At 67.1% G+C, this 56260-nt stretch carries 52 protein-coding genes (1 of these 52 cut by a window edge); 19 read left to right on the forward strand and 33 right to left on the reverse strand.

Annotated features, from left to right (window positions below; genetic code table 11):
• The 14 genes from AC06E7_RS10800 to AC06E7_RS10865 form a co-directional block, all read right to left on the reverse strand.
• A partial coding sequence (locus AC06E7_RS10800; protein WP_478064629.1) for a flagellin N-terminal helical domain-containing protein occupies positions 1-195 on the reverse strand: 195 nt, incomplete at its 3' end.
• Positions 196-387: 192 nt separating this feature from the next.
• A complete protein-coding gene (locus AC06E7_RS10805; RefSeq protein WP_068851721.1) occupies positions 388-1563 on the reverse strand; it encodes a flagellin in 1176 nt (391 codons plus the stop codon).
• A gap of 247 nt (positions 1564-1810) precedes the next feature.
• Entirely contained in the window at positions 1811-3016 is a 1206-nt protein-coding gene (gene flgL / locus AC06E7_RS10810; RefSeq protein WP_068851723.1) for a flagellar hook-associated protein FlgL, read from the reverse strand.
• Positions 3013-4890: a flagellar hook-associated protein FlgK gene (gene flgK, locus AC06E7_RS10815; protein WP_210132474.1), complete on the reverse strand. Its 1878-nt coding sequence runs from the start codon at positions 4888-4890 to the stop codon at positions 3013-3015. Before flgK ends, flgL begins: the two co-directional genes overlap by 4 nt.
• 8 nt (positions 4891-4898) lie before the next feature.
• Entirely contained in the window at positions 4899-6122 is a 1224-nt protein-coding gene (gene flgJ, locus AC06E7_RS10820) for a flagellar assembly peptidoglycan hydrolase FlgJ (RefSeq protein WP_478064632.1), read from the reverse strand.
• Positions 6122-7264 carry a flagellar basal body P-ring protein FlgI gene (locus tag AC06E7_RS10825; RefSeq protein ID WP_254622045.1) on the reverse strand — a complete coding sequence of 381 codons (1143 nt, stop codon included), beginning with the start codon at positions 7262-7264 and terminating at the stop codon, positions 6122-6124. The genes flgJ and AC06E7_RS10825 overlap by 1 nt, the downstream gene beginning before the upstream one ends.
• A gap of 8 nt (positions 7265-7272) precedes the next feature.
• Entirely contained in the window at positions 7273-7965 is a 693-nt protein-coding gene (gene flgH, locus AC06E7_RS10830; protein WP_478064635.1) for a flagellar basal body L-ring protein FlgH, read from the reverse strand.
• A gap of 22 nt (positions 7966-7987) precedes the next feature.
• Positions 7988-8773, reverse strand: a complete 786-nt coding sequence (gene flgG, locus AC06E7_RS10835) for a flagellar basal-body rod protein FlgG (protein ID WP_068851734.1) — start codon at positions 8771-8773, stop codon at positions 7988-7990.
• A gap of 105 nt (positions 8774-8878) precedes the next feature.
• On the reverse strand, positions 8879-9631 hold the full coding sequence (locus tag AC06E7_RS10840; protein WP_068851737.1) for a flagellar basal body rod protein FlgF: 753 nt from the start codon (positions 9629-9631) through the stop codon (positions 8879-8881).
• 35 nt (positions 9632-9666) lie between these two features.
• Positions 9667-10890, reverse strand: coding sequence for a flagellar hook protein FlgE (flgE, locus tag AC06E7_RS10845; protein WP_068851739.1), 1224 nt, complete (start codon positions 10888-10890; stop codon positions 9667-9669).
• Positions 10891-10921: 31 nt separating this feature from the next.
• Positions 10922-11602, reverse strand: coding sequence for a flagellar hook assembly protein FlgD (locus AC06E7_RS10850; RefSeq protein WP_093532817.1), 681 nt, complete (start codon positions 11600-11602; stop codon positions 10922-10924).
• A gap of 26 nt (positions 11603-11628) precedes the next feature.
• Complete coding sequence (gene flgC / locus AC06E7_RS10855; RefSeq protein WP_068851745.1) at positions 11629-12036, reverse strand: flagellar basal body rod protein FlgC; 408 nt, start codon at positions 12034-12036, stop codon at positions 11629-11631.
• Positions 12037-12039: 3 nt separating this feature from the next.
• Positions 12040-12435, reverse strand: a complete 396-nt coding sequence (gene flgB, locus AC06E7_RS10860) for a flagellar basal body rod protein FlgB (RefSeq protein WP_068851748.1) — start codon at positions 12433-12435, stop codon at positions 12040-12042.
• Positions 12436-12854: 419 nt separating this feature from the next.
• A complete protein-coding gene (locus tag AC06E7_RS10865) occupies positions 12855-13799 on the reverse strand; it encodes a chemotaxis protein (protein ID WP_068851752.1) in 945 nt (314 codons plus the stop codon).
• A 105-nt stretch (positions 13800-13904) separates the two neighbouring features.
• On the opposite strand from AC06E7_RS10865, the gene flgA reads away from it, so the two are divergent.
• From flgA to AC06E7_RS10885, 4 genes are all read left to right on the forward strand, one after another.
• Entirely contained in the window at positions 13905-14567 is a 663-nt protein-coding gene (gene flgA / locus AC06E7_RS10870) for a flagellar basal body P-ring formation chaperone FlgA (RefSeq protein ID WP_184123695.1), read from the forward strand.
• A gap of 81 nt (positions 14568-14648) precedes the next feature.
• Positions 14649-14951 (forward strand): flagellar biosynthesis anti-sigma factor FlgM, encoded by a 303-nt coding sequence (flgM, locus tag AC06E7_RS10875; RefSeq protein WP_068851758.1) that lies wholly within the window; start codon positions 14649-14651, stop codon positions 14949-14951.
• Between the two features lie 2 nt (positions 14952-14953).
• Positions 14954-15286, forward strand: coding sequence for a flagellar protein FlgN (locus AC06E7_RS10880; RefSeq protein ID WP_473168603.1), 333 nt, complete (start codon positions 14954-14956; stop codon positions 15284-15286).
• A 44-nt stretch (positions 15287-15330) separates the two neighbouring features.
• Positions 15331-16560: an ATP-binding protein gene (locus tag AC06E7_RS10885; protein ID WP_179197305.1), complete on the forward strand. Its 1230-nt coding sequence runs from the start codon at positions 15331-15333 to the stop codon at positions 16558-16560.
• Between the two features lie 175 nt (positions 16561-16735).
• On the opposite strand, the gene AC06E7_RS10890 is transcribed toward AC06E7_RS10885, so the two are convergent.
• Both AC06E7_RS10890 and AC06E7_RS10895 read right to left on the reverse strand, forming a co-directional pair.
• Positions 16736-18493 carry an EAL domain-containing protein gene (locus tag AC06E7_RS10890; RefSeq protein ID WP_478064640.1) on the reverse strand — a complete coding sequence of 586 codons (1758 nt, stop codon included), beginning with the start codon at positions 18491-18493 and terminating at the stop codon, positions 16736-16738.
• Between the two features lie 3 nt (positions 18494-18496).
• Complete coding sequence (locus AC06E7_RS10895; protein WP_478064642.1) at positions 18497-20599, reverse strand: sensor histidine kinase; 2103 nt, start codon at positions 20597-20599, stop codon at positions 18497-18499.
• Positions 20600-20742: 143 nt separating this feature from the next.
• Between AC06E7_RS10895 and AC06E7_RS10900 the strand changes: the two genes are divergently transcribed.
• Positions 20743-23547, forward strand: a complete 2805-nt coding sequence (locus tag AC06E7_RS10900; protein ID WP_478064644.1) for a bifunctional diguanylate cyclase/phosphodiesterase — start codon at positions 20743-20745, stop codon at positions 23545-23547.
• Between the two features lie 144 nt (positions 23548-23691).
• On the opposite strand, the gene AC06E7_RS10905 is transcribed toward AC06E7_RS10900, so the two are convergent.
• The 6 genes from AC06E7_RS10905 to AC06E7_RS10930 form a co-directional block, all read right to left on the reverse strand.
• Entirely contained in the window at positions 23692-23949 is a 258-nt protein-coding gene (locus AC06E7_RS10905) for a hypothetical protein (protein ID WP_478064645.1), read from the reverse strand.
• A 98-nt stretch (positions 23950-24047) separates the two neighbouring features.
• On the reverse strand, positions 24048-25238 hold the full coding sequence (locus AC06E7_RS10910; protein ID WP_068851775.1) for a methyl-accepting chemotaxis protein: 1191 nt from the start codon (positions 25236-25238) through the stop codon (positions 24048-24050).
• Between the two features lie 150 nt (positions 25239-25388).
• Complete coding sequence (gene hflD, locus AC06E7_RS10915; RefSeq protein ID WP_184123689.1) at positions 25389-26003, reverse strand: high frequency lysogenization protein HflD; 615 nt, start codon at positions 26001-26003, stop codon at positions 25389-25391.
• Entirely contained in the window at positions 26000-27139 is a 1140-nt protein-coding gene (gene mnmA / locus AC06E7_RS10920; RefSeq protein WP_478064647.1) for a tRNA 2-thiouridine(34) synthase MnmA, read from the reverse strand. The genes hflD and mnmA overlap by 4 nt, the downstream gene beginning before the upstream one ends.
• Positions 27136-27597, reverse strand: coding sequence for an NUDIX hydrolase (locus AC06E7_RS10925; RefSeq protein ID WP_282245181.1), 462 nt, complete (start codon positions 27595-27597; stop codon positions 27136-27138). The genes mnmA and AC06E7_RS10925 overlap by 4 nt, the downstream gene beginning before the upstream one ends.
• Before the next feature lies 1 nt (position 27598).
• Positions 27599-28063 carry a hypothetical protein gene (locus tag AC06E7_RS10930; RefSeq protein ID WP_068851783.1) on the reverse strand — a complete coding sequence of 155 codons (465 nt, stop codon included), beginning with the start codon at positions 28061-28063 and terminating at the stop codon, positions 27599-27601.
• Between the two features lie 94 nt (positions 28064-28157).
• Between AC06E7_RS10930 and clpS the strand changes: the two genes are divergently transcribed.
• Positions 28158-28487 carry an ATP-dependent Clp protease adapter ClpS gene (gene clpS, locus AC06E7_RS10935; RefSeq protein WP_068851786.1) on the forward strand — a complete coding sequence of 110 codons (330 nt, stop codon included), beginning with the start codon at positions 28158-28160 and terminating at the stop codon, positions 28485-28487.
• A gap of 326 nt (positions 28488-28813) precedes the next feature.
• Positions 28814-31096 carry an ATP-dependent Clp protease ATP-binding subunit ClpA gene (clpA, locus tag AC06E7_RS10940; RefSeq protein WP_068851788.1) on the forward strand — a complete coding sequence of 761 codons (2283 nt, stop codon included), beginning with the start codon at positions 28814-28816 and terminating at the stop codon, positions 31094-31096.
• A 77-nt stretch (positions 31097-31173) separates the two neighbouring features.
• Here clpA and AC06E7_RS10945 read toward each other — a convergent pair whose 3' ends face one another.
• The 4 genes from AC06E7_RS10945 to AC06E7_RS10960 form a co-directional block, all read right to left on the reverse strand.
• On the reverse strand, positions 31174-31548 hold the full coding sequence (locus AC06E7_RS10945) for a hypothetical protein (protein WP_068851791.1): 375 nt from the start codon (positions 31546-31548) through the stop codon (positions 31174-31176).
• A gap of 217 nt (positions 31549-31765) precedes the next feature.
• Positions 31766-31984, reverse strand: coding sequence for a translation initiation factor IF-1 (gene infA / locus AC06E7_RS10950; RefSeq protein WP_005409596.1), 219 nt, complete (start codon positions 31982-31984; stop codon positions 31766-31768).
• 99 nt (positions 31985-32083) lie between these two features.
• The gene (gene aat, locus AC06E7_RS10955) at positions 32084-32818 is read right to left on the reverse strand and encodes a leucyl/phenylalanyl-tRNA--protein transferase (RefSeq protein WP_478064649.1); all 735 of its coding nucleotides are present in this window, start codon (positions 32816-32818) and stop codon (positions 32084-32086) included.
• Positions 32815-33945 carry a GNAT family N-acetyltransferase gene (locus AC06E7_RS10960; protein WP_478064651.1) on the reverse strand — a complete coding sequence of 377 codons (1131 nt, stop codon included), beginning with the start codon at positions 33943-33945 and terminating at the stop codon, positions 32815-32817. The genes aat and AC06E7_RS10960 overlap by 4 nt, the downstream gene beginning before the upstream one ends.
• Positions 33946-34138: 193 nt before the next feature.
• On the opposite strand from AC06E7_RS10960, the gene AC06E7_RS10965 reads away from it, so the two are divergent.
• Positions 34139-35656: an N-acetylmuramoyl-L-alanine amidase family protein gene (locus AC06E7_RS10965; RefSeq protein WP_478064653.1), complete on the forward strand. Its 1518-nt coding sequence runs from the start codon at positions 34139-34141 to the stop codon at positions 35654-35656.
• A gap of 74 nt (positions 35657-35730) precedes the next feature.
• Here AC06E7_RS10965 and AC06E7_RS10970 read toward each other — a convergent pair whose 3' ends face one another.
• From AC06E7_RS10970 to trxB, 3 genes are all read right to left on the reverse strand, one after another.
• Positions 35731-36033 carry an addiction module antidote protein gene (locus AC06E7_RS10970; RefSeq protein ID WP_093536697.1) on the reverse strand — a complete coding sequence of 101 codons (303 nt, stop codon included), beginning with the start codon at positions 36031-36033 and terminating at the stop codon, positions 35731-35733.
• Between the two features lie 55 nt (positions 36034-36088).
• Positions 36089-36376, reverse strand: coding sequence for a type II toxin-antitoxin system RelE/ParE family toxin (locus AC06E7_RS10975; RefSeq protein ID WP_093536695.1), 288 nt, complete (start codon positions 36374-36376; stop codon positions 36089-36091).
• A 116-nt stretch (positions 36377-36492) separates the two neighbouring features.
• Positions 36493-37464: a thioredoxin-disulfide reductase gene (gene trxB, locus AC06E7_RS10980; protein ID WP_478064655.1), complete on the reverse strand. Its 972-nt coding sequence runs from the start codon at positions 37462-37464 to the stop codon at positions 36493-36495.
• Positions 37465-37661: 197 nt separating this feature from the next.
• On the opposite strand from trxB, the gene AC06E7_RS10985 reads away from it, so the two are divergent.
• The 6 genes from AC06E7_RS10985 to AC06E7_RS11010 all read left to right on the forward strand — a co-directional run bounded on the left by AC06E7_RS10985 (position 37662) and on the right by AC06E7_RS11010 (position 44877).
• The gene (locus AC06E7_RS10985; RefSeq protein WP_068851802.1) at positions 37662-40028 is read left to right on the forward strand and encodes a DNA translocase FtsK; all 2367 of its coding nucleotides are present in this window, start codon (positions 37662-37664) and stop codon (positions 40026-40028) included.
• 112 nt (positions 40029-40140) lie between these two features.
• Positions 40141-42006, forward strand: a complete 1866-nt coding sequence (locus AC06E7_RS10990; protein ID WP_478064943.1) for a DUF3857 domain-containing protein — start codon at positions 40141-40143, stop codon at positions 42004-42006.
• A 64-nt stretch (positions 42007-42070) separates the two neighbouring features.
• Positions 42071-42709, forward strand: coding sequence for an outer membrane lipoprotein periplasmic chaperone LolA (lolA, locus tag AC06E7_RS10995; protein ID WP_093536691.1), 639 nt, complete (start codon positions 42071-42073; stop codon positions 42707-42709).
• A gap of 111 nt (positions 42710-42820) precedes the next feature.
• Positions 42821-44122, forward strand: coding sequence for a replication-associated recombination protein A (locus AC06E7_RS11000; RefSeq protein WP_478064657.1), 1302 nt, complete (start codon positions 42821-42823; stop codon positions 44120-44122).
• On the forward strand, positions 44122-44526 hold the full coding sequence (gene crcB / locus AC06E7_RS11005) for a fluoride efflux transporter CrcB (protein WP_478064659.1): 405 nt from the start codon (positions 44122-44124) through the stop codon (positions 44524-44526). Before AC06E7_RS11000 ends, crcB begins: the two co-directional genes overlap by 1 nt.
• Before the next feature lie 78 nt (positions 44527-44604).
• Positions 44605-44877, forward strand: coding sequence for a hypothetical protein (locus AC06E7_RS11010; protein WP_068851817.1), 273 nt, complete (start codon positions 44605-44607; stop codon positions 44875-44877).
• On the opposite strand, the gene AC06E7_RS11015 is transcribed toward AC06E7_RS11010, so the two are convergent.
• The 4 genes from AC06E7_RS11015 to AC06E7_RS11030 all read right to left on the reverse strand — a co-directional run bounded on the left by AC06E7_RS11015 (position 44822) and on the right by AC06E7_RS11030 (position 49884).
• A complete protein-coding gene (locus tag AC06E7_RS11015) occupies positions 44822-47176 on the reverse strand; it encodes an ATP-binding protein (protein ID WP_478064661.1) in 2355 nt (784 codons plus the stop codon). The two genes, AC06E7_RS11010 and AC06E7_RS11015, sit on opposite strands and share 56 nt — an antisense overlap.
• Positions 47173-47823, reverse strand: coding sequence for a response regulator (locus tag AC06E7_RS11020; RefSeq protein ID WP_167693294.1), 651 nt, complete (start codon positions 47821-47823; stop codon positions 47173-47175). Before AC06E7_RS11020 ends, AC06E7_RS11015 begins: the two co-directional genes overlap by 4 nt.
• A gap of 130 nt (positions 47824-47953) precedes the next feature.
• A complete protein-coding gene (locus AC06E7_RS11025; protein WP_478064663.1) occupies positions 47954-48835 on the reverse strand; it encodes a LysR substrate-binding domain-containing protein in 882 nt (293 codons plus the stop codon).
• A 68-nt stretch (positions 48836-48903) separates the two neighbouring features.
• Positions 48904-49884, reverse strand: a complete 981-nt coding sequence (locus tag AC06E7_RS11030; protein ID WP_320458647.1) for a helix-turn-helix transcriptional regulator — start codon at positions 49882-49884, stop codon at positions 48904-48906.
• 121 nt (positions 49885-50005) lie between these two features.
• On the opposite strand from AC06E7_RS11030, the gene AC06E7_RS11035 reads away from it, so the two are divergent.
• The 5 genes from AC06E7_RS11035 to AC06E7_RS11055 form a co-directional block, all read left to right on the forward strand.
• A complete protein-coding gene (locus AC06E7_RS11035; RefSeq protein WP_217538112.1) occupies positions 50006-50611 on the forward strand; it encodes a glutathione S-transferase family protein in 606 nt (201 codons plus the stop codon).
• 100 nt (positions 50612-50711) lie between these two features.
• A complete protein-coding gene (locus AC06E7_RS11040) occupies positions 50712-52160 on the forward strand; it encodes an amidohydrolase family protein (protein ID WP_478064666.1) in 1449 nt (482 codons plus the stop codon).
• A gap of 196 nt (positions 52161-52356) precedes the next feature.
• The gene (locus AC06E7_RS11045) at positions 52357-53118 is read left to right on the forward strand and encodes a CS1 fimbrial subunit B flags: Precursor (protein ID WP_478064667.1); all 762 of its coding nucleotides are present in this window, start codon (positions 52357-52359) and stop codon (positions 53116-53118) included.
• A 69-nt stretch (positions 53119-53187) separates the two neighbouring features.
• Positions 53188-53688: a CS1 type fimbrial major subunit gene (locus AC06E7_RS11050; RefSeq protein WP_478064669.1), complete on the forward strand. Its 501-nt coding sequence runs from the start codon at positions 53188-53190 to the stop codon at positions 53686-53688.
• Between the two features lie 88 nt (positions 53689-53776).
• Positions 53777-56260: the 5' portion of a TcfC E-set like domain-containing protein gene (locus AC06E7_RS11055; RefSeq protein ID WP_478064670.1), read on the forward strand. 63 nt of this gene lie beyond the right edge of the window; only the first 2484 of its 2547 coding nucleotides appear in the window; it begins with the start codon at positions 53777-53779; its stop codon lies off the right edge, out of view.

A 56260-nucleotide genomic window follows, 5' to 3' on the forward strand; every position in this document is an offset into this window, starting at 1 on the left:
AACCGCAACGTCCAGGCCACGGATCTGGGTGCTGAAGCGCTCGGAGATCGCCAGGCCGGCGGCGTCGTCCTTGGCGCTGTTGATGCGCAGGCCCGAGGACAGGCGCTGGATGGTGGTAGCCAGGCTGGAACCGCTGGTCGACAGATTGCGCTGTGCGTTCAGCGACATCACATTGGTGTTGATGACTTGTGCCATTTCCGTGCTCCTGGATACGAAGGTACTGCTGGTTTTTGGGGTGCCCCGGGGGAGGCAATGGGCGATGTGCCCTGGTTGAAATCATTAACGACACCCCGGCCGGAACCTTTAGGGCCCAGCGGGCGAAATTTGCGTTTGTCAACAAAAAACCCCGCCGGAGCGGGGTTTTCTGTGGCGCGTGCTGGTGCGGGATCAGCCGTTCAGCAGGCTCATGACGCTCGAGGGCGACTGGTTGGCCTGGGCCAGCATCGCGGTGCCGGCCTGCTGCAGGATCTGCGTGCGGGTCAGTTCGGCGGTTTCCTTGGCGTAGTCGGTGTCGCGGATACGGCTGCGCGAGGCCGACAGGTTTTCCGAGGTGGTGTTCAGGTTGGCGATGGTGGAGGTGAAGCGGTTCTGGATCGCACCCATGTCGGCACGCGAGGAGTTCACCGCCTTCAGGGCGTCGTCCACGATCGACAGCGCCTTCTGGGCACCGGCGACCGAGGAGATGTCCACGCCGCTGACGGTGTCACGGGCGTCCGCATCGGCGGTGGCGCCAATGCCGGCCATGGCCACGGTCAGGCCGGTGGCATCGGTGGTGGCGGTGGTGAACTCGAAATCCTTGCCCGACTTCAGCGAGGTCAGTTCCAGCTTGCCGTCCTTGTCCAGCGAGGCGTACACGCCGGTCTGGTCCATCTTGTCGTTGATGGCATTGACCACCTTCTTGCTGACGTCGGCGGCCTTGTCGCCCACGGCAACGTCCACGGCAGCAATGGCAACGCCATTGATTTCCATGTCGCTGACAGTGCCCGCGGCCGTCGCGGTGCCGGTCAGGGCCGCTGCGGTCGAGGTCTGCTTGGCAGCGTACAGGCCGTTGCCCAGCTCCGAGGTGCTGGAGTTGACGATGCTGTTGATGCCGATGGTCTGGCCCGAATCGGCGCCGATCTGGAACAGCGCGCCGGAGAACGAACCGTCCAGCAGCTTGGTGCCGTTGAAGTTGGTCTGGCGGGAGACGCGGTCGATTTCCGAGACCAGCTGGTTGACTTCGGCGTTCAGCGCTTCACGGTCGCTGTCGGAGTTGGTGGCGTTGGCCGACTGCACCGACAGTTCGCGGATACGCTGCAGGTTGTTGCCGATTTCCACCATCGCGCCTTCGGCGGTCTGGGCCAGCGAGATGCCGTCGTTGGCATTGCGAACCGCAACGTCCAGGCCGCGGATCTGGGTGCTGAAACGCTCGGAAATCGCCAGGCCGGCGGCGTCGTCCTTGGCGCTGTTGATGCGCAGGCCCGAGGACAGGCGCTGGATCGTGGTGGCCAGGCTGGAACCGCTGGTCGACAGGTTGCGCTGAGCGTTCAGCGACATCACGTTGGTATTGATTACTTGTGCCATTTTTCTCTTTCCTGTGGGCAAGTTCCGGCCGCGGCGTGCACCCGGAGTTGACGCAGAGTCCGCACCCGTGCCGGATGCAGCTGTTGCAGGAGAGATAACGGCGGTTGGCGCGAAGCCTTGAGAAAAAATACGCAGAAAACATCACCCGGGTGGGGTGATGGTCGGTGGTTGCGCGCGTCCGGCAGGGGCCGGAACACGCGCAACAGCCTGCAGCGCGGGGCGTTTTGCGCCCGGCGTGCGCGCTATGTCAGCGGATCGCGTTGAACAGCGACATCTGCTGCATCTGGGTGAAAATGGTCTGCGCGGCCTGCAGGGAAATCTGTTCCAGCTGGTACTGGCCGATGGCTTCGGCGTAGTCGAGGTCGCGCATGGCCGACAGGGTGGTCTTCAGGGTCACGCCGTTGGCGTCGCGCAGGGCGCCGGCATCGTCGATGGCCTTGAGCTGCGCACCGCCGGCGGCGCGGGCGTCGATGAACTTCTCCGAGGCACGGGCCACGTCACGGATGCCGGCCTGCAGGATGTTCTGCTGGCGGGCCACGGCGGTCGGGTCGTCGGCGGCGTTGTCCAGCGCGTTGATCATGCCGTCCAGGGTGGAGAAGATGTCGCGGGCGTCGGCGGCGCCGATGCCGAAGCTGTCGCCGGCCTTGGGTTCGCCTTCGATCCGCATGGAAACGCCTTCGAACGTGATGTCTTCGCCGGCCTTGAAGGCGCCGGTCTTGACCACGGTATTGGTTGCATCCACCACTTCATAGGCGTCCGGGCCGGTGAAGCGCAGGGTGTAGCTGGCCCCATCCCAGTTGCCGGAAGCCGGGTCGCGGCCAAAGGTGGTGAGCACGCCGGTGCCGGTGTTGGTGCCGGCTGCGCTGCCGTCCAGGGTGCCATCGCCGGTGCGGATGCGCAGGAAGATCTCGCTGCCGGGCAGGGCGTCCTTGACGAAGGTGTCCGGGGCCACTTCCACCTGGCGCTGGGTCTGGTCGCCGTTGTAGGTGACCACGCCATTGCTGAGCTTGAACGGCGCATCGGCGTCGTCGGTGCCGCCGAACAGGTAGCGGCCGGTGCCGTCGGTGGAATTGGCCAGCGACAGCAGGCCGTCGCGCACGCTCTTCAGTTCCGAGGCGATCGACTTCAGGTCGGCCGCCGACAGTGCCGGGTTGTTGGCCTGGATGGTCAGCTCGGTGATATGGGCCATCATTTCGCCGGCCTGTGCCAGTGCGTTTTCCTGCAGGCCCAGGCGGTTCTCCACCACGTCGCCATTGCGGGCGAAGCGGTCCAGCTCGGCCACGGCGCGGTCCAGGCCGACCGCGGTGCCCGCGGCGACCGGGTCGTCCTTGGCGCTGACCAGCTTCTTGCCGGTGGCCAACTGCTGCTCCAGGTGGTTCATCTTGCTCTGCTTGGCCATCATCATCGAGATGGACTGGTTGAACATCATCCCGGTGGAGATTCGGTTGTTCATCGCGAAACGGCTCCCAGGATGGTCTGGAACATGGTGTCGGCAGTGGAAATCAGCTGCGAGGCGGCCTGGTAGGCCTGCTGCAGCCGGAGCATGTCGGCGGCTTCTTCGTCCAGGTTGACCCCGGATACCGAGTCGCGCGAGGCCTGTGCCTGGTCGGTGATGACCTGCTGGGCCTGCAGCGAGTAGTCGGCCGCGCGTGCGGCCGAGCCCACCAGCGTGGTCAGGCCACCCAGGGCACCGTTGAGCGTGACCGTGCCGGCGTTGAAGGTCTTGGCGTCCTCCACCTTGGCCAGCAGCAGCGCGTTGCTGTTGTCGCTGGAGCCGGCCGGGGTGGGGCTGATGTTGAAGCTGTCGCCGACCTTCGGCGCGCCATCAAGCACGAAGCTCCAGCCATTGGCGCTGATGGTCTGCCCCGCGGTATAGGTAAACGGCCCGGTGCCATCGATGGTGTATTCGGTGGCGCTGGTGAACACGATCGCGGCGGGATTGCGCAGGTTGGCGTTGGTGTAGTCGCTCACCGCTACGCCGCTGACCTTGCCGGTGCCGGTGTTGCCCAGGCCTGCGGCGGCCTTGATCGGCGCAGCCGCGGCAATGCGCGAGGTATCGGTGATCGCCACCGACAGGGTGCCGGCCACGCCGGCGGTGGGCTGCAGCAGGAAGCGGTCGTTCTGTGCCGGGGTGCCGGACATCACCATTTCCACGCCGTTGAGCACCAGCGGGTCGGCGGCGGTGCCGGTGCCGGTCATCGGCACGGCCGCACCGGTGTCGGCGCGCGTTGCCTGCCACGCACCGCCGTCGAACTTCAGCACGATGTTCTGGCCGTCCAGCTTGGACAGGTCGCCGAAGCTGGCGCTGAAGCTGGCGGTGCCGGTATTGCCGGTGTTGCCGGTGACGCGCGGGCTGCCGTAGTTGAAGAAATCGCCGCCCATGTTGCCGTACAGGTCAACGCCCTGGTGGTGGGTGTCGTTGAAGCTGCTGGCCAGGCCCACGGCGAGCTTGCCCAGCTCGGCCTGTGTGGGGGTGAGCACTGAATCGCGGAATTCGAGCAGGCCGCCGATCTGGCCGCCCAGGCTCTTCGGATCCAGGGTGATCTTCTGGCCCTGGGTTTCCATCGCCAGCTGCAGGCGCTCGGGCTGGTAGGGGTCGGTGACGGTGGTGACCTTGCTGGCGGTGGTGCCCACCACCACGGCCTGGCCGCCAGCGGTATAGACGTTCATGAAGCCGCCGTCCTGGATCACCGCGGTGCCGCCGGTGTAGCCGATCAGGTTGGCCACCAGCTGGTCGCGGCGGTCGAGCAGGTCCGGTGCGGCGGTATTGGCATTGCTGCCGATGGCGCCGTTGAGCTGGGCGATTTCCGCTGCCAGCCGGTTCACTTCGGAGGCGCCGGCGATCAGGCCGTTGTTGACCTCGCCATTGAGCGAATTGAGGCTTTCGTTGAGCTGCTTGAAGCGGCTGGCCAGGGTGCCGGCGTTGTCCAGCACGTTCTGGCGGTCGGCGGTGCCCGAGGCATTGGAGGACAGGCCGCTGACTGTGTCGAAGAAGTTCGACCACACGCCGGACACATTGGTGGCGGTATCGGAGAACAGTGAATCCACGCGGTCGGCCAGGGTGGACAGCTGCTTCAGCCGCGCCAGTTCGCCGCTGCTGTCGAGCAGCCGCGAGATCGCCAGCTGGTCGGCCACGCGGCGCACGTCGGTGATGCGGGTGCCGTTGCCGATATCGCCATAGCCCAGGTTCTGCGGGCTGGCGGTGGCGAAGTCCACCTTCTGCCGGCTGTAGCCGGGCGTGTTGATGTTGGCGACGTTATGGCTGGTGGTGGCCAGTGCGCGCTGGAAGGCGAGCAGGGCGCTGGTGCCGGTGGAAAGTACGGACATGGGTTACCTCAACGACGGATTGCCCCCAGCCCGGCGGGGCTGGCGGTGCTGGCAAAGGTGCGGCCCAGGCGCTGGCTGGCATCGCCCACGGCGGCGATGGCGCGCTCGATGGTCGGGCCGCCGGCGATCGCGGCGATCTTGGCCGCGTAGCTGGGGTCGGTGGCGTAGCCGGCCTTCTGCAGGCCCTGGGCGAAGCCACGGACATCGCCGCCGGCCTGCAGCGCGTTCTGGTAGCGCGGGCTGTTCTTGAGCAGTTTCACGTAGTCGGCAAAACTGTCGCCGACCGAGCCGTAGGCCCGGAAACTGGCAGTTTCATTGCGGCGCACGCCATCGACGTATTCGTGGGTGCCGCTGGTGGCCCGCTCGCCGTTCCAGCCGCTGGCCTTGATGCCGAACAGGTTGTGCGAGCTGCCGCCGCCATTGCGCTGCACCAGCTTGCGGCCCCAGCCGGTTTCCAGCGCGGCCTGGGCGACCAGCGCCTTGGCGTCCACGCCCAGTTCGCGCGCGGCCTGCTGCGCGTGGCCCCAGATGCTGGCCACGAAGCCTTCGGGGGTATGTGCGCCAAGCTGGGCGGCGGCAGTGCTGCCGGCCAGCGTATCCACGGCGCTGGGGCCGGTGGTGGCGGCGGTGGTGCCGACGTCGCGCCAACGGTCGTCGGCCATTGCCCAGTTTTCGCCGGACGTATCGGTGGCGGGCGCGGCGCCGTACGGATCGCTGCGGCCGATCGCTTCATGCATCTGGCTGCTTTCACGTCCGGCAATCAGGTCCAGCGCACGCTCCATCGGCTGCAGCACCGCCGACGGTGCCTGCCCGCCAAGCTGCTGCAGCAGGTCGACTTCGCTTGGTGCGGAAGGCGCTGCACCGGAAGCGGGCAGGGCCATCGGCGCAGCGGCCGGCGCGTTGAGCCGGTAGGCGCGCAGCGCCGCCGCGGGATTCAGGCTGGTGTCGGTGGGCGTGGTGGCCTCGGTCCCGCCACCGCCGAGCTGGCGCGAGATCATCGCCGACAGCCCCAGGCCGCGGCCCTTGGTCATCGCTTCGGCGATCTTCTGGTCGTACATGTCGCGGAACATCTGGTTTTCGCCGGGCAGCAGCGAATCGCCGAAACTGGCATCGCGCATGCTCTTGACCAGCATCTGCGCGAACTGGCCTTCCAGCTGGCGCGCGACCTTGTCGACCTTGGCCGGGCTGTTGGCCTGGGCCGGATTGAGCTCCAGTGACGGTTGGATGCGCATCAGATCACCTCGAGTTCGGCACTCAGCGCGCCGGCCTGCTTGAGCGCCTCCAGGATCGCGATCAGGTCGCCCGGGGCGGCGCCCACCGCATTGACCGCGTGCACGATCTCATCCAGGGTGCTGCCGCCGTTGAACTTGAACATGCGGCTGCCATCGTTGGTGGCGGTGATGGTGGACTGCGGCGTGGCCACGGTCTGGCCACCGGCGAAGGCATTGGGCTGGCTGACGTTGGTGTTTTCGTTGATCGTCACGGTCAGCGAACCGTGCGAGATGGCCGCCGCGCCGACCCGCACCTGCGCGCCGATGACCACGGTGCCGGTACGCGAGTTGACCACCACCTTGGCCGGCGCGGTGCCGGGGGTGAGTTCCAGGTTTTCAATGCGGGCCAGCAGGCCGATGCGCGCGCCCGGGTCCTGGGGCGACTGCACCGCCACGGTGACGCCGTCCACGGCGCGCGCGGCGCCATCGCCGAAGGCGTTGTTCAGCGCGGCGACCATGCGCGACACCGTGGTGAAGTCGTTCTTGTGCAGGTTGAGCGTGATTTCGCCGCCAGCGCTGAACACGTCGGGCAGGGCGCGTTCGACCGTGGCACCGTTGGGAATGCGGCCCACGCTGGGCACGTTGACCGATACCCGCGAGCCATCCTTGCCCTGTGCGCCGAAGCCGCCCACCACCAGGTTGCCCTGGGCGATGGCGTAGACCTGGCCATCGGCACCGCGCAGCGGCGCCATCAGCAGGGAACCGCCACGCAGCGACACCGCGTTGCCGATCGAGGACACGGTGATGTCGATCGGCTGGCCCGGTTTGGCGAACGGCGGCAGCTCGGCGTGGATCGCCACGGCAGCCACATTCTTCAGCTGCGGATTGACGTTGGCCGGCACATTCACGCCCAGCTCGCCCAGCAGGTTCTTCAGGCTCTGCACGGTGAAGGGGGCCTGGCTGGTGCGGTCACCGCTGCCATCCAGGCCGACCACCAGGCCGTAGCCGACCAGCGCATTGCCGCGCACGCCGCCCACCTGCGCCAGGTCCTTGATCCGCTCAGCGGAGGCAGGCGCCGCAACACCCAGAACGGAAGCGGCGATGACAACCGCGTAGAGCCACGCCGTGCGTGGCTGAACAACCAACCGAAGAAAGAATTTCATCATCAGCCTCAGAACGGCACCAGCGCCGAGTTGAAGAAACGACTCAGCCAGCCCATCGCATTGGACTGGGCGACCGGGCCACGACCGCCGTACACGATGCGTGCATCGGCCACGCGGCTGGAGGGAATGGTGTTGTCCGGGAAGATGTCCGCCGCGCGCACGATGCCCTGCACCTGCACCAGTTCGTCGCCCTGGTTCAGCCGCAGGTTCTTGGCCCCCTGCACGACCAGGTTGCCGTTGGGCAGGCGCTGCATCACGGTCACCGTCACGCTGCCCTGCAGGCGGTTGCTCTGCGCGCTGGTGCCCTTGCCCGTGAAGTCTCTCGAGCCGGTCGCGCTGGCGCCCAGGATGTCCTTGCCGCCCAGCGTCACCGGCGCACCGAACAGCGTGGGCGTGCCCAGCGCGAGGTTGGATTCCTTGTCGGTACTGGTGTTGGCGGTGGTCTGCGCGGTGGTGCTTTCGGTCAGGGTGATGGTCAGCAGGTCGCCGACATCACGTGCGCGGCGGTCCGAATACAGCTGCAGGCCGGGGCCCGAGGCGTAGATCGCCCCGGCGGTGGCCGGCGCGCTGGGCGCGACCACGGGCACGACCGGCGCCATTGCCGGATACGGGCGCACATCGCCCGCGATGACGCAGCCGCCGAGCAGGGCGGTCATGGCGCTGGCAAGCAGCAGGCGAAGGGTAGGGCGCAGAGGCGACATGGCAGGTTCCCGGTTCAACCGATCAGACGTTGTTGTTGAGGTAGCCGAGCATGGAGTCGGTAGTGGAGATCGCCTTGGCGTTCATTTCGTAGGCGCGCTGGGTTTCGATCATCGACACCAGCTCTTCGACCACGTTGACGTTGCTGCCTTCCAGTGCACCCTGCACCACGCTGCCCAGGCCGTTCAGGCCGGGGTTGCCGTTCTGTGCGGGGCCCGAGGCGGTGGTTTCCAGGAACAGGTTTTCACCGCGTGCCTGCAGGCCGGCCGGATTGACGAAGTCGGTAAGGGTCAGCGCGCCGATTTCGACCGAGGCGGCGTCGTCGGCCATCTTCACGCTGATGGTGCCGTCGGTGCCGATGGTGAGCGACTGCGCGCCCTCCGGAATCTGGATGCCCGGCTGCACCGGATAGCCGCTGTTGGTGACCAGTTCGCCCTGCTGGTTGCGCTGGAACGAGCCGTCGCGGGTATACGCCGACGAACCATCGGGCATCTGCACTTCGAAGAAGCCGCGGCCGTTCACCATCACGTCCAGGGCGCGGCCGGTCTGCTGCTGGCTGCCCTGTTCGAAGTTCTTGGAGGTGGCCACCACGCGCACGCCGGTACCCAGCTGCAGGCCGGTGGGCAGCTGCGTCTGTGCCGACGAAGAACCGCCGGGCTGGCGTACCTGCTGGTACAGCAGGTCTTCGAAGCTGGCACGGTCCTGCTTGAAGCCGGTGGTGTTGGTGTTGGCGAGGTTGTTGGAAACCACCGACATGCGCGTCTGCTGCGCATCCAGTCCGGTCTTGGCTATCCACAATGCCTGGTTCATGGCCTTGTTCCTGTGTTGATGCGGGTGGCCACGTGGGGTGGCCGTTGTCCTGGCTGATGCATGGCGCGTGCCACAACCGCGCCGGAATTACGTCGGGGCGGCCGGTCAGCTGCCCAGGCGCAGCAGGGAGTTGGCGCTGCGGGCGTTTTCATCGCCGTGCTTGATCACCTTCACCTGCATTTCGTATTGCCGCTGCAGCTGGATCATCTGCACCAGCGCGCCGGCGGCATCCACGTTGCTGCCTTCGAGCTGGCCACTGTCCAGCGACTTGCCCTGGGCCTGCACGAACGGCTGCTGCGGGTCGGTGTTGCGCATCAACCCGTCCAGCCCGCGCTCCAGCCGCGCATCCTCGGCAGCGACCACGCGCAGGCGGCCGATCACCGCCATGGTCTGCGGGCCTTCGCCCTGCGGGATGATCGAGATGGTGCCGTCGTTGCCGATGTCCATCGCCTGGTGCGGCGGAATCGCGATCGGGGCCCCGTTCTCGTCCAGCACCGGATGGCCGCCGGCGGTCACCAGCTGGCCATTGGGCGTGATCGACAGCGATGCACCGCGGGTATAGGCCTCACCGCCCCCGGTCGGCGCCTGCACCGCCAGCCAGTTGCCTGCGTCCAGCGACAGGTCCAGCGCGTTGCCGGTGATGTGCTGTGCGCCCTGGCGCCGGTTGAAGCCGGCGTCCACGTGCAGGGCATCCACGCGCGAGGCATAGCCGGCACCCTTGATCGGGAAGGCCTCGGTATTGGCGAGGGCTTCCTTGAATCCAGGCGTATCGGTGTTGGCCAGGTTGTGCGACAGCGTTCCCTGCGCCTGCAGGGACGCACGTGCACCGGTCATCGCGACGTAGAGCGCCTTGTCCATCGTTGTATTCCCGTGCTGCTGCGATCAGTGGCTCATCAACGGATGTTGATGATGGTCTGGGTGATCTGGTCCATCGTGGAGACCATCTGCGAGTTGGCCTGGAAGTTGCGCTGGGCGGTGATCATGTTCACCAGCTGCTCGGTCAGGTCGACCGTGGAGGCTTCCAGCGAACCGGCCTGCACCTTGCCCAGGTTGGAGCTGTCGGGCGCGCCGGTACGCGGGGTGCCGGAGCTGAAGGTTTCCACCCACAGGTTGTTGCCCTTGGCTTCCAGGCCCTGCGAGTTGTTGAAGGTGGTGAGCGCGACCTGGCCCAGCGGCTTGTCGTCGCCGTTGGTGTAGCGGGCATAGACCACGCCCTCTTCGGACACGGTGATTTCGTTGAGCTTGCCGGCGGCGTAGCCGTCCTGCTGGGTGTTGCGCAGCGCGAACTTCTCGCCGTACTGGGTCGACCCGGTGACATCCAGGGTCATCGCCAGGGTGCCGGCGCCGGTGGTCGGGGTGAACGGGTCCATCACGATCTGGCCGTTGGCCGGGGTGGTCAGCGCGCCGGCATCGTTGAAGGTCAACGTGGTCGGGGTGCCCACGGCCTGGCCATCGACGTAGTTGTAGACCTGCCATTCGTTGGCGGTGGCCGTCTTGACGAAGTACGAGGTCTGGGTGTGGCTCACGCCCAGCGAGTCGTACACGGTGATGCCGCCGGTGGACTGGTTGTAGCTGTTGGAATCGGTCGGGTCGAACGTGGCCAGGGTCGGCTGCTTGGCGTTGGCCGGCAGGGTGAACGCCACGTTGACCTTGCCGGTCTGCTTGGGCGGGCTGTCGGTGGTGAGCAGCTGCAGGTCGGTCAGGCGGCCGCTGTCGAAGCTGGTGCCGTCGGCGTTGGGCGCGAACACCTGCAGGCGCGCACCCTGCGGGTTGGTCACGTAGCCGGCCTGGTCGGTCTGGAAGTTGCCGGCGCGCGAGTACACGCGGGCGCCGTTCATGCTCATGGTGAAGAAGCCTTCGCCGGAGATCGCCATGTCCAGGCTGCGCCCGGTCTGCTCGTTGTTGCCCTGCGAGAACTGCTGGGCCACGTTGGTCAGGCGCACGCCCGAACCTACTGCATTCTTGGACAGGCCATAGCTGGTGGCCGAGAACAGGTCGGCGAACTCGGCGCGCGATTCCTTGAAGCCGGTGGTGTTGACGTTGGCGATGTTGTTCGCGGTGACGTTCAGGTCGGCATTGGCGGCATTGATGCCGGACAGCGAGATGTTGAAGCCCATGGGATTCTCCTTGGATGCGTGACGAAGGGACTCAGCTGACGCGCAGCACGTAGTCGATCGGGGCCGTGCCCAGGCCCTTGAGGTTGAGGTAGAGGCCGTCCGAGCCGACGGTGACGCTTTCCACCGGTGCTTCGACGTAGGTGTTGATCTTGGTCTGGGTGCCGGCGCTGTCGGTGTGGGTGGCGGCGATGGTGTAGCTGCCGGCGGCCATGCGGTTGCCGTTGGCATCCTTGCCATCCCAGTTGAAGGTCACTTCGCCGGCTTCCTTGGCTTCCACGCTGAGCTGGGTCACCTTCACGCCGTTGGCGTCGGTGATGTCCACGGTGACGTAGCCGGCGCCGGGCGCAGCGACCATGCCGCTGGTATCGCCTTCGGTTTCCAGCTGCCACTTGGTGGAGGGCACCAGCACGTCATGGCCGACCAGCGCCGCGCCGCGCAGCACCTGGTCGCCGGCCATCGATTCCTGGAAGCCCTGGACGGTGCTGTTGAGGTCATTGATGCCCTGCACCTGCGACAGCTGCGCCATCTGCGCCACCATCTGGGTGTTGTCCATGGGCTTGAGCGGATCCTGGTGCTGCAGCTGCTCGGTCATCAGGCGCAGGAAGTCGGCCTGGTCCAGGGTGTCCTTCTTCTTGGTGGTGCTGCTGTTGGGTGCGTTCAGGCCCAAGGCGCTGTAGATGTCGGTGTTGCCGACGCCGCTGGTGCTGCTCATGACGGTATGTCCTGCAATAAGAAGGGTCAGCGACCCATGGTCAGGGTGGCCAGCGCCAGTTCCTTGGCGGTGGTGAGCATCTCCACGCCGGCCTGGTAGTTGCGCGAGGTCGAGATCAGGTTGACCATCTGGGCGACGGGGTCGACATCGGGCTGGTAGATGTAGCCATCGCCATCGGCCAGCGGGTGGCCGGGCTCGTAGCGCTTGATCGGCGCGGCGTTGCTCTGGCTGATTTCCTTGACCTGGACGGTGGTGATGTTCGGGTCGGTGCGGCTGGTGACCGACTGGAAGATCGGCTCGAGCGGCTTGTACACGGCATCGGCCGAGCCGGCGACGGTGTCGGCGTTGGACAGGTTGGAGGCCAGCGTGCTCATGCGCACGGACTGGGCCTGCAGCGCGGAGCCGGCGATATCGAAGATGGGCAGGTTGCTCATGGCTTATTGCCCCGTGATCGCGGTGAGCATGGAGCGCACCTTGGATTCGACGAAGCTCAGCGAGGCGCGATATTCCAGCGCGGCGCGGCCATAGGCGGCGCGCTCGGCATCGGGATCGACGGTGTTGCCGTCGATGCTCGGCTGCACGCCTTCCTTGGTGATCTGGAACGGGTTGAGCCCACCGCCGATGCTGAAGTGCTGCTCATTGGTGGTCCGCATGAGCCCGTTGCTGTCGGCACCCTGGGCATTGCGCAGGGCGGCATCGAAGTCCAGGTCCTGGGCCTTGTACCCGGGGGTATCGGCATTGCTCAGGTTGCTGGCAATCAGCTTCATCCGCTGCTCGCGCAACGGCATGGCCTGGGCATGGACACCCAGATAGTCGGAAATCAGGTTGGGCATGGCGCTCTCCCACGGGACGATGTGGGGGAGGCTGCAAGGGCCGTGCCAGAACGGGCAACCGCGCCGAACCGAAGGCCTTGGTTGATTGACCGGGATCCCAATGGGCCCGTATGAATTCGTAGCCCCGGCCGTTGGCCGGAAACCGCGCGCAGCGCGGCCCAAGCGTCCGAAGCCGGCGGGTTATCGATCGCGGCCAACATCCCGGCGTTTAGAGGTTCCGAAGCCGCCCGTCAGGCGTTCATGTCGCCTGATACACGGTTTCGTTCTGGTTGCACACCCGGACGTACGGTCGCGACCGACAGCCTGTCAGGCTCCGGACCCTTGGGCCGCGCTGCGCGCGGTGCCCGGCCAACGGCCGGGGCTACGAATTCATACGGGCCCATTGGGGGCCGGATCAATCAACCGAGGTCAACGGCCGGTCAGGCCGCCAGGGCGACCTTGCGCAGGCGATCCAGCACGAAATCGGCCAGTTCGTGTGGGGAATACTTGGCCACGAAGGCGTTGGCGCCGACCCGCTCGACCATGGCGTTGTTGAATACGCCCGAGAGGGAGGTGTGAAGCAGCACGTACAGGCCGGCCAGGCCCGGATGGCGACGGATTTCCGTCGTCAGGGTGTAGCCGTCCATGGCCGGCATTTCGATGTCCGAAATGACCATGGCGTAACGCTCGGCCGGGTTTTCGCCGGCGGCGTGGATCTGCAGCAGGTGGTCCAGCGCCTGCTTGCCGTCCGAGAGCAGGGTGGCGCCCACGCCCAGCTGGTCCAGCACGCTGCGGATCTGCTGGCGGGCAACCCGCGAGTCGTCCACCACCAGCACCTGCAGCTGCGGGGCGTCGGCCGGCAGCGCCATCGAGGGGTCCAGCACGGCCTCGCCACGCACCTGGGCGATGTCGGCCAGCACGCTTTCCACGTCGATCACCTGGATCAGCTCACCCTGGAAGCGGGTGACGGCGGTCAGGTAGCTCGATTCGGCGCCCAGCTCCGGCGGCGGGTGGATGTCTTCGACCGCGATGTTGACGATGCGCTCCACGCCGCTGACCAGGAAGCCCTGGATCGAGCGGTTGAATTCGGTCACCACCAGGTAGCCCGGCGACTTGTCGGCGTCCGGCTCGCGCTCGGGGTGGCCGATCGCCAGGCCCAGGTCCAGCACCGGTACCGAGCGGCCGCGCACGTCGGCCACGCCGGCGAACTGGCTGGGCAGCCCGGGTACCTGGAACAGGTCCGGCCGGCGCAGGACTTCCTGCACCTTGAACACGTTGACGCCAAAAAGCTGACGTCCGCCAAGGCGGAACAGCAGCAGGGCCAGGCGGTTGTGGCCCGCCAGGCGCGTGCGCTGGTCGATGCGGTTGAGCAGGTCATGTGACATGGGGGATGTATCGGCGGCATTGGCAATCACTTGAGCGCCGCGCGCCGTGAATGAACGGCACGGTCCTTGCAGGGTGCTGCGCATGTGCCTTGCCCCGGAGCCGCCATGCGTATCCTTCCTATAGTTGTCGCGCTGATCGCGTTGGTAGGTGCGTCCCCGCACGCCCAGGCCGCTGGCGGCTGGCAGCCGGTGGACAGCATCCGCGCCGCCGCGCTGTCCACGTTGCCGGCGGGCAGCGAAGGCGACACCACCCTGGATTCGGCGCTGCGCCTGCCGGCCTGCGGCCAGGACCTGCGCGCCCAGCCCACCGGCACCAGCACCGTGGAGGTCAGCTGCCCCGACGCGGGCGGCTGGCGCCTGTTCGTACCGGTGAAGGTGCGCCGCAACCAGACCGTGCTGATCCTCAATCGGGGCATTGCCGCTGGAGAAACGCTGGGGGTGGCCGATATCACCACGGCACAGCGAGACGTAGCCCGCATTGCCGGTGCCGCCCTGGCCGACCCGGCCGTGGCGGTGGGGCGGGTGGCGCGGCGTACGTTGAGTGCCGGCAGCCTGCTGTCGGCCAACGACCTGGTCGCCCAGCGTCTCATCCGGCGCGGCGACAGCGTCGCCCTGGTCTCCCGTTTTGGCGGGGTCGAGGTCCGGGTGGCGGGGAAGGCTCTGGCCGATGCAGGTGAAAATGAACGCGTATCCGTGGAAAATCTGTCGTCACGCAAGGTGGTCCAGGGCACGGTGGCGGCCAGCGGCGACGTTTTTGTGACGCGCTGACCACTCCAGCACGCAAAATCTCCTAAAGATGCCGGCCCCCGTGCCGTTATCCCTTGTGAACCGTAACTCCCAGGACAACCCATGAGCCAGAAAATCGACGGCAACCTGCAGGCGACCGCCCATCTGCGCAGCATTGCGCCGGGTAACAAGCCCAGCGTGAGCACCGATGCCCCGGCGCGGCCGGTGGAAGCGGCCGACAGCCTGAAGCTGACCGGCGAGGCCACCAGCCTGCAGGCGCTGCAGCGCGAACTGAGCACCGCCCCGGCGATCGATGCCGGCCGCGTGCAGGCCGTGCGCGAGTCGCTGCAGAACGGCACCTACAAGATCAATCCGGACGCGATCGCCTCGCGCATGCTTGAGCTGGACCAGCAGCTGCAGAAATGAAGCTGGCCATGAGCGAGCCATTGCAGCGCCTCAGCGATGCCTTGGACGTCGAACGCCAGGCCTTGGTGGAGCATGACGTCCAGTCCCTGATCCGCGCCACCAGCGCCAAGCTCGATGCGCTGCGTGCGCTGGAGCAGGTGTTGCCGGTGGGGCAGAACGAACGCCTGCAGGAGCTGGCCGAGCGCAACCGCGCCAACGGCGTGCTGCTGGCGCGCCGCCGCCGCGAGGTCAACTGGGCACTGCGCCAGCTGGGCCGCAGCGAAGCCTCCTCGGCGTACGACGCCAAGGGCCAGGCCAACACCCTGCATACGCGCAGGCCGCTGGCGGTCGCCTAGGCGCCAACACGGATATAGTGGGCACCTGTTTCGACTGCCCCGATGTGACCGTGACCGCGCCCACCACTTTTGTCACCGCACCGCTGCCGCCGCAGCCGGTTCTGCTCGCGCTGTTCGAGCGCATCAACGAAGGCGTGCTCCTGTTCCGTGATGACGGCAGCGTGGCCGTGGCCAACGCCGCCGTGCGCGGCATGCTCGGCCAGGCCGAGATCGATGCCGGCGTGGATCCCGCGCAATGGCTGCGCCAGCTGCTGCCGCCCGATGCACTGGAGCATGCGCGCCTGCACGGCCACTGGAACGGCAGCCTGCCCGTGGGCGAACGCATGGTCATCGCACATGTCTACCAGCAGGAAGACGCCGGCCGGCTTCACTACCTGGCGCTGTTCCGTCGCATCGAAGGCCAGGAAGACTACGAACGCGAGCTGCAGCAGCGCCACGCCGAGCTGCGCCAGGCCTACCTGCGCCTCAACGGCACCCAGGAAAAACTGCTGCAGTCGGAAAAGATGGCCTCCATCGGCCAGCTCGCCGCCGGCGTCGCGCACGAGATCAACAATCCCATCGGCTACGTGCACTCCAACCTGGGCAGCCTGCAGGAATACCTGCGCAGCCTGTTCACCGTGATCGAAGCCTATGAGCGGGCACTGCGCGCGCCGGACCCGAAGGCGCTGATTCCCGAAATCGACGATATCCGCAACCGCTTCGACATCGATTTCATCAGCCGCGACCTGCCGCAGCTGATGGCCGAATCACGCGAAGGCATCGAGCGGGTCACCCGGATCGTGCGTGACCTGAAGGACTTCTCCTATTCCGGACGCGACGAATCGTGGAAGCTGGTCGACCTGCACTCGGGTCTTGAGTCCACGATCAACATCATCTGGAACGAGCTCAAGTACAAGGTGACGCTGCACCGCGAGTTCGGCCAGCTGCCGCTGGTGGAATGCCTGCCGTCCGAGCTCAACCAGGTCTACATGAACCTGCTGCTCAATGCCGGCCACGCCATCGCCGAGCGCGGCACCATCACCGTGCGCACCGGCGTGGACGGCGACTACGTCTGGGTGGAATTCGAAGACACCGGTGGCGGCATTTCGCCGGACCTGCGCCAGCGCATCTTCGATCCGTTCTTCACCACCAAGCCGGTGGGTAGCGGCACCGGGCTGGGGCTGTCGATCTCCTACAGCATCATCAACAAACACCACGGGCGGATCGACCTGGACAGCACCCCGGGCGTGGGTTCGCGATTCCGCTTGGTGTTGCCGATCAAGCAACCGCGGTAAAGCGCAGTCCCGATCATTTTCATGCGTTACCGCGCGTTGCTGGGTTCACGGCAGTCGTTTGGGAACCGACTCTACCAGCGCAGGGTGTGCCTGCCGTTCGTTTCCGCCCGCGACAAACTGTGAGGGGAGGGCTGCCCGGCGCCCTCCCCATCACGTAGCTACGGAAACGCTGCTCTCAATCGCCTTCCGGCGCCGGTATCGCAACGGGCTGTGATGTATTGGCGCGCCGTTGCTCTTCGTGCGTGCGGAATGCCTGGTGGATGTGCTTGCGCAGCTCGTCGTCGTTCCAGGGCTTGGTCAGGAAGCGGTAGATCGCGCCGCGGTTGATCGCGTCGGTGACCGTGTTGAGGTCCGTGTAGCCCGACAGCACCAGCCGGATCGTGTCCGGGTACAGCATCTTCACCCGGCCCAGGAACTCCGTGCCGCTCATGTCGCTCATGCGCTGGTCCGACAGGATCACCTGCACATCGTTGATCGCCAGCAGGTCGAACGCATCGCGCACGTTGCCCGCCGCCAGGATCCGGTAACCATCGCGGCGGAACAGGCGCACCAGCGAACGCAGCACGTTCTCCTCATCATCCAGCAGCAGCAGCGTGCGGTCCGGGCGGGTTTCGGCGAACGCTTCCGGGCGCAGGTAGCGCCGGCGCAGGGTCATGCCCGCCGCGTCGGCCGACATCGGCTCGCCGAACAGGTACCCCTGGAACACGTCGCAGTCATTGCGGCGCAGGAAGCCCAGCTGCGCCTGCGACTCCACCCCGTTGGCGATCACTGTCATGCCGAGCTGGTGGCCCATGGCGATGATCGCGCGCGCAATGGCCGCCTCGCGGTTGCCGGCCGGCGCGCTCTTGATGAAGCTGCGGTCGATCTTCAGCTTGTCCACCGGGTAGCGCACCAGCGCGCTCAGGCTGGAATCGCCAGTACCGAAGTTGTCCAGGCTCAGGCTGATGCCTTCGTTGCGCAGGTTCACCAGCGTTTCGTGCACGAAGTTGACGTTGTTGGTCAGCGCACTTTCGTTGATTTCCAGCGTGAGCATGTGCGCCGGCACCCCGGCGGTCTGCATCAGCGCCATCACCTCACCGAAGAAGTTCGGACGCAGCAGCTGCAGCGTCGACACGTTCACCGCGATGGTGAAGTCATCGAAGCCCAGGTCCCGCCAGAGCCTGGCCTGCTTCAGTGCGCCCTCCAGCACCCACGTGCCGATCTGAACGATGATGCCCAGCCGCTCGGCGGTGCGCATGAAACGCTCCGGCACCAGCATGCCCAGTGTCGGTGACTGCCAGCGCAGCAGCGCCTCCATCCCGACCACGTGGCCATCGCGGGCGCTCACCAGCGGCTGGTAGCGCAGCTTCAGCTCGCCATTGGGAATGGCGTCCACGATCTGGCGCGCGATGATGCTCTCGCTGTGCGCGCTGGACGGGGTGTTGACCGCGTGGATGCGCACGGCATTGCCGCCCTCGCGGGCGGCCTGGTACAGCGCGTCCTCGGCATGGTCGAGCAGGCGCGAGGTCTCTGTCGCATGTTCCGGACACAGGCTGACGCCGAGTTTGCCGGTCATGAACAGCGTATACGGCAGCACCGAGAGCGGCAGCTCCAGCTGCTGCCGGATCTCTTCGGCCAGGTCGTCCGGCAGCGGCAGGTCGGCCGTGCGCGGTACCGCGATCAGGAACTCATCGCTGCCATGCCGCCACAGCTTGCCCCGCCCGCGCAGGTGGTGCTGCAGGCGCTGGGCCACCAGCACCAGCGCCTGATCGCCGACCTCGGCGCTCATGTTCTCGTTGACCGACGCGAAGTGGTCGATATCCACGTGCATCAGCATCAACGGCGTGCCACCGGAGGCGGCCTCGGCCACCATCGCCTGCAGCGCAGGATTGCCGGCACCCAGCCGGGGCGGCGCGTCCTCGATGCTGACCAGGGGCAGGGAAGGGTTCCACATCACTCAATATTCCACGGTATCGGGGGTGGCCACGCCATCGCTGCGGTAAGGCAGGAACAGGTCGACCAGGGTGCCGGCGCCATGCGCCGACTCGATCTTGAGGGTGCCGCCGGCGCTCTGCGCGCGCTCGCGCATGACGATCAGGCCCAGCCCGCGCGGGCCGTCGGGGTCGAAACCCTCGCCGTCATCGCGCACCTGCAGGTGCAGGCCATGGTCCTGCACGTCCTGCAGCCTCAGGTGCACCTGGCTGGCGCGCGCATGGCGCAGCACATTGGTCAGGCTTTCCTGGGCAATGCGGAAACAGGCCTGCTCGATCTCACCCTGCGGCCGTCGCGGCAGCGCCGCGATGTCGGCCAGCAGTTCGATCGGCGAGGAACGGAACAGCACCCCGGCCTGCCAGCGCAACGCCGCCTCCAGGCCCAGTGCATCCAGCTGCGGCGGGCGCAGCAGGGTGGAGATGTCGCGCAGCTTGCCCACCGTGGTGTCGGCCAGCTGGATGATCTGCTCCAGGTCCTCGCCGCGCCGTTGCGGATCGGCTTCATCCTGTGCCGCATACGCCGACAGCTTCATGGCGGTGATGGCCTGGCCGATATCGTCGTGGAGGTCGCGCGAGATCGCGCGGCGCTCGTCTTCCTGCAGCGAGAACAGGCGCCCGGCCATGGCCTGCAGCTCGCGGTTGCTGGTTTCCAGCGCCTCGCGGATGCGCTCGGGCTCGCTCAGGTCGCGCACGATCAACAGCTTGCAGTTGCGCCCGCCGTAACGGACCTCGCCCACCGCCAGGCCGGCCTGGAAACCTTCGCCGTCCAGCCGGCGCATGCCGATGACTTCACTGCCGCTGCTGGGCAGGGGAATGGTGGCGAACAGCTGCGCGCGGACCCGGGACAGGTCGGTGGCAGCCACCAGCGCCGACAGCGGCTCGCCCAGCAGCGTATGTTGCCCGTAGCCGAACTGGGCCGCGGCGCAGGCATTGGCATACAGCACGTGTTCGTCGGAGAGGATCACCACGCCGTCGGGCAGCACCCGGACCAGTTCGCGGAACTGCTCCTCACGCTCGCGCAGCAGGCGCCGCGAGTGTTCGCGCTCGGTGACATCCTGCAGGGTGCCCAGCACGCGCGGGCGCCCGGCGTCGTCGGTGCCGCTCTCGGCGCGCAGGTGGACCATCAAGGCGCGACCGTCCATGGCCAGCAGCGGCAGCAGTACGTCGATCTGCACCTGCTCACCCCGCATGTCCTGCAGCAGCTGTTCGCTCAGTGCGGCGGTGGACGGATCGGCCGGCACCAGCAGCTCGTCGAAGCGGTGCCAGCGCCGCGCTTCCGGTGGGCGCCGGCCCAGCAGGTGGTAGACCTGGTTGGAGTACTGGCCCATACCCGTGGCGGGGTCGACTTCCCACGCGCCGATCCGGGCCATTTCATGGGCTTCCTCGACACGGGCCAGGGCCTGGTCGCGGCGGCGCAGTGCCTGGTCTTCACGGGTCCGGTCGATGGCGATCAGCAGCCGTGCCGGGCGACCGGCGTAATCGAGGTAGTTGCTGCGCATTTCGATCCGCCGCGGGCTGCCGTCCTTCAACAGCAGGTCGGCGGTAAGCACGCACAGCTGGTCCGGCTGGGCCCGGATCTGCTCAAGCTTGGCGGCCAGGACTGCTTCGTCGCCCGGTGGCCACAGCGCGGTCATCGGCAGGGCAGTGAACTCCTCGCGCGTCCAGCCGAACAGGCTGCACGCGGCCGGGTTCACGTCCAGGATCTCCAGCGTGTCCAGGTCGTACACCAGGATCGGCCCGGGGTTGCCCTCGAACAGCTGCCGGTGGCGCTGCTCGGAGTGCTCCAGCTTCGCGTGGGTCTGCAGCACGTGGTGGGCCAGCGGGCGCAGCAGCAGGTAGATCAGCGCGCCGCTGAGGATGACGAAGAACGCCCCTTTGGCGGTCTGCCAGCGCGCGGCCGTGGCCAGGTCGGCGGTGAGCACCTGCACGGCGGCGTCGCTGCACAGGATCCAGACCAGCGCCAGCACCAGATAGCCGAGCACCACCCGCCAGCGATCGCGGCGCAGGGCCTGGGCGAGCGGGTGGTCACGACGGTGCGGTGCGGGCGGGCCGGGCGGGACGACAGGCATGGGGCGCGACGGGAAGGGGTTGGGTGGGCGGTCCATAGTAGTGGCTGGGACACCCCGGGCGCACGCGAGGCTCAACTATCGACCAGAACAGCCGCTAACGATTGCGTTCCCGGCTGTCGGGTGCGTTATCGGAGTCATACCGCGTGGACCAAGGCATCATCGCGAGTCTGCTGCAGCACCCCCTGGCCTCGGCCCTGGTCATCCTGGACCGGACCGGGCGCCCGCTTGCCGCCAATCCGGCCGCGCGCGAACATGGGTTGCCGGCTACCGTGGCGGCCTACGGCGAGCTGCTGGAAGACCTGCGGCTGCTGGCCGCCGATGGCGGCCTGGTGCCGTGCCAGCTGCCGGGTGGGCCCCGTGGACGCTTCGATGGCTGGATGCGCGCCGTGCACGACGCCGATGGCAACCTGCTGGCCTTCACCCTGAGCGTGCCCGAACCGGTGGCCGCCTACGCGGGCAGCCGCTGGGAAGTGGCGCTGGACCACGCCGGCCACGGTTTGTGGGACTGGGACCTGCCCAGCGACGCGGTGACCCGTTCGCAGCGCTGGCATGACGTGCCGGCCGGCGTGGACGAACACGCGGCGGCGGACGCCGGCCAGGCGCTGCTGGCGCCGGTGCATCCCGATGACCAGGCCGCGGTGCGCGCGGCGCTCGACGCGCACCTGCGCGGCGAAGGCGAGGTGTACACCGCCCAGTACCGCCTGCGCCATCCCGAAGGCGAGTGGCGCTGGGTGCTCGATCGCGGCCGCGTGGTGGCCCGTACCGTCGACGGACAGCCGCTGCGCATGGTCGGCACCCACACCGACATCCAGGCACAGAAACAGATGGAAGCCCTGCTGCTGGAGCAGCAGGTGCACCTGCGCGAGGCGCAGCGCATCGCCAGCATGGGCAGCTGGTCGTGGGACCCGGACAGCCGCCAGTTCTGGTGGTCGCCGGAGTTCCGGGCGCTGCTCGGCGTGGGCGATGCCCCGTTGAGCAGTCGCCGGCACTGGCTGCGCCTGCTGGAACCGCGTTCGCGCGGCCTGCTGCGGCAGGCCTGGCGGCGCATGCTGCGCGATGGCAAGCCCAGCACGCTGGCGCTGGAGCTGCCGCGCGGGAACGACAGCGCGCTGCACCTGCGATTGTGGATGCAGCCGCTGCTGGGCCCGGACGGGCGCATCCAGCGCCTGCTCGGCCAGGTCCAGAACATCACCGAACAGCACCAGACCGATGCGCTCATCCGCTGGCGGACCGAGCTGCTGAACCGGGTATCGGCGCTGGGCAGGATTGGCGGTTGCGAGATCGACGTGGCCACCCGCCACATGCAGTGGACCGAGGAGTGCTACCGCATCCACGGGCTGCGCAAGGAACCGATCACCCTGGACCAGGCGCTGGCGCTGTACACGCAGGATTCGCGCGATGCCTTCGAGGCCGCACTGGCGCGCATTGCCGCCGGCGGCCTGCCCGAACAGCTGGACCTGTGTTTCTACCGCCAGTCCGGGCTGCGCGTCTGGGTGCAGGTGCTGGTCGAGCTGGACCATCGCGACGGCCTGCCAACCCGCTTCGTGGTGCTGTTCCGTGACATCACCCGCGAACGCGAAGCCAACGAGCGGATCGAGCTGCTGGCCCATTATGACCTGCTCACCGGCCTGCCCAACCGCATGCTGCTGCGCGAGCAGACCGCCGACGCCATCGAGGAAGCGCGCGATCGCGGCGCGCCGTTGGCGATGCTGTTCATCGACCTGGATGGTTTCAAGACCATCAACGACACCTTCGGCCACGCCACCGGCGATGCGCTGCTCAAGGCAGCGGCGGCGCGGCTGCACCAGAACCTGCGCAACGCCGACCTGTTCGGGCGCTTCAGCGGCGATGAGTTCATCGTGGTGCTGCGCGACCTGGCCGACCCGGAAGATGCCGGGCACGTGGCGCGCAAGCTGATCGCATCGCTGGCCGAGCCACTGCAGCGCGGTGACACCACCTTGAAGGTGGGCGCCAGCGTGGGCATTGCGATGCTCGACGAAGGACGCACCGATTTCGATTCCCTACTGCGCGCAGCCGATGCGGCCATGTATGCCGCCAAGGAAGCGGGCCGCAATACCTACCAGTACTACAGCCAGGACGCGCTGCTGCGGATCCAGCGCAAGCTGGAGATCGAGCACGCGCTGCTGGGCGCCATCGAGCGCGAAGAATTCAGCCTGGCCTACCAGCCGCTGCTGCATGCGGCGCAGGACCAGCCGCCGGCCATCGAGGCGCTGCTGCGCTGGCACCGCCCGGGGATTGGCTACTGCAGTCCGGCCGAGTTCATTCCCATTGCCGAGAAGTGCGGCGAGATCGTGCGCATCGGCGACTGGGTGCTGGCCGAAGCCTGCCGCCAGGCAGCCGCCTGGGACCGGGCAGGGCTGGTGTTCGACCGGATAGCGGTGAACGTATCGGCCGTGCAGCTGCGCGACCGCGGCTTCGCCGAGCGGGTGATCGACATCTGCCACGCCCATGGCTGGGCACCGCAGCGGCTGGAACTGGAGCTGACCGAATCGGCGCTGATCCGCGACACCGACGTGCTGCGGCATTGTTTTGATGTGCTGGAGCGGCACGGCGTGCCGCTGGCGGTGGACGACTTCGGTACCGGCTTCTCCAACCTGCACTACCTCAACCGTTTCCCGGTGGGCCGCCTGAAGATCGACCGCAGCTTCGTGCAGGGCATGCTCCACGATGCCGGTACCGCCGAGGTGACCCAGGCCATCGTGCACCTGGGCCACGCCCTGGGCATGAAAGTGGTGGCCGAAGGCGTGGAAACCGAGCAGGAAGAAGCGATGCTGCGCCGCCAGGGCTGCGATGAGATCCAGGGCTACCTGTATTCGCGCCCGCTGACCCCGCGTGACCTGGCCCAGTGGCTGAAGCACGGTGGCGGACAGATGCAGGCGATTCCCGCCCAGGCGGGTGACGCGTTGCGGATTCCGGTCGCCCCCTGAAGGGGCGTGGGCCGGCCAACGGCCGGCGCTACCGCTGTCCGTTGCCCGTTGATGATCCCGATGCCGTCGTGTCCATGACCGTTGACCGGCCTGTGGTGGGTTGATTCCGATCCACGGATTGTTACGGGCTCATCGGGACCCGTATCAACCAATCCTTTCTCCGCTCCATCCCAGGTCCCACGCCAATCCCGCCAATGCGGGATCCAGCGGCGTTGCCGCCGGTGCCGTCGCCATCATTCCCGCCAGTTCCCGTTGCGCCTGTTGTTCCAGCGCCGCCAACAGCGCACGCCCGCTCTTCGGCACTACGGGCGCCAGAGCAGGGGGCATGACGTCGCCCGCAGCGTCGGGCGACGCGCCGTTACCGGCAGGAATCAATTGGGAGGGGGCGGCGTTCAACAACATGCGGCAGTCTTCAGCAGATGGGTCAGGGCGCTACACGCACGAAAGCCCCGGCAATGCCGGGGCCCTCGTGGAATGCCGTTGCCGGCACGAATGGCGGGTCAGAACAGTTCAACCGCACCGGCTGCCATGCTCTGCTGGCTCACTGGCTTGTGCGGCGGGCGTTCCCATTCGCTGCGCATTTCGCGCAGGCGGTTGCCGGTACGCTGCAGCGCGGTGGCCACTTCGGCATCGAACACGCCGCCGTTACGGTGCAGCAGCTCCTGCAGGCCGACCGCTTCACGGTTGATCGAGGTCAGGCGGTCCAGGTGGGTGTGCACGCCGCCCAGGGCCTGGGTGGCGATGTCCTCGAACTGCAGGGCGCGCACGGCTTCGGCCACGCTGCTGTCGATGGCACGGCCGCACTCGGAGATCTCGCGCATGCCTTCGCCCAGCGACGCATTGATCTGCGCCACGTTGTCGAGCATGGCCGCCGCTTCGTGACGCGCTTCGCGGGAGCGGTCCATGTCCCGCGAGGCCATGTTGGACACCGTCTCGCGGACCTTGGCGATGGCGTCCTTGGAGCTGTGCGCCAGCTTGCGGATCTGCTCGTTGAAGGTGGTGGAACGCTCGGAGAGGTTGCGCACCTCGTCGGCCACCACTGCGAAGCCGCGACCGGCTTCACCGGCACGGGCTGCTTCGATGGCCGCGTTCAGCGCCAGCAGGTTGGTCTGGTCGGCGATCGACTTGACGTCTTCCAGCAGCGCGAAGATGCCATCCAGGTGCTGCGCCATCTGGTCGATGTGCTGCACGGTGTTGCTGCTCTGGCCGCTGACCTGTTCCAGCGCTTCCACCAGCTGTTCCATGCGGTGGCTGGCGTGCTGGGCGAAGCGGGCCACGTCGACGCCGGCGCCGCCGTCTTCACCGGCGCGGTCGACGATCCGGGCCAGTGCCTGGCTCTGCTGGCGGGACTTGCGGTTCATGGCATCGAAGCTGCCACCCAGGCCGGCCACGGCCTGGCGGATCAGGTCACGGGCGCGTTCGATTTCGCCACGCGAACCGTCGATTTCGTTGCCGACGAACGAGCGCAGCTCGGTCAGCAGCTGGTCCTGTTCCCGCATCATGCGGGCATGCTCGGGCGAGCGCTGGGTCTGGGCGCGGGCGGTCCACCACGCGAACCCCAGCCAGCTGAGCGTCATCGTGGTCAGGATCGCCCAGCGCAGGGCGGCCGGCCATTCAAAGCCGATGGCGAAGGGAAGCAGCAGGGTCAGGACCAGGGGGGCGGCCAGACTAGTGAAGAGGCGTGAGTACATGGACGTTCTCGGGGAGGTGCACGGATGATGTATCGGCCGTACCCCCGTTTGCTTTAGGCATGGCGCACTTTTTTGTGCGCCGGCAGGTGACGACCGTTGGTCGTGAGCCCGTCCCGGTAGGTGACGACCGTTGGTCGTCACTCCTTTCCGTCAGCGAAGCTGACGGTCAACAGCGTCAATCATCGCCTTGCGCGAGATCAGGAAATCCCAGTACTGGCCGCCGGTCTGGCGCCACAGCACCGCCGAACGCACCGCCGCCAGCAGCAGCGCGCGGATCTCGGCCACCACCCCGGCCTGGCCCAGGTAGTGCGGGTTGCCCTGGACCATCACCCGCGGTTTGAGGTGGCTGATGGTGTCGGCATACAGTCCGCCCAGGCTGGACAGCACGTCCGGGTGGGCGCTGTCGTTCAGCTCGGCGGCCTGGCGCTGGGCACGGGCGATGCCCTGGCTGACCTGCTCGACCACGGCGTCCTCGCGCACGAAGCGGCGCTCCAGCTGCAGCACGGCCAATGCCAGCCGCGGCAGGATCTCGTCCTGGCCCTGGTTGCGGAAATAGTTGTGCAGCAGGCGCAGGCCCGGGGCCAGGTTGGCGGCGCTGCCGTAGATGGCCTGCGGGCTGTCAGCGTCGATCCGGAACACGCTGTCGATGGCGGTGCGGACCACGCTGGCCTCGGAATGGCCGGTTTCGGCGATGCGGCGCACCTGCTGCAGCGCCTGGGCGATGCCAGCCAGGGCAAGGACGCGGTCGTCGACGGAAAAACTCATGCAGCAGATACCTCGAAGGGGGAAGGGGCGGTGCGCAGGCGCTGCTCCAGCGGCGCATCGGTGGCGGCGATCACCGCGCCACCCAGGCAGACCTCGTCGTCATACAACACCAGGGATTGCCCGGGGGTGACGGCACGCTGTGGCCGCGCGAAACGCACGTCCACGCTGCCATCGTCGCGCACCCGCACCGTGCAGGGCTCGTCCGGCTGGCGGTAGCGGGTCTGCGCGGTGCACTCGAATTCGCGCGCAGGCGGTGCGCCGGCGATCCAGTGGGCAATTTCCGAATGCAGGCGGGTCGACTGCAGCCACGGGCTTTCCCGGTCCTGGTCCACGTACAGCACGTTGCTGGCCACGTCCTTGCCCACCACGTACCACGGGGCCGCTGGGCGGCCCCGCACGCCGCCGATGTTCAGGCCTTCGCGCTGGCCCAGGGTGAAATAGAACACCCCGGGGTGCTCGGCGATGCGGTTGCCGTCCGGGTCCTGGATCTCACCGGTACGCGCCGGCAGGTAACGGCCCAGGAACTCGCGGAAGTCCCGCTCGCCGATGAAGCAGATGCCGGTGGAGTCCTTCTTGGCGTGGGTCGGCAGGCGCGCATCGCGGGCAATGCGGCGCAGGTCGTTCTTCTGCAGGTCGCCGATCGGGAACAGGGTGGCGGCCAGCTGGGCCTGGCCCAGCTGGTGCAGGAAGTAGCTCTGGTCCTTGCTGCGGTCGGCACCGCGCAGCAGTGCCCAGCGCCCGCCCACCTGGGCCACGCGGGCGTAGTGGCCGGTGGCGATGCGTTCGGCGCCCAGCTCGCGGGCCGCGTCCAGGAAGTGCTTGAACTTCACTTCGCGGTTGCACAGCACGTCCGGGTTGGGGGTGCGCCCGGCCGCGTATTCGGCCAGGAAGTGTTCGAACACGCCCTGCCAGTATTCGCTGGAGAAGTCGCGGAAGTGGAACGGAATGTCGAGCAGGCCGCACACGGCGACCGCATCGCGGCGGTCGTCTTCGGCGCGGCAATCGCCGCTGCCGTCGTCGGCCCAGTTCTGCATGAACAGCCCGGCCACCGGCTCGCCCTGCTGGACCAGCCGCCAGGCGGCCACGGACGAATCCACGCCGCCGGAAACGCCGACCATGATGCGCGGGGTGCTCATGCAACCTCCTTCACGATCAACAACGGGTGGCGCTGGCCGGCCAGGAAGTCGGCAACGACCTCCCAGACCAGCGGACTGCGCAGCCGCGAGGGCTCGGCCTGCAGCTCGGCCGGGTCCAGCCACAGCGCGCGCAGGATGCCGGTGTCCAGCGGTCGGGCCGGGTCATGCGAGATCGGCTCGGCCGCGTAGGCGAAGCGCAGGAACGGCGTGCCGTCGGGCGCGGTCCACTGGTAGGTGCCGATGAAGGCGGTCAGCCGCACCGTCCAGCCCGATTCTTCCAGGGTCTCGCGCACGGCGGCGGCGGCCAGGCTTTCGCCCGGCTCCAGGTGCCCGGCCGGCTGGTTGAGCACCGCGCGGCCGTCGATGGCTTCTTCCACCAGCAACAGGCGCCCGTCCCGCACCACCACGGTGGCCACGGTCACGTGCGGCGCCCAGCGCAGGTCCTGCACTTCGTTCACGTCAGTATTCGTCCGTTCCAGTCAGTTCAAGTTCCATCGCATCGGCGGTGTTCATCGCCGCTTCGATGGCCTCGCTCAGGGCGTCCGCGCTGGCGTTGGCATCCACCTTCACCACGAACATGGCCAGCTGCTCCTGCTTCACCCAGCCGCCCAGCTTGGCATCCTGGGAGTCTTCCAGCAGGCGGTTGGCCACCGCGGCGGAGAACTGCTTGCCCGGCGCGTTGTAGCCCGGCGACCAGATCTCGCGGATGCGGTGCTTGCCGTACTCTTCCACGGCCGAGCGCACGAACACCAGCTGGGTGCGGTCGCCTTCGACGTCGAACACCAGCTTGTAGTCGCCGTCCTCGTCGACCTCGTAGGGGTACTTCAGCGTATCCAGTACGCGGCCGACGGCCTTGTCGGGCGTTGCGGCCTGGGCCCCGAACACGGTGGCGGTCAGCAGCAGCGCGGTGGCGATCCTTTTCATGAAATCCCTGTGAAAGTATGTATCCATGAGTGGATTGTGACGGGGGCAGGGGGCCAACGTCCAATCCGGGCGGTGCGGCGTCTATAATGTCCCGATGCCCCGCGAGCCCTCCCAAGAACCCCATCACGACCACGGCGTAGCGCTGGAACCAGCCCGCCCGGAGGTCGCGCCGCCGCCGTTCTACCAGGTGATGCTGCTGAACGACGACTACACCCCGATGGACTTCGTGGTGACCGTGCTGCAGCACTTCTTCTCGATGGATCTGGAAAAAGCCACCCAGGTGATGCTCAACGTGCACACCCGTGGCCGTGGCGTGTGCGGTGTGTTCACCCGCGAGGTCGCCGAATCGAAGGTGGCCCAGGTCAATGAGTTCTCGCGCATGAACCAGCATCCGCTGCTGTGCACGATGGAAAAAGCCGGATAACAAGGCGTTCCCGCCGCCCCGGTTGATTGATCCAGGCCCCAATGGGCCCATCACGATTCGTAGCGCCGGCCGTTGGCCGGCCCACGCATGGCCGTTTTCGGGCCCCATGCCCGTCCATGAAGGAAAGAGCGCCGGGGACCGCCAAGGGGGCGGGGCGCCTTGCAACGGGTCGATGACGTCGCCATCACGGGTCGGCAGCCAATGCTGGTGGTGTCTGGGGCATGATCGCGCAAGTGATAACGCCATCTGAACGCACCGATCCAGTAGGGTGATGGAAATTGTGCAGGTAGGCCGCATATTGTTCTCAACTGCCGCCGGAGTAGAACATGTTCAGTAAAGACCTCGAACACACCATCGGTCAGTGCTACAAGCGCGCCCGTGAGGCCCGCCATGAGTTCATGACGGTGGAACACCTGCTGCTGGCACTGCTCGACAACCCGTCCGCCCAGGCCGTGCTCAAGGCATGCGGGGCCGACGCCGACCGCCTGCGCCAGGAGCTGGAGCAGGCCATCGAGGCCTCCGTCTCGCGCCTGGCCGAAGATGACGGCCGCGACACCCAGCCCACCCTGGGCTTCCAGCGCGTGCTGCAGCGGGCCGTGTACCACGTGCAGTCCTCGGGCAAGAAGGAGGTCACCGGCGCCAACGTGCTGGTGGCGATCTTCGGCGAAAAGGACTCCCATGCGGTCTATTACCTCAACCAGCAGGACGTGACCCGGCTGGATATCGTCAATTACCTCTCCCACGGCATCGCCAAGCTGGGCGAGGAGGGCGAAGTGCCGCCGTCGTCGGACGCTGAAGGGCGCGCCGAGGGTGCCGATGGCGAAGGCAAGGGCGATGCCCTGGCCGAGTTCGCCAGCAACCTCAACGAAGCGGCGCGCAACGGCCGGATCGACCCGCTGGTCGGCCGCCGCGACGAAATCGAGCGCACCATCCAGGTGTTGTGCCGCCGCCGCAAGAACAACCCGCTCTACGTGGGCGAGGCCGGCGTGGGCAAGACCGCCATTGCCGAAGGCCTGGCCAAGCGCATCGTGGAAGGTACGGTGCCCGACGTGCTGGCCGATGCGGTCATCTACTCGCTCGACCTGGGCGCGCTGGTGGCCGGCACCAAGTACCGCGGCGATTTCGAGAAGCGCCTGAAGGGCGTGCTGACCGCGCTGAAGAAGATGCCCAACGCGGTGCTGTTCATCGACGAGATCCACACCATCATCGGTGCCGGGTCGGCGTCGGGCGGCACCATGGACGCCTCCAACCTGATCAAGCCGGCGCTGGCCTCCGGTGAGCTGCGCTGCATCGGCTCCACCACCTTCCAGGAATACCGCGGCATCTTCGAGAAGGACCGTGCGCTGGCCCGGCGCTTCCAGAAGATCGACATCGTCGAGCCGACCGTCGGTGAAACCTACGAGATCCTGCAGGGCCTCAAGCCCAAGTACGAGGCGCACCACGGCGTGACCTATGCCGATGACGCGCTGCAGGCGGCGGTGGACCTGTCGGTGAAGCACATCGGCGACCGCCTGCTGCCGGACAAGGCCATCGACGTGATCGACGAAGCCGGTGCCCGCCAGCGCCTGCTGCCGGAGGGCGAGCGCAAGGAGCTGATCGACATCGAGGAAATCGAAACGATCGTGGCCAAGATGGCGCGCATTCCGGCCAAGCAGGTCAGCGCCACCGACAAGGACGTGCTGCAGCACCTGGAGCGCAACCTGAAGATGGTGATCTTCGGCCAGGACCCGGCCATCGAGACCCTGTCCTCGGCGATCAAGCTGGCCCGTTCGGGCCTGGCCAATCCGGAAAAGCCGATCGGCAACTTCCTGTTCGCCGGCCCCACCGGCGTGGGCAAGACCGAGGTGACCAAGCAGCTGGCGCTGCAGCTGGGCATCGAGCTGGTGCGCTTTGACATGAGCGAGTACATGGAGCCGCATTCGATCAGCCGCCTGATCGGTGCGCCCCCGGGCTATGTCGGCTTCGACCAGGGTGGCCTGCTCACCGAAAAAATCGTCAAGACCCCGCACTGCGTGCTGTTGCTGGACGAGGTGGAAAAGGCCCACCCGGACATCTTCAACATCCTGCTGCAGGTCATGGACCGTGGCGTGCTCACCGACACCAACGGGCGCGAAGCCAACTTCAAGAACGTGGTGCTGGTGATGACCACCAACGCCGGCGCGGCGCAGGCCTCGCGGCGGTCGATCGGCTTCACCCGGCAGGACCACGCCACCGATGCGATGGAGATCATCCGCAAGAGCTTCACGCCGGAATTCCGCAACCGCCTCGATGCGGTGGTGCAGTTCCAGCCGCTGGGCTTCGAGCACATCCTGCGCGTGGTGGACAAGTTCCTGATCGAGCTGGAAATGCTGCTGCAGGAAAAGCACGTCAGCCTGTCGGCCACCCCGACCGCGCGCGACTGGCTGGCCCGCCACGGCTTCGACCCGCTGATGGGTGCCCGCCCGATGGCGCGGGTGATCCAGGACAAGGTCAAGCGTCCGCTGGCCGACGAGCTGCTGTTCGGCAAGCTGGTCAATGGCGGCCGGGTCAGCATCGATGTGCGCGACGACGAGCTGTTCGTCGAAGCGCAGGCCGAGCCGGAGCGGCTGCTGCCGGCAACGGTCGAATGACCGGCAGGCCACGACCGTTGGCCGTGGCTCCTTGAACGCAAAAACGCCCCGGATGGGGCGTTTTTGTTGGGCCCCGCTCAGCGCTTGGCGCGGGATGCGAACGCCTCTGCGCTGATCGGCTCAAGCCGGGCGACATCGCAGCTGCCGGTGTCGGTGCGCAGCTTGCTGGCGCGTGCCCCGCACAGCTGGCCCTCGTTGCTGGGGGTGGCAAACTCCAGCTTTCGCGAGAAGCTGGCCTGGCTGCAGCTGTTCTGGAAATGGACGATGTAGTGATCGGTGCCGTTGCGCAGCAGGATGCTGCGATCGGCGCCCTTGCGGACCAGCTGCTGGTCGCTGGACAGGGTGATGCAATCGGAGGCCGCCGGGGTGGCGGCAGCTGGCGCAGTCTGCGCCGATGCCGTAGCGGCTGCGCTGGAAACAACCAACAGGCAAAGCGCGATCAGGGTCTTCATGGCGGGGGCCAGTGGGTCACGATCCGGAGTGGACCGTAGACCACAGTGCCTGCGTTCGGTCGGTGGCGAATCTGCATCAAGGCAGGCTGACTGATGTCAGGGTGCCGTGGGGCAGGGTGACTGCCGGCACGGTGGGCGCAGCTGAATGGCGCCCACGCAAAAAGGCCAGCGCAGGGCCGGCCTTTGATCGCGTCTTCCGGAGAAGCCGCCCTGCCGCTTACTTCATGCGGTAGGTAATGCGACCCTTGGTCAGGTCGTAGGGCGTCATTTCAACCTTGACACGGTCGCCCGTCAGGATGCGGATGTAGTTCTTGCGCATGCGGCCGGAGATGTGGGCGATGATTTCATGCCCATTTTCCAGTCGAACGCGGAAAGTGGTGTTCGGCAGCGTCTCGCTGACGGTGCCTTCGAACTCGATGGAGTCGTCTTTCGACATGTAGTCCTGTGCAGTTCTATAAACGGCCGAGCTGGCCTTAAGAGCGGGCATTTTACGCGCATCTCCCCCGGGATGCAAAGATTGCGTTAACCGTCCGCCTCAGGCCAATGATGCGGCGGAAACGTCGCCAAACCGCTCCGTCCACCCCCCGGGCGGCGCTGCGACCTGCACCTGCTCCCGCACCACCCCCAGAAACCGCTCCCGCGGCCAATGTTCGGCGCCCATCCGCAGCAGGTGGTCGTTTTCCACCTGTGCATCGATCAATGGCCACCCCCACGACGACAGCCGGTGGGCCAACCCGGCCAGCGCCACCTTGGAGCCGCCGCTGGCCGCGCTGAACATGCTTTCGCCGAAGAACATCCGGCCGATGGCCACCCCGTAGATCCCGCCCACCAGCCGGTCGCCGTCCAGCACCTCGATCGAGTGGGCGAAGCCGAGGGCATGCAGCGCCACATAGGCCTCGATCATGTCACGGGTAATCCAGGTCCCGTCCTGCCCGGGGCGCGGGCTGGCCGCGCAGGCCTCGATCACCTCGCGGAAGCGGGTATCGGCACGCAGCACCCAGCTGCTGGCGCGCAGGCTGCGGCGGAAGCGCGAGGACAGGTGGACGCCCTCGGTGCGGAACACCATGCGCGGGTCCGGTGACCACCACAGCAGCGGCTGGCCCTGCGAGAACCACGGAAAGATGCCGCCGGCGTAGGCATTGAGCAGGCGCACCGGCGAGAGGTCGCCGCCAAGTGCCAGCAGGCCATCGGGATCGCGCAGCGCGGTTTCGCCCGGCGGGAAGGGGGCGTCCGGCCGGTCGTCCAGTCGCCAGGGCAGGTGCCGGCTCATGCGGACTCGACGGCCTTGAAGGGGGTGTGTTCGGCCAGCAGCTGCGCATAGCGCTGCACTTCCTCGCGCTCCTGCGCGCACCAGCCTGCGAGAGCGGCGGCGAACGCGGGCTCGGCCAGCCAGTGCCGGCTGCGCACCGGGTGCGGCAGGAACCCGCGCGCCAGCTTGTGCTCACCCTGCGCGCCGGGCTCGAAACGGGTGAGCCCTTCGCGCAGGCAGTACTCGATACCCTGGTAGTAGCAGGTTTCAAAGTGCAGGCCGGGCAGGGTGGCGCCGCCCCAGTAGCGCCCGTACAGGGTGTCGCCACCGCGCAGGCACAGCGCGCCGGCGATCGGCTGGCCCTCCAGCATGGCCAGGAAGATCACCAGCTGGCGCGGCATTGCCGTGGCCAGGTGCTGCAGGAAGGGCAGGGTCAGTGCTGGCGAGTTGCCGTACTCAGTGAAGGTCTGCAGGTAGAAGTCGTGCATGGCCTGCAGGTCGGCGTCGGTGGCTTCATCGCCGTGCACGATCCGGTAGCTCACCCCGGTGCGGGCCAGCTTGGCGCGCTCCTGGCGGATGTTCTTGCGGTGCTTGTGGTCCATCGCCGCCAGGAAGCTGCTGAAGTCGGTCCAGTCGCCCGGGTTGTGCCACTGGAACTGGATGTCTTCGCGCAGCAGCCAGTCCGGCCCGAACGCGGCGTCGTCTTCAGCCAGGTGGAAGTTCACGTGCGCCGACGACCAGCCCATGCGGGCGACCTCGGCGCGCAGGGTCTCCACCAGCGTGCGAGCGGTTTCCGCATCCTTCGCCAGCAGGCGCGGCCCGCTCACCGGCGAATACGGAACTGCGCCCAGCCACTTCGGGAAATACGCCAGCCCGTGGCGGGCATAGGCGTTGGCCCAGGCGTGATCGAACACGAACTCGCCATGCGAGTTGTCCTTCAGGTAACCCGGTACCGCCCCGATCAGCTGGCCGCTCTCCCACAGGGTGAAGTGGCGTGGCCGCCAGCCCCATTCCGCACGCAGGCAGCCGTGTTCCTCCAGCCCCTGCAGGAACGCATGACTGACGAACGGGTTGCGGCCGTCGTGCAGCGCATCCCAGTCGGCGGCGGGCAGGTCGGTGAGGCGATGAAGGAAGCGTATATCGGGCATGGCTGAAGGATAGGGCAGGCCGATGGAAAACGGGGTGTTTTAGGCAGCGTTGATCGGCTTGCGGTAACCGATAAGAAAGTCGTTCAGTAAACGCCGGGAAGCGTGCGTTGGCGCGCGTTCGTGTGGCCTTGAAGGGAGGAGATTTCGCTGGCGCATCCGGAGATGCGTCAACTACCTTCAAGGAGAAACGGAAATGGTAAGTAAGGGCCTACAGTTGTTCGCGGTGGGTTGCGGGATTCTGCTTGCTGCTGGTGTCGTTGATTCACAGGCTGCGCCCGTGCCTGGCGGCAATGGCCACCCAATCGAATCGAAAGATGAGGCTACGCAGACTACCTGGTACGTCGATGCCGAGCTGATCCACCTGCTGGAGAAGGAGGCCTCGAGGAAGGTATCTGCGTACATCCAGGCAAAAGGTCGGCTGAGCGTGGTTGATGTCAAGGTGTCCATCAACATGAAAGACAGGATGATCATTGCCGACATTGGTAAAGGATTCCTGCCCAAACCCGATGAGGGTGAGATGTTCTTCCAGGAGCTGGCGGTAACGCTCCGTTACCTTGCGGAGCAGACAGGTTTATCCATCATTGGCGTAGACTTCCACTTTCAAGGAAAACCGCTCAAGCACTATTACCCGGAAGAGCTAGCCGTTCCGCCACGTGCGCGTGCCAGTGCCCGGAACCAGTCCGTACTGGTTTCCGCAAGCCATGGATTGATTCGCGTGCATCCGTCGCAACGGTGGGAGTTTCAGCGCCCCGACGCGTTCGGATTCCGGGAAGACATGATCACCCCGCCGTACGGAGATGCACTGGCGCGGCTGCTTCAGGAGCGGAGTGGGTTGGCAGTCAGCCGTGCGCGGAGTCGATCGCTGGAGCTGCATTCCGAATCCAGCCAGCCGTGGGAGCAGATGTCCTCCCGATATCATCTCAAAGCGTTGTTGCCTGATCGTGGGGATATCTGGAACTCACTCCCGGACAACACGGACAGCGACCGAGAGGTTAAGGAAGACATTCGGGTCCGCCCGCTCTATGCCAATGATCTGGGTGTTGCCGGGATGATTAGCCTGCATACCAATGGCCACGAACGCAGTGACGTTCGGGGCGTAGAGGTGTTCTACCACGGCGACAAGCCGGACGACCGGCCATTGGCTGAGCGCGTCCTGTGCGGGATGCGGGAGGTGATTCGGGCGCAACCCGGCTATGAAGACTTTCCTGTCCGGCAGGCCGCCACTCCGGGCCGGCATGGTGAGAACAGAATTGGCACCATGCCGTCTGTGCTGGTCGAGATCGCGTATCACTCCAATCCCGATGACTCGGCTGCACTGCAGGATCCCGTGTTCCGCGAAGCTTCCATGAAGGGAGTCGAGAAAGGCTACAGGCTGTTTCGCGAGGGCAAGGACTGCACGCCTTTAGCCTTGAGGAAGATCGATCGCGTTACCGTCCCAGCCAGCGGTGCGGCGGAGACCGACGTTCATTTCGAAGGCAATCCACAGTTCCCGGTGACACTCAGCTTCACGCCGGTGTACTGCACCGAGCCGGGCGCCTGCAGGGCGGAAGTGAAGACGGTCACGGAAGCCTCCGCGTCGCCCATCAAGGCGAGGATGACCTGCGAAGGGAGCGGCTATGGCATGGTCAACTGGAGCACGGTCATGCGCGATGCCGATGGCGTCACTTCCGGCCCCGTCGAGCACTGGATGACATGCCAGGGCGGTGGTTGATCCGCCAGCGCATCAGGACGGTTGGGTGCAAAAAGGCCGGCGCATTGCGCCGGCCTTCGGAAACAGATTGAAGTTCAGGCAGCCGTAGCATGCAACTGCACGCCGAGGGCGCGCGTCACCTTCAGGATCGTGGCGAAATCCGGGCTGCGATCGCCGGAGAGGGCGCGGTAGAGGCTCTCACGTGAAACGCCCGCGTCGCGCGCGACCTTGCTCATGCCTTGGGCGCGGGCAATATCACCGAGCGCCTTGGCGATGAATGCGGAGTCGCCGTCACTTTCCATGATGCAGGCATCCAGGTACGCGGCCATTTCCTCTGGGGTGCGCAGGTGCTCCGCAACGTCGAACCTTTCTACCTTTGTCTTCTTCTTGGCTGTCATGTCGCTGTAGCTCCGGTAGTTTCGTTGCGCGGTTCTCTTCTTCTTCCGTATGGCGTCATAAATTGCGAGCCAGCTCCTTCGCTTTTTCAATGTCTTGCTGCTGGGAGCCCTTATCGCCGCCGACCAGAAGAATAATGAGCCGGTTGCCTCGCTGTGTGTAGTAGACGCGATAACCGGGGCCTGCATCTACGCGCAGCTCAGCTATTCCGCCGCTTAGATTGCGGTGGTCGCCGGGATTGCCGTTGGCAAGCCGGCGAATGCGGGCGAGGATCCTTGCACGACCTGCGACGTCCTTGAGGGCATCCATCCATGCTGCGAATTGGTCGGTTCGCTGTAGCTCCATCGTAAAAGTGTAGCCTGCGGGCTACACAATGTCCATCTCCCCACGTCCTGCGATCTCAAAACGAAGAAGGCCGGCGCTGGGCGCCGGCCTTCCTGGGGTGCTTCAGGCGCCGCCGATCAGCTCAGCTCGCCCTTCGCGTCCAGGTAGCGCTCCGCGTCCAGCGCGGCCATGCAGCCGAAGCCGGCCGAGGAGATGGCCTGGCGGTAGTGCTGGTCGGCCACGTCGCCGGCGGCGAACACGCCTTCCACCGAGGTCTGGGTGGCGTTGCCGCCCAGGCCGGAGCGGATGTCCAGGTAACCGTTGTTCATGGTCAGCTGGCCTTCGAACAGGCTGGTGTTCGGGTGGTGGCCGATGGCCACGAAGAAGCCGTGGGCGTCGATGTCGCGGGTGCTGCCGTCCAGGGTGGACTTCACGCGCACGCCGGTGACGCCGGCTTCGTTACCCAGCACTTCGTCCACCTGGTGGTGCCACACGGTCTCGATCTTGCCCGAGGCGACCTTGGCGAACAGCTTGTCCTGCATGATCTTTTCCGCCTTCAGGGTGTCGCGGCGGTGGACCAGGTAGACCTTGCGGGCGATGTTGGAGAGGTACAGCGCCTCTTCCACGGCGGTGTTGCCGCCGCCGACCACGACCACGTCCTGGTCACGGTAGAAGAAGCCGTCGCAGGTGGCGCAGGCCGACACGCCGCGGCCCTTGAAGGCCTCTTCGGTGGGAATGCCCAGGTACTTGGCGGTGGCGCCGGTGGCGATGATCAGGGCGTCGCAAGTGTACTCGGCGCTGTCGCCGATCAGCTTGAACGGGCGCTGGGTCACATCGGCGGTGTGGATGTGGTCGAAGATCACTTCGGTCTCGAAGCGCTCGGCGTGGGCCTGCATGCGCGCCATCAGATCCGGGCCCATCAGGCCATGGGCGTCGCCCGGCCAGTTGTCCACTTCGGTGGTGGTCATGAGCTGGCCGCCCTGCTGCAGGCCGGTGATCACCACCGGGTTCAGGTTGGCGCGGGCGGCGTAGACCGCGGCCGTCCAGCCGGCCGGGCCGGAACCGAGGATGACGAGCTTCTGGTGGCGGGAAGGCTTGGAATTGCTCATGTAGACTCGCAAAGAGATGATGGGGCGGGGCGCTGGGGAAAGATTGCCCGGCGTCCAAGACAGGTCATAGAGTGGCGGCAGGGGTCGCCCGATTCAAGGCGAGCGGTGGAACGGCGCAACCCAGCCGGTGGTGGTTGGCGTGCCGTCAGTCGTTTATTATCAAGCACTAACAGTGCATTCCCAAGGTCTGGTCTAAGGTGGCGAAACAGGTCCCGGAACGATCCAAGTCTCCCGACGGCAAAGCGGCGTCGCGCCGTGCTGCGGCTGCGGCGCCGGTCGAAAATCCCCGTCGGCAGCGCCTGTGGCGCGACCTCGGCCTGATCGCGATCGCCCCGGCGTTGCTGTATCTGGTCGCCAGCCTGTTCACCTATTCGGCAAGCGACCCGGGCTGGTCGCACACCGGCAGCGTGGTGGCGCCCATCCACAACATGGGCGGCCGGGTCGGCGCCTGGGTGGCCGATGTGCTGCTGCAGCTGTTCGGTTACATGGCGTTCCTGCTGCCGATCGTGCTGGGCGCGCTGGCGTGGTTCGCCATGTTCGGGCTCAAGCGTGAGAGCAAGGGCGAGCACGACCTGGACCCGGCGCTGCGGCTGGTCGGCCTGGTCGGCTTCCTGATTGCCGGCACCGGCTTCCTGCACCTGCGGCTGTTCAGTGGCGATGTGGGCCATGCCGGCGGCATCCTCGGCCGGCTGGTGGGCAATTCGCTCAGTGCCGGGTTCGGCGCGCTCGGCGCGAACCTGTTCGTGCTGGTGCTGCTGCTGGCTTCGATCACCTTGGCCACCGGCATTTCGTGGTTCGTGGTGATGGAGAAGATCGGCCGCGCGGTGCTGGCGCTGCCGCCGCTGCTCAGCAAGAAGAAGGAACAGGCCACCGAGTGGCAGCAGACCCGCGCCATGCGCGAAGAACGCCAGGAAGTGCGAAAGGTGGACGCCGAGGTGCGCGCCAAGCGCGAGCCGGTCAAGATCGAACCGCGTCCGGAGCCGGTGCTGGAAAAGAGCGACCGCGCCAAGCGCGAAACCCAGATTCCGATGTTCCGCGGCGTCAATGGCGATGGCTCGGACCTGCCTCCGCTGGCACTGCTGGATGATCCCAAGCCGCAGCCCAAGGGTTACGACGAGGAGACGCTGGAAACGCTGTCGCGCCAGATCGAGTTCAAGCTCAAGGACTTCCGCATCGACGCGCAGGTGGTCGGCGCATATCCCGGCCCGGTGATCACCCGCTTCGAGATCGAGCCGGCACCGGGCATCAAGGTCAGCCAGATCAGCTCGCTGGACAAGGACATCGCCCGCGGCCTGTCGGTCAAGTCGGTGCGCGTGGTGGATGTGATTCCGGGCAAGTCGGTGGTGGGTCTTGAGATCCCCAACGTCACCCGCGAAATGATCTACCTGTCCGAACTGCTGCGCTCCAAGGAGTACGACAAGTCGGCCAGTCCGCTCACCCTGGCGCTCGGCAAGGACATCGCCGGCCGCCCGACCGTGGCCGACCTGGCGCGCATGCCCCACCTGCTGGTGGCCGGTACCACCGGCTCGGGCAAGTCGGTGGCGGTCAACGCCATGGTGCTGAGCCTGCTGTACAAGGCCTCGCCCAAAGACCTGCGGATGTTGATGATCGACCCGAAGATGCTCGAACTGAGTGTCTACCAGGGCATTCCGCACCTGCTGGCGCCGGTGGTCACCGACATGAAGGAAGCCGCCAACGGCCTGCGCTGGTGCGTGGCCGAAATGGAACGGCGCTACAAGCTGATGAGCGCGGTGGGCGTGCGCAACCTGGCCGGCTTCAACAAGAAGGTCAAGGACGCCGAAGACGCCGGCCAGCCGTTGATGGACCCGCTGTTCAAGCCGAACCCGGAGCTGGGCGAAGCCCCGCGCCCGCTGGAGACGCTGCCGTTCATCGTCATCTTCATCGACGAATTCGCCGACATGATGATGATCGTCGGCAAGAAGGTCGAAGAGCTGATCGCGCGCCTGGCACAGAAAGCGCGTGCGGCCGGCATCCACCTGATCCTGGCCACCCAGCGTCCGTCGGTGGATGTGATCACCGGCCTGATCAAGGCCAACATCCCGACCCGCATCGGCTTCCAGGTCAGCTCCAAGATCGATTCGCGCACCATCCTGGACCAGTCCGGCGCCGAAACGCTGCTGGGCCACGGCGACATGCTGTACCTGCCGCCCGGCACCGCATTGCCTGACCGTGTGCACGGTGCGTTCGTTTCCGACGAGGAAGTGCACCGCGTGGTCGAACACCTCAAGGCCAGCGGCCCGGCCGACTACATCAGCGGCGTGCTGGACGAAGTGCAGATGATGGGCGATGGCGTGGTGGTGGGTGCCGGTGGCCTGCCCGAGTCCAGCGGCGCGGCGGGGGATGAATCGGATCCGCTGTACGACGAAGCAGTGCGGATCGTGACCGAAACCCGGCGTGCCTCGATTTCCGGCGTGCAGCGCCGGCTGAAGATCGGCTACAACCGCGCCGCGCGCCTGATCGAAGCCATGGAGATGGCCGGCGTGGTCAGCCCACCCGAACACAACGGCGACCGCAGCGTGCTTGCGCCGCCCCCGCCGAAGTAACGCCGGAACCGCAATGATCCGCATGACATGGATGACCGCGTGCGCGCTGGCGTTGGCGCCCCTGCTGGTGTCGGCCCAGGCGGTCGCCCCGGCCGGGGTTCCGGCGCCTGCGATGGCGCCGGCACCGGCCCCGCCGGCCGCCCCCAGCGATACCCAGGCCAGCAACAACTTCAGCTTCGTCAGCTACCGCGCCGATTACGTGGTGCGCGCTGACGCGGGCAACGTGCAGACCGAGTCCTACGACATCCTGCTCAAGACCAAGGCGGCGGTGGAGCAGTTCAGCCAGGTGCGGCTGAGCTACAGCGAGAAGATGGAAACGCTGGAGGTGCTGTCGGCCTACACGCTGACCGCCGACGGCCAGCGCCGTGACGTGCCGGCCGACCGCATCTACACCCAGGAGAGCTACTCCAGCGCCGCGGCGGCCATGTACGCCGACCGCAAGGTGCGGGTGGTGGTGTTCCCCAACCTGGCGCCGGGTACCCGGGTGGTCTACCAGACCCGCCGCACCCAGACCCAGCCGTACTTCCCGGGCTACTTCAGCCTGTGGGAAACCTTCAGCGGGTTCTCGCAGTACGACGATGCGCAGGTCACCCTGAGCGCGCCGGCCTCCCTGCCGATGTACGTGCAGCAACGGGGCGTCCAGGGCAGCCAGAAACCCGTCATCCGGAACGGGCAGGCGAGCTGGGCCTGGCGCTACCGCCGGCCGGACCCGATGCCGGTGCAGATCTGGACCGCGGCGCCGTGGGAGTTCAGCCCGACCATCATGGCCAGCACGTACCGCGACTGGGCGCAGGTGGCGCAGGCCTACCAGCTCAAGGGCGGCGAGGCGGCACGGGTGACCCCGGGGGTCCAGGCGCTGGCCGACGAGGTCACCCGCGGCATCGTGGACCGCCGTGAACAGGCTGCCGCGCTGTACCGCTGGGTGTCGCAGAACATCCGCTACGTGGCGGTGTACCTGGGTAACGGCGGGCTGGAGCCGAACCCGGCGCAGAGCATCCTCGACAACCACTACGGCGACTGCAAGGACCATGTGGTGATCCTGGAAGCGTTGCTGGCCGCGCGCGGCATCGACAGCACCCCGGTGCTGATTGGTGCTGGCGGCGGCCCGACCCTGCCGGACATTCCCCTGCTGGGGCGGTTCAACCACGCCATCACCTACATCCCCGAGTTCGACCTGTACCTGGATTCCACCAGCGCCTATGCGCGCTTTGGCCAGCTGCCCGACGCCGACCTCGGCGCGCCGGTGCTGCATACGCGCCAGGCCAGGGTGGCACGCACCCCGGCCAACGATGCCGCGCGCAACGGCAGCGGCTTCGAGGTGACCTTCCGCTTCGACCCTGACGGCAACCTGCAGGGCCAGACCGTGCCCCAGACCCGCGAAGTGGGCGAGATCGGTATGCGCGGCGCGTTCGCCCGGCTCAACGCGCAGAACCGGGCGCGGGTGGAGGAATCGATCATGGCCTCGTCCGGCTTCGACGGCAGCGGCACGCTGACCCTGTTGGGCGACCCGCAGGACCTGACCCGGCCGTTCAACTACCGCTACGATTTCCACGCCCGTGATTACGTCGATTTCGGCGTGGTCGGTGGCATGGTGCTGCCGGACCCGCCCGGTGGTGAGTCGTTCCGTGACATCTACACCACCACGTCGGCGCCGGACAACGCCACCCCGTTCTACTGCAACGACACCCTGCGCCAGGAAACCTACCGGCTGGAGTTCCCGGCCGGGGTGCCGATCGTGGCGATGCCCCGCAACCAGCAGTTCCGTAATGCGGCCGGGGAGTACGCGCTTGAGTGGCGCCGCGAAGGGCAGGCCATCGTCGCCCGCCACCGCCTGCACCAGAACGCGGTGCGCGGCGCGGATGCGCTGTGCCAGCCGGACGACTATGCTGCGTTCCGCGAGCTGTACCAGCAGGTGCGGCGCGGCTTCCGTGGGCAGGTGGTCTACGGCGACCTGCGCACGGTGCAATCCGTCCCCTGACCCCCCATTCAGGATGACCTCGGCACACTGCCGGCCATCCTTACCACCTTCATTGGATACCAGTATGCAGAGCACTTTCCGCCGCTGTCTTGTCGCCGCCACGCTGGTCTGCGCCAGTGTCGGGTCGGTGTCTGCCTGGGCCGGCGCCCGCGATGAGCTGACCACGTTCACCAAGGGCCTGAAAGGCCTGGACGGCAAGTTCGAGCAGAAGGTGTTCGACAGCAAGGGCAAGGTGAAGGAAACCACCAGTGGCAGCGTGGCGTTGTCGGTGCCGAACCAGTTCCGCTGGGAGTACAAGGTGCCGCACGAGCAGCTGATCATTGCCGACGGCAGGAATGTGTGGGTGTACGAGCCGGACCTGCAGCAGGCGACCAAGCGGGTGCAGGGCGCCGAGGAACAGAACAGCCCGTTGATCGCGCTGATCACCCCGGCGCTGCTGGAAAAGCAGTACGACGTCAGCGAAGAGGCCGCGCCGCGCGATGGCCTGCAGTGGCTGTCGCTGACCCCGAAGCGTGAAACCGAAACGTCATTCCAGTACGCCGCGCTGGGCTTCAACGCGCAGGGCCTGGCCCGCATGGAAGTGACCGATGCGGTAAACCAGCGCACGGTGATCTCGTTCAAGGACTGGAAGCGGAACCCGGCGTTCCCGAAAACCACCTTCACGTTCACGCCGCCGAAGGGCACCGACGTCATCGGCAACTGAGCGTAGCCGGGCAGGGCCCGGCGCTGCGTCATTCGGTCATACAATAGTGGCGTGGCCAGAAACCGAACGACATTCAATGAACCCGATCTGCTGACGGTGGATCGGGACAGCATGCGCCCGCTTGCCGAGCGCATGCGCCCGCAGACCCTCGATGAGATGGTGGGGCAGAAACGCCTGCTCGCCCCGGGTAGCGCGCTGCGCCGGGCAGTCGAGTCCGGGCATGTGCACTCGATGATCCTGTGGGGGCCGCCAGGCTGCGGCAAGACCACGTTGTCCCTGCTGCTGGCGCACTACGCCGACGCCGAATTCCGTGCCATCTCCGCCGTGCTTTCGGGCCTGCCCGAGGTCCGGGTGGTGCTGGCCGAGGCCGCCCAGCGCTTCGCCGAAGGCCGCCGCACGGTGCTGTTCGTGGACGAAGTGCACCGCTTCAACAAGGCCCAGCAGGATGCGTTCCTGCCGCATATCGAGCGCGGCACCATCGTGTTCGTCGGTGCCACCACGGAGAACCCTTCGTTCGAGCTCAATTCGGCGTTGCTGTCGCGCTGCCGCGTGCACGTGCTGGAAGCGGTGTCGCCGGCCGACATCGTCGAGGCGCTGGAGCGGGCGCTGCAGGACAAGGAGCGCGGGCTCGGCGCCGAGGCGCTGCAGGTCTCCCCCGAAGCGCTGCTGGAGATCGCGACCGCCGCCGACGGCGATGTGCGGCGCGGTCTGACCCTGCTGGAGATCGCCGCGGAACTGGCTGGCGGTGAAGGCGGGCGGATCAGCCCGGAGATGCTGGTGCAGGTGCTGGCCGACCGCACCCGTCGCTTCGACAAGGGGGGCGAGCAGTTCTACGACCAGATCTCGGCCCTGCACAAGTCGGTGCGCAGCTCCAATCCGGATGCGGCGCTGTACTGGCTGACGCGCATGCTCGATGGCGGCTGTGATCCCTCCTACCTGGCCCGGCGCCTGACCCGCATGGCGATCGAGGACATCGGCCTGGCCGATCCACGCGCGCAGTCGATGGCGTTGGAAGCCTGGGACATCTACGAACGGCTGGGCAGCCCCGAGGGCGAGCTGGCCTTCGCCCAGCTGGTGCTGTACCTGGCCAGCACCGCCAAATCCAACGCCGGCTATGCCGCCTTCAACCTGGCCAAGCAGGAAGTGCGCGAGACCGGCACCCAGGAGGTGCCGCTGCACCTGCGCAACGCGCCGACCAGGCTGATGAAGGAGCTGGGCTACGGCAAGACCTACCAGTACGACCATGACGCCGAAGGTGGCATCGCGCTGGACCAGACCGGCTTCCCGGATGCGATGGGCGAACGGGTGTATTACCAACCGGTGGCGCGCGGCCTGGAAATCAAGCTGAAGGAAAAGCTCGACCGGCTGCGTGCCGAGCGCGAGCAGGCGCGGGCGCGCAAGGGCAGCGACTGATGGGGGGCTTCATTACCTGGTGGCAGCAGCTGGGGCTGGTGATGGCTGGCGGCGCGCTGGGCGCGGCGCTGCGTTTCATCATCGGCGACGCCATGCTGCGCCAGTTCGGCAACGGCTTCCCCTGGGGCACGCTGACGGTGAACCTGGTGGGCGCCTTCGCGGTCGGCTACGTAGCGGTCTGGCTGCAGACCCGCGGCAGCGCGGCATTGTATTGGCGCGCGTTCGCCATCGTCGGCATCATTGGCGGGCTGACCACGTTCTCGTCGATGATGCTCGAGGCGGTGCTGCTGGTCCGCAACGGACGCGGGTGGGTGATGCCGACGTATCTGGGCATCAGTCTGGTGGCGGGAGTTGCCTTGGTGTGGTTGGGTGCGCGGTTGGCGGAGTCCACGCTCGCGCGGTGATCGATTCTGCGTATTTCTGCTGGATTTCCGTTACATCTCACGATATTGTTCGCGCCCCGTTTGCGTTCCCCGTCCGTCATGCGTGATGAAGAAGACCCCGGCACCCTGGAGCTGATGCTGCCGCGCAAGCGCGGCCGTCCGCCCACGTTCGGCTACGCCATGACCGATGCGCAGCGTGCGGCCCGCTACCGGGCCCGCCGTGCCGGACAGGCTGACCACGCCGATGTGCGCACCTGCAGCGACATGGTGCTGCTGGACAAGATCCGTGCGGCGATCAGCGCAAAGGATGCCGAGCTCACCGGGTTCCTGGTGCACGTGCTGTGGCAGCGCTATCCCCTGCAGCTGAAATGATCGTCCCGCCTGCCAGGCCGGCGAGGGCCGGGCGCAGGTAACCCAGCAGCCGCCCGGCATCCAGCCAGTCGCCGGGCTCGTCCAGGTCCAGTTCGTGCAGGTCGCCGGCAATCGCGGCCAGATCCGGTTGTCCCAGCATCTGCAGCACGCCGGCCAGCCGATGCGCGTGGTGCCGCAGCGCGGTTGCGGCCCGGTCGCGCAGGGCGTCATGCAGCGCCATCTGCTCTTCCTGCAGCGATTGCAGGATCTCGGTCCAGATGGGGTCGGTTGGGCCGCTGCTCGCGCTTGCCAGCCGCTCTGCGTTCCCCTGTGTCTCCACCTGCAATGCCCGGAGCAGCTGGCCGATATCCAGCGGCTTGCACAGCACCGCGTCCATGCCGCAGGCGAGGCAGCGTTCCACATGCGCGGCCGAATCATTGGCAGACACCGCCACCAGTACGGCCGGCGTACGCCCGTGGCGGCGCTCCAGTTGTCGCAGTTGGACGGCCAGCTCGTAACCGCTCATGTCGTCGAGCACGCAATCGAGCAGCACGATGCCGCAGGGCTCGGCGGCCTGGCAGTGCAGTGCGCTGGCGCCGTCGGCGCAGCTGCTCACCGAGGCGCCCAGCGTCTCCAGCTGCCGACAGACCACCGTGCGATTCAATGCGTGGTCTTCAACCAGCAACAGGGTACGCCCGGCCAGCGGCTGCTCCCCCGCGCAGGGGCCGGTGGCTTCGATCACCACCGGCAAGCGCACCTCGAAGCAGCTGCCCTCGCCGGGAGCGCTGCGCAGCTGCACCGTGCCTCCCATGCCCCGCACCAGATCCTGGCAGATGGAGAGGCCGAGCCCGGCACCGCCCATCTGCCGCGAATGACTGTCGTGCGCCTGCGCGAAAGGCTTGAACACGGTGTCGTGCAGCGCGGCCGGGATGCCGATGCCGGTATCGCGGACCGCAAGCCCCAGGTGTGCGCTGTCCTGGTCCAGGTGCAGCGACAGGGTGACGTCGACGTGCCCCAGGTCGGTGAACTTCACCGCGTTGCCCAGCAGGTTGCTGAGCACCTGGCGCAGCGCGTCACCATCCAGCCACATCCGGGGCAGCGGGTCGGTGTCCTGCAGCAGGGTGATGGCCAGGCCCTTGGCCTCGGCCGCAGGACGGGCCACCGCCAGGCAGTCACGCGCCAGCTGGCGCACGTCCTGCCAGCCGGGGGTGGGGTGGTACTCGCCGGTGGCCAGGCGTGAATAGTCCAGCGCGTGGCCGAGCAGATGACGCAGGCCGGCCCCCGCATTGCGTGCGGCGTTCACCAGTTGCCGCTGGCCCTGGTCCAGGCCCGACTGGTGCAGCAGATCCACCGAGGTGACCAGTGCCTGCGCGGCGTTGCGCACTTCGTGGCTCATCACGGCGATGAAGCGCGCCTGCTGGCGCTCGCTGCGCCGCGCCGACTGCTGCGCCACGCGCATCCACACCCCGGCGGTGAGCAGGGCCAGCAGGATCAGCGCGCCGGCGAGCAGTTCCCAGCGGAAGTGCTGCGACATCACCTGCAGCGACGGTCCGCTCAGGTACGTGGCTTTGGTCCAGCGCTGCATCAGCATCGCGTGTTCCTGCGGGCTGATCGAGCGCATCGCCTGATGGATCTGATCGAGCAGGGCGCGGTCGCGGTGGCGCACCACGAGGTGCAGGCTGCCTGGCAAGGTGGCAGGCCCGCCATGCAGGAGCAGGCTGTTGCCGAAGTCGCGGCGCACCACGGGGCGCATTGCCACATCCAGGTCCAGTGCCGCGTCCACCACGCCGGCTTCCACGGCGGACAGCGCTTCACGCAGGCTGGGCAGGTCCACCACCTGCAGGTGGGGGTGGTAGGCACCCAGCCATTCGGCCAGGCGGGTGCCGCGCACCACCGCCACCCGGCGCAGGTGTGCGAACTCCGGCGGGTGCGCCTGGGCGTGGCGGCTGGCCATCAGGGTCTGGCCGCGGTAATACGCCGGTGATGCGGCCAACGCCGTGCAGGGCGCGTTGTCCAGCGGACCCAGCAGCAGCATCAGATCGGCGCGCCCGTCGCAGATCGCCTGCAGCGCGGCGGTGGCCGATTCCACCGGCTGCTCGCGGAATTCCAGTCCGGCCTGTTCGGCGACCAGCTGCGCATAGCCGGTGATCAGGTTGGTGTCGCGCGCCGCGCGGTTGTCGTTGGCGAGCAGGCCATGCTGGGAGGGGTCGGCAGCCACCCGGACCAGCCGCGGTTCGGCACTGCTGCCCGCGGTGACAGGCAGCAGCAGCCCGACCAGCACCCCGGTCAAGGCGCCGGCCCAGGTCCAGTTGCCGCTCACCACACCGCCAGCTGGTGGCGGAGGGTGAACAGGTCGCGGTCCGTGCGCAGGCCGAGTTTGCGGAACGCCGCGTGCTTCTGGGTGCTGATGGTCTTGATGCTGCGGTTGCGCTGCAGGGCAATGTCGGTCACGGTCATGCCGCTCAGGCACAGCTGCAGCACTTCGCGCTCGCTTTGCGACAACCGGTGTTCGGCGTGTTCGTCGCGGTAGTTGACCGGCACATGGGTGTGCCCGGCCGCCACGCGGGTGACCGCGCGCGCCAGCGCTTCCAGTGACTCGCCCTTGGAGACCACGCCCGCGGCGCCGGCGGCCATGGTGTTGGAGATCATCACGTGATGTACGTTGGCCGAGAACATCAGCACCCGCACGCGCGGGAACCGGCGTCGCAGCATGCGCAGCAGCTCCATGCCCTGCAGGTCGCCTTCGCCCAGCGTGTAGTCCACCACCGCCACGTCCACCAGGTGGTGTTGCAAGGTGCTGATCAGGGAGCTGGTGTGGGCGTGGTTGCCGACCACATGGAAGCGCGGGTCGGTGGACAGGTGTACATAACTGCCATGCCGGACCACATCGTGGTCATCCAGCAGGGCGATGTTGAGTACGGACGGCAGCAGCGGTCCATATGCGGGGCCTGGATGGCGTCGAGACAAAGGAGGCACGCAATCGTGGGATTTGCGCCATTCTTACCGCTTACACGCGCAGCGGAGATAGTCTGATGTCAGATTAGGACTATTCCTATGCTCGGTACGAGAGGTGCGTCACTCTCTGCGCGCATCCGCGTCAACGTTTTTCGCGATCGAGCAGTCGCGCGAACTGCGACGCCAGATCCACAACCAGCGGATCGGCATTGTCACGGTGCAGCATCGCGATTTCGATGCCGTCCATGGGCGGCAAACCTTGGCGCGCGGTGAGCGCGCGGTGTTCGCGGGTCATCGCACGCGCTGGCAGCAGGCTGATGCCCATGCCGTCGGCCACCGCGCCCTGGATACCGCTGAGGCTGGAGCTGGTGAAGCCGATCCGCCAGCGCCGGCCCATGCTTTCCACGGCAGCGATCAACTCATCGCGATACAGCCCGCGCGGCGGAAACGTCACCAGCGGAATCGGGTCCATGCCGATGCAGGGGCTGCGTGCACTGTCCACCCAGCGCATCGGCTCATGCCAGCAGGCCACGCCCTGGCGGCTGTTGCGGCGCTGTTTGATCAGCACCAGGTCCAGCTCGCCGTGGTCGTAGGCGTTGGCCAGGTCGCGGCTGAGGCCGCTGGTGACTTCCAGCTTCACCTGCCGGTGGCGGCGGGTGAAGCGGCCCAGCAGGGCGGTGGTGCGGGGGCTGACGAAGTCTTCGGGCACGCCCAGTCGCACGGTCACCGCCACCGTGGCGCCGGCCAGTGCTTCGCCCATCTGGTCGTTGAGGGCCAGCATCTGGCGCGCGATGCCGAGTAGTGTCTGCCCGGCATCGGTGGGGTGCACATCGCGGTTGCCGCGCACCAGCAGCGGGTGCCCGGCCAACTGCTCCAGCCGCCGGATCATCTGGCTGATGGTGGACTGGGTGGAATGCAGGCGCGTAGCGGCGGTGGTGAAGCTGCCGCAGTCAGCCACCATCACCATCGCCCGCAGCAGGTCCAGTTCGAACAGGGTGCGATGCGATTGTGCACTGGGCGGCATGGCGGTATCCAGAAAACCAATGGTGCCTGTTCTAGCATGCACGCCGGTGCCAAGCCAGCTGCTGCCCCTCATCCGTTGGCGGCACTACCGCTGCGTGCAAGGCTGCGCGCCACGCGAGCGCCCGCGGCCTGCATCATCGCGTGCAGCGCAGGCGGGCCCAGTACCTCGAATTCGAGCTCCAGCGCGAGCAGCCAGTACACCACCGCGCCCTGCGGGTGCGCGCCACACCGCAGCAGGCAGCGCTGTGCATCCACCGCTTCGAGCATGCCCGCCGAGGCCGGTATGCGTTCGCGCACGATGTCGATGGGCGCGTGCAGGATCACCCGCGCTTCGTCCCCGTAGGGCCCCAGCGACAGCGACTGGCTCACGAACGCGCGCAGGTCGCCATTGGCGGGCGAGGGGCGCGGGCGGAAGTGCGCGCCCACCTCTGCCGCACTGGTCATCCGGTCGATGCGGAACGTACGCCAGTCCACGCGCAGCGTGTCCCAGGCCACCAGGTACCAGCGCCGTTCGGCATGCACCACGCCCTGCGGTTCCACCAGACGCTGGCTGGGCTGTCCCTGGCGGTCGGCATAGTCGAAGCGAAGCTGCAGCTGGTCGCGGCAGGCGCCGGCCAAGGTGGCCAGCAGCCCGGCATCGACCATGGGCCCGGCCTGGTCGATCGGCAGGATCGCGGTACGTAATGCATCCAGCCGGCGTCGCAGCCGGGCCGGCATCACCTGTTCGAGTTTGACCAGTGCGGTGATCGCGGTCTGCTCGATGCCGCTGATGGTGCCGGTCACTGCAGTGCGCAGGGCCAGCGCAGCGGCCAACGCTTCTTCATCGTCGAGCAGCAGCGGCGGCAATGCGCGCCCGGCGCGGAACGCGTAGCCGCCGGCCACGCCACTGCTGGCCTGGATCGGGTAGCCCAGCTCGCGCAGGCGGTCGATGTCGCGGCGCAGCGTGCGCGGATGTACGCCAATATCCGCGGCCAGCGTGTTGCCCGGCCAATGCGGACGGGATTGCAGCAGCGAGAGCAGGCGCAGCAGTCGAGCGGAGGTGGTCAGCATGGGCGGCAGCATCGCGCCTGTCGAGGACAGGATCTGTCCGCAATGGTGGCTAGCCTGTGGCCACGGTGCAAGGCCCCTGGCGGCGCACCTTTCCACACCGACAACCCACAAGGAGTTCCACATGTCCGTCGTCTTCTATTGGCATCCCATGTCCAGTGCCACCCCCGTCGCCTGCGCGCTTGCCGAACTGGGGGTTGCCCATGACCGGGTGCGGATCGACATCCGGAATGGCGAGCAGCGCACCCCGGAGTACCTGGCGATCAATCCCAACGGCAAGGTGCCGTGCCTGGTGGTGGATGGCACGCCGATCTTCGAGGGCCTGGCCATCCATCTGTGGCTGGGTGACCGCTTCGGCGTGGCGCGCGGGCTGTGGCCGGCGGCCGACACCCCGGAGCGGCTGCAGGCGTTGTCGTGGTGCGCGTGGGCCTATGTGACCTACGCGGCGATGATCAACCGGCTGATGCTGGCCACCCGCGAAGGTCCGTTGCGCGACAGTGTGCAGGCTACCGCCGCAGGACAGGGCGCGGCCGAGCTGCTGGGATTGCTGGAAGATCGCCTGGGATCGCAGCCCTGGATGCTGGGCGGCGATTACTCGCTGGTGGACCTGGTGGTGGCGCAGGTGGTCGGCTATGGCACCTACGTCGGTGCCGGCGTGGACGCGTATCCCGCCGTGGCGGCCTGGTTGGCGCAGGTGCAGGCGCGTCCGGCCATGCAGGGCGAGGTCTGAGCGCATTCGATTCCGTAATGCGCGTCATGACGAAATTTAACTGGTGAATGGATGCCTTCGCGCCGTATGGTGCGGAGGTACTCCTTTTTGCCACGTTGCCATGAAACCCATTGTGCTGTCTGCCTTCCCGGTGCTGCTTGCACTGGCGCCCTGCGTCCTCGCCGCCGAACAGGCCGACCTGATCATCCGGCATGCCACCGTGGTGGATGTCGAACATGCCACCACCCATGCCGACCAGGCGGTGGTGGTACGCGGCAATGACATCGTCGCCGTGGGTGACGACCGCAGCATTGCCAAGGCCTGGAAGGCGCCGCAGCGCATCGATGGCAACGGCCGCTTCCTGATTCCCGGCCTGTGGGACATGCACGTGCATTTCGGCGGCGGACCGGAGCTGGTCGAAGAGAACAAGGCGCTGCTGCCGCTGTACATCGCCCATGGCATCACCACCATCCGTGATTGTTCCGGCGACCTGCCCACGCAGGTGCTGCAGTGGCGTGGCCAGATTGCCGACGGCAGCCTGGAAGGCCCGCAGCTGTTCAGTTCGGGCGCCAAGATCGAAGGCATCAAGCCGGTCTGGAAGGGAACGCTGGAGGTCGGCAGCCAGGCCGACCTCGATGCCGCGCTGGCCCAGCTCAAGCGCGACCGCGTCGACTTCGTCAAGATCACCGACAGCACCCTGACCCCGCCCCTGTTCCTGGCGGCAGTGCGTGGCGCCCGTGCCAATGGCCTGCGCGCGTCCGGGCACATCCCGATGGCGCTGACCGTGCAGCAGGCGGTGGATGCCGGCATCAGCTCGATCGAGCATCTGGACTATGCCTACAAGGCCGGGGTCAGGGACGAGGCGGCCATTGCCGCCGATTTCGCCGCCAAGCGCATTGATCGCGCCGAGGCCAATCGCCGGCTTGATGCCGGCTTTGATCGTGACACTGCCATGGCCGCCTACCGTGGCTTTGCGGCGAAGGGCGTGTATGTCACGCCCACCCTCAACGGCGGCCGCATCCTCGACTTCCTGGACCAGGATGACCACGCCAACGATCCGTACCTGGCCTACATTGGCCCGAAGCTGCAGGCGACTTACCAGTGGCGGGTGGAACGTGCTGCCAAGGCGGGTCCAGAGCAGATCGCCGAGCGCCACCAGCAGTACCACCAGGTGGCGGCCGTGCTGCCGATGCTGCAGCAGGCGGGCGTGACCGTCATGGCCGGCACCGACGCGGGGTTCCTCAATTCCTTCAACTATCCCGGTATCGGCCTGCATGACGAGCTGGCCCTGTTCGTCAAGGAAGGCCTGACTCCCGCGCAGGCGCTGTCGTCGGCAACCCGTGCGGGTCCGTCGTGGTTCGGTACGCTGGACCGCTACGGCGGCATCGCCGAAGGCAAGGCCGCCGACCTGGTGCTGCTGGATGCCAACCCGCTGCAGGATATCCAGGCCACGCGCGCGATCAACACCGTGGTGCTGCGTGGTCACGTGTATGACCGCAAGGCGCTGGATGCGTTGCTGGCGCAGACACGGGCCAAGGTCGCCAAGTGGCAGCAGGACGCTGCCCAGTAGCGATATGCGCGCAGCAGAGTGAAGAGAAGCAGCAGGCGCCCCGCTCAACAGCGGGGCGTTTTCGTTTGGGCGCCGCTACAACAAATTGCAGTAGCGCATTGAGGAATATTGAATGTGGCGCGGCGCAGCAGAACTTTAAGCTGCCCCCATTCAACGCGGCGATGCAATCGACGCGTCAACAACAGGAGTTCCTTCGATGAAGCGTCTGATCACCGCGCTGGCGGCAGCCATGGCGATGGCGATGTCGGCATCGCCTCATCCGGCCTGGGCGGCCGCACCCAGCATCCACGTAGGCGCGATGTACGAATATGCGGAGCCGGGCAAGGGGGCGCTGCTGAAGCGCGTGCGCAACACCGGCGATGCCACGGCGTTCGTCCGTGTGCAGATCAGCGAAGTGCGCTACGCCGCGGACGGCACCCATCAGGAGATCCCGGTGGATACCTCCGGCACCGCTGCCGCCGCCGGGCTGATTGCCAGCCCGTCGCGGTTGATCGTGCCGGCGCAGGGGCAACAGGCCACGCGCCTGCTGGTGCAGGGGGATCGCAGCACCGAACGCTACTACCGCGTGCGCTTCGTGCCGGTGCTGCCACAGTCCGAAGACGAATTCGCGCTGACCGACGCGCAGCGTGATGACTACCGCAACGAGCTCTCGGCCGGCGTCAACGTGCTGACCGGCTATGGCGTATTCGTGATCGTGCATCCCGACCAGCCCCGCTACGACGTGCAGACCGAAACGCACGACAGCCACGTGCAGCTGCGCAATGCCGGCAACACCACGGTGGTGCTCGACGACATCCGCCAGTGCAGTGCGCAGGACAAGGCGGCCAAGTGCTCCCCGTCGCGCAAGGTGCACCTGCTGCCCGGGCGCACCGAACGCTTCGCTCGCAGTGCCGGGCATCTGCACCGCTTCCAGATCGTTGAGGGGGACAGCCGCAAGGACGTCCTGCTCACCCGCTAGGTTCCGCCCGGAACCGCCGTCCCGTCGCCGGACTCCAGGCGACACCTTTCCGTTGGAGATGCAGGAAAAATGAACCTCAAGACCACCGTCCTGGCCGCTGCGGCAGCCCTGATCCTGACCCCGGCTGCCGCCATGGCCGCCACCGAGCAGTTCCCCATCCAGGTGACGGTTGAAGCCACGGTGCCGTCCGCCACCGGCCTGCAGATCTCGCCGGTCGGCGACTGGGCCGGCCAGACCCAGAACATGCGCTGGAACATCGCGACCCAGCGCCTGGATCCGATCCAGCAGCAGGTCGACATGAAGAGCGGCCTGGGCGCCATCAACGCCTACCTGACCACCGAAGCCATGCTGACCAGCGCGGGCAACGCCATCGACCTGACCGTGGCCGTCGCCGGCCAGGACCTGCAGGTCGGTGCCGCCAACGCGGTCGAAGTGGCCACCGCGACCGAAGCCGCCGCGAGCAAGCGCGCTGCGGTTGCCATCACCGCCGCTGCGCGGACCGGCGAGAGCTACGTGCAGGGCACCTACCAGGGCAACGTTTTCATGATGTTCGAGAGCGGCACCCCGTAATCGCGCAGCTGCGCATGTTTCACCCCGGCAGCTCCGGCTGCCACAGGAGGGGCGCGCTCGCGCCCCTTCTTCATGCACAGGAATGACCATGTCACCGCGTCTGCTTCCCCTCGCCACCGCCGTCATGCTCCATTGCAGCGTTGCAGCAGTGCAGGCTGCGCCTGCGGCACTGGAAAGCCTCACCCTGCTTGACCAGGCGGGGGGGCTGCCCGATGACTTCCGTGACCATTTCTTCGACGTACCCCTGGTGGTACGGGTCGAACGCGATGGTCAGTACCTGGGCGATGCCCGTGCCGTGCTGACCCGCGACAATACCCTGTCGCTGTTGGAGTTTACCGACAGCCACGACAGCACCGAACCGGCCGCCGAACGCGAGCGCTGGTTGAAGGCGTTGGCTGCACCGCGTCCGTTAGGCGCCTGCGAACAGGCCTGCAATGACAGCCTGGTGCGGCTTCACTACAGCCTGGAGAGCTCGCTGCTTTCCATCGCCACCGAGAACGGTGGGCGCGCCGCCATGCCGCAGCGCCACCTCGCGTTGCCTGAAGACGGCAGTCGCGGCCTGATCCTGCGCCACCAGCTCAACGCCTATGCAGGGCAGGGCGTGGGTACGGCCGGCCGCTACGCGCTCGACGCACAGGGCAGCCTGGGACACTGGACGCTGGTCGGCAACTACCAGGTCGACCGCAGCAGTGATGAAGCCGGGCAGCTGCGCCAGTCGGTGCAGAGCCTCTACGCACAACGCGAATTCCGCGACAACTTCCTGCGCGTGGGTTACTTCCTGCCCAACTTCCAGGGCGTCACCCGCCAGCCGCGTGCGCCCGGCTCGTTCAGCCACACCACCGTGGGCATGATGGCCGGCTCATCGGACAGCCTGGCCATTGATTCGCGCGCACCGAGCCTGTATCCGGTGTACGTGACCGCCAACCGCGAGGGCACCGTGGAGGTGTTCCGCGACGGCAGCCTGATCCAGACCCAGCCATTGCAGCCGGGCCTGCAGGAGCTGGATACCCGTCGCCTGCCGGGCGGCATCTACGAGGTCGAACTGCGGGTCATCGAGGAGGGACGCGAAAGCTCGCGTGAAACCGCGGTGATCCACAAGCCGGGCAACTGGCGCGACCCGAGCCGCCGCTGGCGCTACAGCGCGTTCGCCGGTGTCCAGCACAGCCTGCTGGACACCGTGGAGGACCCCAATGCCGGCGCCTTCGCCGCTGGCGGCATCCTCAATTACCTGGCCCATCCGCGTGCGATCCTCGGCGTGTCTGCCCAGCACCTGGATGGCGGGAATGCCGTCGCTGGATCGCTGGACTGGCAGGTCAACGACCGTGCCAATATCCATACCAACGCCTACAGCGGCGACCACGGCAATGGCGTCGATCTCCAAGGCATGTGGCGCCATGGCAAAGGCACCGTGATCGCCTCGCACAACCGCAGCTGGCAGGAGCGTCGCCGCCCCGGTGACGATGCCTACCCGCCGTTGCCGCCCGGTGCCGAGCTGCCGCAGACCCGCTCGGGCTGGCTGCAGACCAGTGCGCTGAGCATGAACCATCGCCTCGGTGACAGCAGCTACGTTGCGGCGCGCGTGTCGCATCACAGTGGCACCAGCAACGGCGTTGGGCTCGACCTGTCCTTCAGCCGTCGCCAGACCCTGTTCGGCAGCGACGCAACCTGGCGCGCTGCGGTGTTCGACCGCCCGGCCAGTGCCAGCAGCGGCACGCGCCGCAACCGTGGTGTCGACTTCACCCTGAACATCGCGCTGGGCCAGGAGGGGCGTCGCTACAGCGGCAGCCTTGGTAGCCGCACCGCCACCGATGGCGGGCGCAGCCTGTACGCCAGCGCGGGGGTACAGCAGACCTATGAAGAGGGGCTGCTGCGCAGTGTCGCCGGCCAGGCCACGCTGGACAGCGATGGGCTGGGCCTGAGCAGCAACGCGCTGTTCGAGCATCCTGCACTGCGCGGCGACGTGCATGCGCAGCGCTCCTCGCTGGGCCGCACCGTCAGTGGCGGCCTGAACCTGGAAAGCACCACGGCCATGGGCGGCGGCAAGCTTGCCATCGCAGGTGCGGGCCAGGTGAGTAGCGTCGACACCGGCATGATCGTGGACGTGAGCTCCGAGATGCCCGATGTGGAGCTGCGCGCGCACGACAGCCGTGGCGGTTCGTACGTACTGCACCCGGGCCGCAATTTCCTGCCGGTCACCGCCTACCGTACCGGGGCGCTGCAGATCGATTTCCACGGGCGCGCCGCACCGGCCGCGAGCATCCAGCCGGCCACGCTCGACTATCACCTCAACAAGGGTGGGGTGGCCTACGGCAAGGTGGAGGTGCTGAGCACGTTCACTGTGATGGGTCATCTCAAGGACGCCGCCGGCCAACCTCTGGCGGGCGCCCACGTCATCAACCAGGCCGGGCGCAGTGTGGCCGAGGCCGACGGGTTCTTCGCACTGGAAATGAGCGCAGGGACCCCGACGCTGATAGTCCGCCATCCGAAAGTGGCCGGCTGCAGTTTCCAGCTCGACGGCCAGGCCACCCGCCCGCAAGGCGATACCTGGCTGGCCGGGATACTGGAGTGCCCG

It is taken from the genome of Stenotrophomonas sp. Steno-Z4 (genome assembly GCF_056393145.1).

Excerpts from the sequence above, each read along its gene's own strand:
- AC06E7_RS10850 (WP_093532817.1), bottom strand. The coding sequence starts at position 11,602 with ATGAGCAGCACCAGCGGCGTCGGCAACACCGACATCTACAGCGCCTTG.
- crcB (WP_478064659.1), top strand. The coding sequence starts at position 44,122 with ATGGGGGGCTTCATTACCTGGTGGCAGCAGCTGGGGCTGGTGATGGCT.
- AC06E7_RS10805 (WP_068851721.1), bottom strand. The coding sequence starts at position 1,563 with ATGGCACAAGTAATCAATACCAACGTGATGTCGCTGAACGCTCAGCGC.
- AC06E7_RS11045 (WP_478064667.1), top strand. The coding sequence starts at position 52,357 with ATGAAGCGTCTGATCACCGCGCTGGCGGCAGCCATGGCGATGGCGATG.
- lolA (WP_093536691.1), top strand. The coding sequence starts at position 42,071 with ATGCAGAGCACTTTCCGCCGCTGTCTTGTCGCCGCCACGCTGGTCTGC.
- flgL (WP_068851723.1), bottom strand. The coding sequence starts at position 3,016 with ATGAACAACCGAATCTCCACCGGGATGATGTTCAACCAGTCCATCTCG.
- hflD (WP_184123689.1), bottom strand. The coding sequence starts at position 26,003 with ATGAGTTTTTCCGTCGACGACCGCGTCCTTGCCCTGGCTGGCATCGCC.
- flgC (WP_068851745.1), bottom strand. The coding sequence starts at position 12,036 with ATGAGCAACCTGCCCATCTTCGATATCGCCGGCTCCGCGCTGCAGGCC.
- AC06E7_RS11010 (WP_068851817.1), top strand. The coding sequence starts at position 44,605 with ATGCGTGATGAAGAAGACCCCGGCACCCTGGAGCTGATGCTGCCGCGC.
- flgE (WP_068851739.1), bottom strand. The coding sequence starts at position 10,890 with ATGGGCTTCAACATCTCGCTGTCCGGCATCAATGCCGCCAATGCCGAC.
- flgG (WP_068851734.1), bottom strand. The coding sequence starts at position 8,773 with ATGAACCAGGCATTGTGGATAGCCAAGACCGGACTGGATGCGCAGCAG.
- AC06E7_RS10960 (WP_478064651.1), bottom strand. The coding sequence starts at position 33,945 with ATGCCCGATATACGCTTCCTTCATCGCCTCACCGACCTGCCCGCCGCC.
- AC06E7_RS11025 (WP_478064663.1), bottom strand. The coding sequence starts at position 48,835 with ATGCCGCCCAGTGCACAATCGCATCGCACCCTGTTCGAACTGGACCTG.
- trxB (WP_478064655.1), bottom strand. The coding sequence starts at position 37,464 with ATGAGCAATTCCAAGCCTTCCCGCCACCAGAAGCTCGTCATCCTCGGT.
- AC06E7_RS10890 (WP_478064640.1), bottom strand. The coding sequence starts at position 18,493 with ATGTGGAACCCTTCCCTGCCCCTGGTCAGCATCGAGGACGCGCCGCCC.
- flgA (WP_184123695.1), top strand. The coding sequence starts at position 13,905 with ATGCGTATCCTTCCTATAGTTGTCGCGCTGATCGCGTTGGTAGGTGCG.
- infA (WP_005409596.1), bottom strand. The coding sequence starts at position 31,984 with ATGTCGAAAGACGACTCCATCGAGTTCGAAGGCACCGTCAGCGAGACG.
- flgK (WP_210132474.1), bottom strand. The coding sequence starts at position 4,890 with ATGTCCGTACTTTCCACCGGCACCAGCGCCCTGCTCGCCTTCCAGCGC.
- AC06E7_RS10965 (WP_478064653.1), top strand. The coding sequence starts at position 34,139 with ATGGTAAGTAAGGGCCTACAGTTGTTCGCGGTGGGTTGCGGGATTCTG.
- aat (WP_478064649.1), bottom strand. The coding sequence starts at position 32,818 with ATGAGCCGGCACCTGCCCTGGCGACTGGACGACCGGCCGGACGCCCCC.
- AC06E7_RS10840 (WP_068851737.1), bottom strand. The coding sequence starts at position 9,631 with ATGGACAAGGCGCTCTACGTCGCGATGACCGGTGCACGTGCGTCCCTG.
- AC06E7_RS10930 (WP_068851783.1), bottom strand. The coding sequence starts at position 28,063 with ATGAAAAGGATCGCCACCGCGCTGCTGCTGACCGCCACCGTGTTCGGG.
- AC06E7_RS10990 (WP_478064943.1), top strand. The coding sequence starts at position 40,141 with ATGGCGCCGGCACCGGCCCCGCCGGCCGCCCCCAGCGATACCCAGGCC.
- AC06E7_RS11040 (WP_478064666.1), top strand. The coding sequence starts at position 50,712 with ATGAAACCCATTGTGCTGTCTGCCTTCCCGGTGCTGCTTGCACTGGCG.
- flgH (WP_478064635.1), bottom strand. The coding sequence starts at position 7,965 with ATGTCGCCTCTGCGCCCTACCCTTCGCCTGCTGCTTGCCAGCGCCATG.
- AC06E7_RS10895 (WP_478064642.1), bottom strand. The coding sequence starts at position 20,599 with ATGCCTGTCGTCCCGCCCGGCCCGCCCGCACCGCACCGTCGTGACCAC.
- clpS (WP_068851786.1), top strand. The coding sequence starts at position 28,158 with ATGCCCCGCGAGCCCTCCCAAGAACCCCATCACGACCACGGCGTAGCG.
- AC06E7_RS10945 (WP_068851791.1), bottom strand. The coding sequence starts at position 31,548 with ATGAAGACCCTGATCGCGCTTTGCCTGTTGGTTGTTTCCAGCGCAGCC.
- flgJ (WP_478064632.1), bottom strand. The coding sequence starts at position 6,122 with ATGCGCATCCAACCGTCACTGGAGCTCAATCCGGCCCAGGCCAACAGC.
- AC06E7_RS10910 (WP_068851775.1), bottom strand. The coding sequence starts at position 25,238 with ATGTACTCACGCCTCTTCACTAGTCTGGCCGCCCCCCTGGTCCTGACC.
- flgM (WP_068851758.1), top strand. The coding sequence starts at position 14,649 with ATGAGCCAGAAAATCGACGGCAACCTGCAGGCGACCGCCCATCTGCGC.
- AC06E7_RS11030 (WP_320458647.1), bottom strand. The coding sequence starts at position 49,884 with ATGCTGACCACCTCCGCTCGACTGCTGCGCCTGCTCTCGCTGCTGCAA.
- AC06E7_RS10970 (WP_093536697.1), bottom strand. The coding sequence starts at position 36,033 with ATGACAGCCAAGAAGAAGACAAAGGTAGAAAGGTTCGACGTTGCGGAG.
- AC06E7_RS10825 (WP_254622045.1), bottom strand. The coding sequence starts at position 7,264 with ATGAAATTCTTTCTTCGGTTGGTTGTTCAGCCACGCACGGCGTGGCTC.
- AC06E7_RS11000 (WP_478064657.1), top strand. The coding sequence starts at position 42,821 with ATGCGCCCGCTTGCCGAGCGCATGCGCCCGCAGACCCTCGATGAGATG.
- AC06E7_RS11035 (WP_217538112.1), top strand. The coding sequence starts at position 50,006 with ATGTCCGTCGTCTTCTATTGGCATCCCATGTCCAGTGCCACCCCCGTC.
- AC06E7_RS10975 (WP_093536695.1), bottom strand. The coding sequence starts at position 36,376 with ATGGAGCTACAGCGAACCGACCAATTCGCAGCATGGATGGATGCCCTC.
- AC06E7_RS11050 (WP_478064669.1), top strand. The coding sequence starts at position 53,188 with ATGAACCTCAAGACCACCGTCCTGGCCGCTGCGGCAGCCCTGATCCTG.
- flgB (WP_068851748.1), bottom strand. The coding sequence starts at position 12,435 with ATGCCCAACCTGATTTCCGACTATCTGGGTGTCCATGCCCAGGCCATG.
- mnmA (WP_478064647.1), bottom strand. The coding sequence starts at position 27,139 with ATGAGCACCCCGCGCATCATGGTCGGCGTTTCCGGCGGCGTGGATTCG.
- AC06E7_RS10865 (WP_068851752.1), bottom strand. The coding sequence starts at position 13,799 with ATGTCACATGACCTGCTCAACCGCATCGACCAGCGCACGCGCCTGGCG.
- AC06E7_RS10905 (WP_478064645.1), bottom strand. The coding sequence starts at position 23,949 with ATGTTGTTGAACGCCGCCCCCTCCCAATTGATTCCTGCCGGTAACGGC.
- clpA (WP_068851788.1), top strand. The coding sequence starts at position 28,814 with ATGTTCAGTAAAGACCTCGAACACACCATCGGTCAGTGCTACAAGCGC.